54 protein-coding genes (1 of these 54 running past the window's edge) are annotated in these 54,929 nt (G+C 71.7%); 28 read left to right on the top strand and 26 right to left on the bottom strand.

The window, feature by feature from the left end:
- The 7 genes from ACLBX8_RS00270 to ACLBX8_RS00240 all read left to right on the top strand — a co-directional run.
- Positions 1 to 352: the final stretch of a cysteine desulfurase gene (locus ACLBX8_RS00270; RefSeq protein ID WP_447714468.1), read on the top strand. Its footprint begins 893 nt before the window's first position; 352 of the gene's 1,245 nt are visible here — the last part of the coding sequence; its start codon lies off the left edge, out of view; it ends in the stop codon at positions 350 to 352.
- 50 nt (positions 353 to 402) lie between these two features.
- Positions 403 to 786: an SUF system Fe-S cluster assembly protein gene (locus tag ACLBX8_RS00265; protein ID WP_447714467.1), complete on the top strand. Its 384-nt coding sequence runs from the start codon at positions 403 to 405 to the stop codon at positions 784 to 786.
- A gap of 246 nt (positions 787 to 1,032) precedes the next feature.
- A complete protein-coding gene (locus ACLBX8_RS00260) occupies positions 1,033 to 1,365 on the top strand; it encodes a hypothetical protein (RefSeq protein ID WP_447714466.1) in 333 nt (110 codons plus the stop codon).
- Positions 1,366 to 1,665: 300 nt separating this feature from the next.
- Entirely contained in the window at positions 1,666 to 1,992 is a 327-nt protein-coding gene (locus ACLBX8_RS00255) for a hypothetical protein (protein WP_447697535.1), read from the top strand.
- 273 nt (positions 1,993 to 2,265) lie between these two features.
- On the top strand, positions 2,266 to 2,517 hold the full coding sequence (locus ACLBX8_RS00250; protein WP_447714465.1) for a hypothetical protein: 252 nt from the start codon (positions 2,266 to 2,268) through the stop codon (positions 2,515 to 2,517).
- Between the two features lie 171 nt (positions 2,518 to 2,688).
- Positions 2,689 to 3,624, top strand: coding sequence for an ABC transporter ATP-binding protein (locus ACLBX8_RS00245; protein ID WP_042673784.1), 936 nt, complete (start codon positions 2,689 to 2,691; stop codon positions 3,622 to 3,624).
- A 14-nt stretch (positions 3,625 to 3,638) separates the two neighbouring features.
- Positions 3,639 to 4,400, top strand: coding sequence for an ABC transporter permease (locus ACLBX8_RS00240; RefSeq protein WP_042673785.1), 762 nt, complete (start codon positions 3,639 to 3,641; stop codon positions 4,398 to 4,400).
- A 4-nt stretch (positions 4,401 to 4,404) separates the two neighbouring features.
- Here the strand turns inward: ACLBX8_RS00240 and ACLBX8_RS00235 are convergent, their stop codons facing one another.
- Positions 4,405 to 5,169, bottom strand: a complete 765-nt coding sequence (locus tag ACLBX8_RS00235) for an alpha/beta fold hydrolase (RefSeq protein WP_091679936.1) — start codon at positions 5,167 to 5,169, stop codon at positions 4,405 to 4,407.
- A gap of 116 nt (positions 5,170 to 5,285) precedes the next feature.
- On the opposite strand from ACLBX8_RS00235, the gene ACLBX8_RS00230 reads away from it, so the two are divergent.
- On the top strand, positions 5,286 to 6,128 hold the full coding sequence (locus ACLBX8_RS00230; protein WP_020093401.1) for an FkbM family methyltransferase: 843 nt from the start codon (positions 5,286 to 5,288) through the stop codon (positions 6,126 to 6,128).
- Here the strand turns inward: ACLBX8_RS00230 and sfsA are convergent.
- Positions 6,115 to 6,828 carry a DNA/RNA nuclease SfsA gene (gene sfsA, locus ACLBX8_RS00225; protein WP_447714464.1) on the bottom strand — a complete coding sequence of 238 codons (714 nt, stop codon included), beginning with the start codon at positions 6,826 to 6,828 and terminating at the stop codon, positions 6,115 to 6,117. The two genes, ACLBX8_RS00230 and sfsA, sit on opposite strands and share 14 nt — an antisense overlap.
- 77 nt (positions 6,829 to 6,905) lie before the next feature.
- Between sfsA and ACLBX8_RS00220 the strand changes: the two genes are divergently transcribed.
- Together ACLBX8_RS00220 and ACLBX8_RS00215 are read left to right on the top strand one after the other, a co-directional pair.
- Positions 6,906 to 7,646: a competence/damage-inducible protein A gene (locus ACLBX8_RS00220; RefSeq protein ID WP_020093399.1), complete on the top strand. Its 741-nt coding sequence runs from the start codon at positions 6,906 to 6,908 to the stop codon at positions 7,644 to 7,646.
- Between the two features lie 43 nt (positions 7,647 to 7,689).
- Positions 7,690 to 8,559 carry a formate/nitrite transporter family protein gene (locus ACLBX8_RS00215; protein WP_020093398.1) on the top strand — a complete coding sequence of 290 codons (870 nt, stop codon included), beginning with the start codon at positions 7,690 to 7,692 and terminating at the stop codon, positions 8,557 to 8,559.
- Between the two features lie 92 nt (positions 8,560 to 8,651).
- Here ACLBX8_RS00215 and ACLBX8_RS00210 read toward each other — a convergent pair whose 3' ends face one another.
- The 8 genes from ACLBX8_RS00210 to ACLBX8_RS00175 all read right to left on the bottom strand — a co-directional run bounded on the left by ACLBX8_RS00210 (position 8,652) and on the right by ACLBX8_RS00175 (position 14,277).
- On the bottom strand, positions 8,652 to 9,932 hold the full coding sequence (locus ACLBX8_RS00210; RefSeq protein WP_447714463.1) for an NAD(P)/FAD-dependent oxidoreductase: 1,281 nt from the start codon (positions 9,930 to 9,932) through the stop codon (positions 8,652 to 8,654).
- 214 nt (positions 9,933 to 10,146) lie between these two features.
- On the bottom strand, positions 10,147 to 10,632 hold the full coding sequence (locus ACLBX8_RS00205) for a F0F1 ATP synthase subunit B family protein (protein ID WP_170855147.1): 486 nt from the start codon (positions 10,630 to 10,632) through the stop codon (positions 10,147 to 10,149).
- A 15-nt stretch (positions 10,633 to 10,647) separates the two neighbouring features.
- Complete coding sequence (locus ACLBX8_RS00200; protein WP_020093395.1) at positions 10,648 to 11,226, bottom strand: F0F1 ATP synthase subunit B family protein; 579 nt, start codon at positions 11,224 to 11,226, stop codon at positions 10,648 to 10,650.
- Positions 11,227 to 11,370: 144 nt separating this feature from the next.
- Positions 11,371 to 11,598, bottom strand: coding sequence for a F0F1 ATP synthase subunit C (locus ACLBX8_RS00195; protein ID WP_007566773.1), 228 nt, complete (start codon positions 11,596 to 11,598; stop codon positions 11,371 to 11,373).
- A 66-nt stretch (positions 11,599 to 11,664) separates the two neighbouring features.
- Positions 11,665 to 12,420: a F0F1 ATP synthase subunit A gene (locus tag ACLBX8_RS00190; protein ID WP_020093394.1), complete on the bottom strand. Its 756-nt coding sequence runs from the start codon at positions 12,418 to 12,420 to the stop codon at positions 11,665 to 11,667.
- 74 nt (positions 12,421 to 12,494) lie between these two features.
- A complete protein-coding gene (locus ACLBX8_RS00185; protein WP_056525259.1) occupies positions 12,495 to 12,869 on the bottom strand; it encodes an AtpZ/AtpI family protein in 375 nt (124 codons plus the stop codon).
- A gap of 191 nt (positions 12,870 to 13,060) precedes the next feature.
- Complete coding sequence (locus tag ACLBX8_RS00180; RefSeq protein ID WP_020093392.1) at positions 13,061 to 13,705, bottom strand: DsbA family protein; 645 nt, start codon at positions 13,703 to 13,705, stop codon at positions 13,061 to 13,063.
- 89 nt (positions 13,706 to 13,794) lie between these two features.
- Positions 13,795 to 14,277, bottom strand: a complete 483-nt coding sequence (locus ACLBX8_RS00175) for a DUF721 domain-containing protein (protein WP_020093391.1) — start codon at positions 14,275 to 14,277, stop codon at positions 13,795 to 13,797.
- A gap of 133 nt (positions 14,278 to 14,410) precedes the next feature.
- Here ACLBX8_RS00175 and mutY point away from each other — a divergent pair, with 133 nt between their 5' ends.
- Positions 14,411 to 15,754, top strand: a complete 1,344-nt coding sequence (gene mutY, locus ACLBX8_RS00170; RefSeq protein ID WP_447697531.1) for an A/G-specific adenine glycosylase — start codon at positions 14,411 to 14,413, stop codon at positions 15,752 to 15,754.
- Between the two features lie 105 nt (positions 15,755 to 15,859).
- On the opposite strand, the gene ACLBX8_RS00165 is transcribed toward mutY, so the two are convergent.
- Positions 15,860 to 17,050, bottom strand: coding sequence for a site-specific DNA-methyltransferase (locus ACLBX8_RS00165; RefSeq protein WP_280142531.1), 1,191 nt, complete (start codon positions 17,048 to 17,050; stop codon positions 15,860 to 15,862).
- Between the two features lie 586 nt (positions 17,051 to 17,636).
- On the opposite strand from ACLBX8_RS00165, the gene ACLBX8_RS00160 reads away from it, so the two are divergent.
- From ACLBX8_RS00160 to ACLBX8_RS00140, 5 genes are all read left to right on the top strand, one after another.
- Positions 17,637 to 17,987 carry a septal ring lytic transglycosylase RlpA family protein gene (locus ACLBX8_RS00160; protein ID WP_020093388.1) on the top strand — a complete coding sequence of 117 codons (351 nt, stop codon included), beginning with the start codon at positions 17,637 to 17,639 and terminating at the stop codon, positions 17,985 to 17,987.
- A 124-nt stretch (positions 17,988 to 18,111) separates the two neighbouring features.
- A complete protein-coding gene (locus ACLBX8_RS00155) occupies positions 18,112 to 18,426 on the top strand; it encodes a polyhydroxyalkanoic acid system family protein (RefSeq protein WP_020093387.1) in 315 nt (104 codons plus the stop codon).
- A 74-nt stretch (positions 18,427 to 18,500) separates the two neighbouring features.
- Positions 18,501 to 18,743, top strand: a complete 243-nt coding sequence (locus ACLBX8_RS00150) for a hypothetical protein (protein WP_020093386.1) — start codon at positions 18,501 to 18,503, stop codon at positions 18,741 to 18,743.
- A gap of 66 nt (positions 18,744 to 18,809) precedes the next feature.
- Positions 18,810 to 20,612 carry an ATP-binding cassette domain-containing protein gene (locus ACLBX8_RS00145; protein ID WP_447697530.1) on the top strand — a complete coding sequence of 601 codons (1,803 nt, stop codon included), beginning with the start codon at positions 18,810 to 18,812 and terminating at the stop codon, positions 20,610 to 20,612.
- Between the two features lie 44 nt (positions 20,613 to 20,656).
- A complete protein-coding gene (locus ACLBX8_RS00140; RefSeq protein ID WP_447714462.1) occupies positions 20,657 to 22,156 on the top strand; it encodes a carboxypeptidase M32 in 1,500 nt (499 codons plus the stop codon).
- A gap of 47 nt (positions 22,157 to 22,203) precedes the next feature.
- On the opposite strand, the gene ACLBX8_RS00135 is transcribed toward ACLBX8_RS00140, so the two are convergent.
- The gene (locus ACLBX8_RS00135; protein WP_447697528.1) at positions 22,204 to 25,680 is read right to left on the bottom strand and encodes an AAA family ATPase; all 3,477 of its coding nucleotides are present in this window, start codon (positions 25,678 to 25,680) and stop codon (positions 22,204 to 22,206) included.
- Between the two features lie 22 nt (positions 25,681 to 25,702).
- On the bottom strand, positions 25,703 to 26,941 hold the full coding sequence (locus tag ACLBX8_RS00130) for a metallophosphoesterase family protein (RefSeq protein WP_447697527.1): 1,239 nt from the start codon (positions 26,939 to 26,941) through the stop codon (positions 25,703 to 25,705).
- 263 nt (positions 26,942 to 27,204) lie between these two features.
- Between ACLBX8_RS00130 and ACLBX8_RS00125 the strand changes: the two genes are divergently transcribed.
- Positions 27,205 to 27,990 carry an endonuclease/exonuclease/phosphatase family protein gene (locus tag ACLBX8_RS00125; protein ID WP_175556264.1) on the top strand — a complete coding sequence of 262 codons (786 nt, stop codon included), beginning with the start codon at positions 27,205 to 27,207 and terminating at the stop codon, positions 27,988 to 27,990.
- On the opposite strand, the gene ACLBX8_RS00120 is transcribed toward ACLBX8_RS00125, so the two are convergent.
- From ACLBX8_RS00120 to ACLBX8_RS00105, 4 genes are all read right to left on the bottom strand, one after another.
- Positions 27,908 to 29,344 (bottom strand): phospholipase D-like domain-containing protein, encoded by a 1,437-nt coding sequence (locus tag ACLBX8_RS00120; RefSeq protein WP_447697526.1) that lies wholly within the window; start codon positions 29,342 to 29,344, stop codon positions 27,908 to 27,910. The genes ACLBX8_RS00125 and ACLBX8_RS00120 overlap by 83 nt on opposite strands.
- A 65-nt stretch (positions 29,345 to 29,409) precedes the next feature.
- A complete protein-coding gene (locus ACLBX8_RS00115; RefSeq protein WP_020093379.1) occupies positions 29,410 to 29,730 on the bottom strand; it encodes a hypothetical protein in 321 nt (106 codons plus the stop codon).
- Between the two features lie 140 nt (positions 29,731 to 29,870).
- Positions 29,871 to 30,683, bottom strand: a complete 813-nt coding sequence (locus ACLBX8_RS00110; RefSeq protein WP_447697525.1) for an enoyl-CoA hydratase — start codon at positions 30,681 to 30,683, stop codon at positions 29,871 to 29,873.
- A gap of 118 nt (positions 30,684 to 30,801) precedes the next feature.
- Positions 30,802 to 31,272 (bottom strand): AMP-dependent synthetase, encoded by a 471-nt coding sequence (locus ACLBX8_RS00105; protein WP_447697524.1) that lies wholly within the window; start codon positions 31,270 to 31,272, stop codon positions 30,802 to 30,804.
- 285 nt (positions 31,273 to 31,557) lie between these two features.
- On the opposite strand from ACLBX8_RS00105, the gene ACLBX8_RS00100 reads away from it, so the two are divergent.
- Positions 31,558 to 31,971: a hypothetical protein gene (locus tag ACLBX8_RS00100; protein WP_020093376.1), complete on the top strand. Its 414-nt coding sequence runs from the start codon at positions 31,558 to 31,560 to the stop codon at positions 31,969 to 31,971.
- Between the two features lie 25 nt (positions 31,972 to 31,996).
- Here ACLBX8_RS00100 and ACLBX8_RS00095 read toward each other — a convergent pair whose 3' ends face one another.
- A complete protein-coding gene (locus tag ACLBX8_RS00095) occupies positions 31,997 to 32,686 on the bottom strand; it encodes a uracil-DNA glycosylase (protein WP_447697523.1) in 690 nt (229 codons plus the stop codon).
- Between the two features lie 282 nt (positions 32,687 to 32,968).
- Here ACLBX8_RS00095 and hemH point away from each other — a divergent pair, with 282 nt between their 5' ends.
- Together hemH and ACLBX8_RS00085 are read left to right on the top strand one after the other, a co-directional pair.
- The gene (hemH, locus tag ACLBX8_RS00090; RefSeq protein WP_447714461.1) at positions 32,969 to 34,051 is read left to right on the top strand and encodes a ferrochelatase; all 1,083 of its coding nucleotides are present in this window, start codon (positions 32,969 to 32,971) and stop codon (positions 34,049 to 34,051) included.
- 93 nt (positions 34,052 to 34,144) lie between these two features.
- Positions 34,145 to 34,303 (top strand): hypothetical protein, encoded by a 159-nt coding sequence (locus ACLBX8_RS00085; RefSeq protein ID WP_020093373.1) that lies wholly within the window; start codon positions 34,145 to 34,147, stop codon positions 34,301 to 34,303.
- Between the two features lie 46 nt (positions 34,304 to 34,349).
- Here ACLBX8_RS00085 and ACLBX8_RS00080 read toward each other — a convergent pair whose 3' ends face one another.
- The gene (locus ACLBX8_RS00080) at positions 34,350 to 35,282 is read right to left on the bottom strand and encodes a peptidylprolyl isomerase (protein ID WP_447697522.1); all 933 of its coding nucleotides are present in this window, start codon (positions 35,280 to 35,282) and stop codon (positions 34,350 to 34,352) included.
- A gap of 261 nt (positions 35,283 to 35,543) precedes the next feature.
- On the opposite strand from ACLBX8_RS00080, the gene secA reads away from it, so the two are divergent.
- The 7 genes from secA to ACLBX8_RS00045 all read left to right on the top strand — a co-directional run bounded on the left by secA (position 35,544) and on the right by ACLBX8_RS00045 (position 47,691).
- A complete protein-coding gene (gene secA, locus ACLBX8_RS00075; RefSeq protein ID WP_026604963.1) occupies positions 35,544 to 38,435 on the top strand; it encodes a preprotein translocase subunit SecA in 2,892 nt (963 codons plus the stop codon).
- Between the two features lie 7 nt (positions 38,436 to 38,442).
- Positions 38,443 to 39,114 (top strand): dethiobiotin synthase, encoded by a 672-nt coding sequence (bioD, locus tag ACLBX8_RS00070; RefSeq protein WP_447697521.1) that lies wholly within the window; start codon positions 38,443 to 38,445, stop codon positions 39,112 to 39,114.
- A 114-nt stretch (positions 39,115 to 39,228) separates the two neighbouring features.
- Positions 39,229 to 41,172, top strand: a complete 1,944-nt coding sequence (locus tag ACLBX8_RS00065) for a potassium transporter Kup (RefSeq protein WP_447714460.1) — start codon at positions 39,229 to 39,231, stop codon at positions 41,170 to 41,172.
- Between the two features lie 307 nt (positions 41,173 to 41,479).
- Positions 41,480 to 41,884: a hypothetical protein gene (locus ACLBX8_RS00060; RefSeq protein WP_020093368.1), complete on the top strand. Its 405-nt coding sequence runs from the start codon at positions 41,480 to 41,482 to the stop codon at positions 41,882 to 41,884.
- A 158-nt stretch (positions 41,885 to 42,042) separates the two neighbouring features.
- The gene (gene ahcY / locus ACLBX8_RS00055; RefSeq protein WP_012317745.1) at positions 42,043 to 43,443 is read left to right on the top strand and encodes an adenosylhomocysteinase; all 1,401 of its coding nucleotides are present in this window, start codon (positions 42,043 to 42,045) and stop codon (positions 43,441 to 43,443) included.
- A 371-nt stretch (positions 43,444 to 43,814) separates the two neighbouring features.
- Positions 43,815 to 46,421: an ATP-binding protein gene (locus ACLBX8_RS00050; protein WP_447714459.1), complete on the top strand. Its 2,607-nt coding sequence runs from the start codon at positions 43,815 to 43,817 to the stop codon at positions 46,419 to 46,421.
- Between the two features lie 37 nt (positions 46,422 to 46,458).
- Entirely contained in the window at positions 46,459 to 47,691 is a 1,233-nt protein-coding gene (locus ACLBX8_RS00045; RefSeq protein ID WP_020093366.1) for an MFS transporter, read from the top strand.
- A 219-nt stretch (positions 47,692 to 47,910) separates the two neighbouring features.
- Here ACLBX8_RS00045 and tolB read toward each other — a convergent pair whose 3' ends face one another.
- The 4 genes from tolB to tolQ all read right to left on the bottom strand — a co-directional run bounded on the left by tolB (position 47,911) and on the right by tolQ (position 51,855).
- Entirely contained in the window at positions 47,911 to 49,248 is a 1,338-nt protein-coding gene (tolB, locus tag ACLBX8_RS00040) for a Tol-Pal system beta propeller repeat protein TolB (RefSeq protein WP_091976958.1), read from the bottom strand.
- A gap of 66 nt (positions 49,249 to 49,314) precedes the next feature.
- Positions 49,315 to 50,655 carry a cell envelope integrity protein TolA gene (gene tolA / locus ACLBX8_RS00035; protein WP_447714458.1) on the bottom strand — a complete coding sequence of 447 codons (1,341 nt, stop codon included), beginning with the start codon at positions 50,653 to 50,655 and terminating at the stop codon, positions 49,315 to 49,317.
- Positions 50,656 to 50,664: 9 nt separating this feature from the next.
- Positions 50,665 to 51,111 (bottom strand): ExbD/TolR family protein, encoded by a 447-nt coding sequence (locus ACLBX8_RS00030; RefSeq protein WP_020093363.1) that lies wholly within the window; start codon positions 51,109 to 51,111, stop codon positions 50,665 to 50,667.
- 27 nt (positions 51,112 to 51,138) lie between these two features.
- Positions 51,139 to 51,855: a protein TolQ gene (tolQ, locus tag ACLBX8_RS00025; protein ID WP_012317751.1), complete on the bottom strand. Its 717-nt coding sequence runs from the start codon at positions 51,853 to 51,855 to the stop codon at positions 51,139 to 51,141.
- Positions 51,856 to 52,163: 308 nt separating this feature from the next.
- On the opposite strand from tolQ, the gene ACLBX8_RS00020 reads away from it, so the two are divergent.
- Complete coding sequence (locus tag ACLBX8_RS00020; RefSeq protein ID WP_020093362.1) at positions 52,164 to 52,952, top strand: HpcH/HpaI aldolase family protein; 789 nt, start codon at positions 52,164 to 52,166, stop codon at positions 52,950 to 52,952.
- A gap of 3 nt (positions 52,953 to 52,955) precedes the next feature.
- Here ACLBX8_RS00020 and ybgC read toward each other — a convergent pair whose 3' ends face one another.
- From ybgC to ACLBX8_RS00005, 3 genes are all read right to left on the bottom strand, one after another.
- Positions 52,956 to 53,408 carry a tol-pal system-associated acyl-CoA thioesterase gene (gene ybgC / locus ACLBX8_RS00015; protein WP_042669272.1) on the bottom strand — a complete coding sequence of 151 codons (453 nt, stop codon included), beginning with the start codon at positions 53,406 to 53,408 and terminating at the stop codon, positions 52,956 to 52,958.
- Between the two features lie 90 nt (positions 53,409 to 53,498).
- Entirely contained in the window at positions 53,499 to 54,224 is a 726-nt protein-coding gene (locus tag ACLBX8_RS00010; protein WP_447714457.1) for a DUF4142 domain-containing protein, read from the bottom strand.
- Between the two features lie 367 nt (positions 54,225 to 54,591).
- Positions 54,592 to 54,929, bottom strand: a 338-nt coding sequence (locus ACLBX8_RS00005) for a Holliday junction DNA helicase RuvB C-terminal domain-containing protein (protein ID WP_447714456.1), incomplete at its 5' end; no start/stop codon positions are given.

Raw genomic sequence — 54,929 nt, 5'->3', positions numbered from 1 at the left:
CGAGTACATGATGAATCTCGGGCGCGACGCGATCGCCGCCCACGAGGCGAAGCTCACGGCCTACGCGCAGGAGCGCCTCGGCGCGATGAATTCCCTGCGCCTCATCGGCACCGCACCGGGCAAGGGCGGCGTGATCGCGTTCGAGATGAAGGGCGCGCACGCCCACGACATCGCCACGGTGATCGACCGGCAGGGCGTGGCGGTGCGGGCCGGGACCCACTGCGCGATGCCGCTGCTCAACCGCTTCGGCGTCACCTCGACCTGTCGCGCCTCGTTCGGGCTTTACAACACGACCGCCGAGATCGATGCCCTTGCCGAGGCGCTCGGCAGAGCAGAAATGCTGTTCACCTGATACTGGGATGAGGCTGGTCCCGCCCGCGCGGGCCCGGGGAGAGTGAAGCGATGAGCACCGACGCCACCATCACGGGCGGCAAGAACGCCCCCGACGTCGCCGGCCACTCGACGATCCCGCAGGCGGAACTGGACCGCCTGACCGACGACATCGTCGCGGCGCTGAAGACGGTCTACGATCCCGAGATTCCGGCCGACATCTACGAGCTCGGGCTGATCTACAAGGTCGATATCGGCGACGATCGCGTCGTCGCGATCGACATGACCCTCACGGCGCCCGGCTGCCCGGTCGCGGGCGAGATGCCCGGCTGGGTCGAGAACGCCGTGTCCGCCGTGCCCGGGGTCCAGTCCTGCGCGGTGACCATGGTCTTCGACCCGCCGTGGGACCAGAGCCGCATGTCGGACGAGGCCCGCGTCGCCCTCGACATGTGGTAGCGCTCCGGCGGAGCCTCACGGCTTCCCGAAGGGACTCCCGGGCGCGACGCGCGGACCCTGCGCGGCGCCCGATCGTCGTTGCGCGAGAAAGGCTCGCACCGCGCCCCGGACGCGGGTGGCGAGTGTCGACGCCGGCGCGATCTGCGGACTTCTACGCAGCCGTTAAGGCCCCGCTAACCATGACCCCGCAGATCGGTGGCGGCCGCCGCGAGGGCGGCCTCTCCTCGATACAGTTGGTGGAAGCGGATGGCTGCGGGCTACGTGGTCGCGGCGTTCTTGGAGGCGGCCGGGCTGGCCGGCCTCGTGATCGCCGTGCTCAAGATGCGGACGGAGCGGCGGGCGCGGGCCGCGGACTTGCGGAGCTTCCTTCGCTCCGGACAGATCCCGATTGTCGAGATCGGGGGGATGCGCCGTCCCGCGGATGCTGCCGCGCGGCTGATCGCCGTCCCGTACACGACCGGCCGGGGCGGCGCTCCGGAGGCTCGGCCGTCGGCCGCCCGCGCGGCGCTCGGACGCGCCTTCACGTCCGGCGGTGCGGTAAAGCGCGACGGGTTGGCCGGCGCGATCAGCGCAGGATGACGTCGAGGCCGCTGCCGAGCAGGACCACGGCGCTGAGCGTCAGCATGAACTTCAGGTCTTCGAGACGGGCGCTCATGATCGATCCTCGATGTTCGGCTGGTTGGCTGCAGTTCCGATGACCGATGATCACCAGATTAACGAATTTTTCGCGAGTCCTTTCAGGATCCGTTAGGGATTTACCGACGGTTTCCGTTCGCTAACGTTACCGATGTGTTAAGACCTCTTCCGGAGCCGTCGGCTCATTCTGGTCCGGCGGGGCGGCACGATCTGCGCCGGCCGGAACTCACGAAGGTTCGAGCCATGTCCCCACGTCCGCGCACAACCTTCGGGCGGGCCGTCGACTGGATGTTTCGCGACAGGACCACCGGCGCGATCACCGTGGCGCAGTGGCCGAACCTGCCGCTCTGGCTCTTCGCGGGCCTGAGCCTCGCGGCTTGGCTGGCCCGGGACAGGGGCGAGCTGGCCCCCTGGCTGCCGGCCTCCTCCCTGTCCTTCGGGGCCGACATCGCGCTGACATGGTGGGCGCTCGACGAGCTCCTGCGCGGCGTGAATCCCTGGCGCAGGATCCTCGGTGCGGCGACGCTTGTCGGTCTGGCCGCGCTGATCACGCTTCGGCGAGCGGCCTAGCGCCGGAACCATGCTACCGGCAATTGTATTTCTGGTTATCTATAAGGAACGGAGGCCGAACCGACTTCGCCGATATCAGATGAGCGGCACAAGATCTCGGTCCGGGGTGGCTGTCCGCGCGTTCTGGACAGTGCGGCCCTGCCAAGCTGATACCATAACGGTAGGTTGCACCCGCCGAGAAAGTGTGGATGGTCGTGCCGCGCGCCGCGTGAGCAGCGTCTGTGGGCATCCCGTGCATCCGAGCTCGGCCGAAGGACTGGTTTCGAAGAGATCATGACGGACGCGGGCGGATTCGATCTCGACGGCACGGCGAAATCCGCTCACGAGCGGGAAGTGCTGCTTCGCCAGATCGCCCACGCGCTGAACGTCCCGGTCTCGATCTTCCGCGGGCCGCCGGGGTCCCCGGCAGCCGGCGGCCCGAGCGCCGCGGAATGCGCCGCCCTGCTGACCGCCTTCTCGCGCATCGGGGATCCGGAACTCCGCAAGGAGTGCCTCGCGCTGGCGGAGCGCCTCGGCCGCCGGTGAGCGGCGGGCGCCCTCGCGGTGCGGTGGCGCACACGGGCTCGGTCAGCGCCGGTCATTCACCATGCTATAGGGGCGCCCGCCGCCGGAGGCGCCCCGCTCGGCCGGCCCCTCGCGTGTCCGGTGCCTGAGCATGGCTGCCGGACCCGTGCACGCTCCCGCTCGCACCAGGCTCTGATGCCGATCATCTCCATCTCGAAGCTGTCGAAGACCTACACGTCCGGCTTCACAGCCCTGCGCGACATCGACCTCGCCATCGAGCGTGGCGAGATCTTCGCGCTGCTCGGTCCGAACGGAGCGGGCAAATCCACGCTCATCAACATCGTCTGCGGGATCGTCACCGCGAGTGCGGGGACCGTCCTGGTCGACGGCCACGATATCGCGGCGGATTACCGCGCCGCGCGCCGGGCCATCGGGCTCGTCCCGCAGGAACTCACCACCGACGCCTTCGAGACGGTGCTGAACACCGTGAGCTTCTCCCGCGGCCTGTTCGGGCTGCGGCCGGATCCCGGGCATATCGAGCGGATCCTCCGGGCGCTGTCCCTCTGGGACAAGCGCGACAGCCGGCTGATGACCCTGTCGGGCGGCATGAAGCGGCGGGTGCTCATCGCCAAGGCGCTGTCGCACGAGCCCCGGGTGCTGTTCCTCGACGAGCCCACGGCGGGCGTCGACGTGGAGCTGCGCCAGGACATGTGGCGCCTCGTGCGCGACCTGCGCCAGCAGGGCGTCACCGTCATCCTCACCACCCACTATATCGAGGAGGCCGAGGAGATGGCCGACCGCATCGGCGTGATCCGCCGGGGCGAGATCATCCTCGTGGAGGAGAAGGCCGCGCTGATGCGCAAGCTCGGGCGCAAGCAGCTGACGCTCCACCTCCAGCAGCCGATCGCCGCGGTACCGCCGGAACTCGCCGATTACGGCCTGGCGCTCGGCGGGGAGGGGACCGAGCTGGTCTACACCTACGACACCCGCGCCGAGCGCACCGGCATCACCGGGCTCCTGACCGGCCTCGCGGCGGCGGGCATCCGCTTCAACGACCTCCACACCGAGCAGAGCTCGCTGGAGGACATCTTCGTCGGCCTCGTGCGCGAGGAGAGGGCACAGCCATGAGCGCGGCGTTCAGCATGAACTGGCCGGCGATCCGGGCCATCTACCTGTTCGAGATGGGCCGCTTCTGGCGCACCGCCGGGCAGAGCATCCTGGCCCCGGTCATCTCGACGACCCTGTACTTCGTGGTCTTCGGCGCGGCGATCGGCTCCCGGGTCTCGGCGGTCGACGACGTGCCCTACGGGCTGTTCATCGTGCCCGGCCTGATCATGCTCTCGCTGCTGACGCAGAGCATCTCGAACGCCTCGTTCGGCATCTACTTCCCGCGCTTCGCCGGCACGATCTACGAGATCCTGTCGGCGCCGATCTCGCCGCTGGAGGTGGTGCTGGGCTTCGTCGGCGCCGCGGCCTCGAAGTCGATCCTGATCGGGCTGATCATCCTGGCCACCTCGGCCCTGTTCGTGCCGCTGCGGATCGACCACCCGCTCTGGATGATCGGGTTCCTGCTGCTCACCGCTGTGACGTTCAGCCTGTTCGGCTTCGTCATCGGCCTGTGGGCGGACGGGTTCGAGAAGCTGCAGCTGGTCCCGCTCCTCGTCGTGACCCCGCTCACCTTCCTGGGCGGCAGCTTCTACGCGATCAGCATGCTGCCGCCGTTCTGGCACGCGGTGAGCCTGCTGAACCCGGTCGTGTACCTGATCAGCGGGTTCCGCTGGGCGTTCTTCGGCAAGGCCGACGTGAACATCGCGGTCAGCCTCGGCATGACCGCGCTGTTCCTGGTGATCTGCCTCGGCCTCGTGACCTACATCTTCCGCACGGGCTACCGGCTGAAGAGCTGAGGCCTCAGGGCTGCGCGGCCAGGAAGGCCAGCACCCCGTCCCGGTGCGGCTTGGCGCCGACCGCCGTGGAGTGGTCCTTGCCCTCGATCTCGAGGGCCCGGGCGTCCGGGATCAGGGCGGCGAGGGCCGGTCCCGAGCCCGCGACCGTGTCGAGGGTCCCGACCGAGACCAGGACCGGCACCTCGATCTGCGCGAGCTCGCCCCGGCTGAGCGTCTGGCGCGAGCCGCGCATGCAGGCGGCGAGCGCCCGCAGGTCGCTCCGGGTCTGCTCGGCGAACATCCGGAAGGCCGCCGCCGTGGGGTTGGGCGCGGGCGTCCCGGCGGGCGCCTCCAGGGCCTCGGCGATGCCGGAGGGCAGGCCCTTGCCCTCGATCAGGTGCATCCCGAGGCCGCCGATCAGGGCCGAGCGCACCCGGTCCGCGTGGTCGAGCGCGAGATGCGCGGTGATCCGCCCGCCCATCGAGTAGCCCATGACGTGGGCGCGCCCGATCCCGAGATGGTCGAGGAGCCGGACCGCGTCGCCGGCCATGGCCTCGGAGCTGTAGGCGGCCGGATCGTAGAGCTTCTCGCTCTCGCCGTGGCCGCGGTTGTCCAGCGCGATCGCGCGGTAGCCGGCCTGGGTCAGGGCCTTCACCCACTGGGTGTTGACCCAGTTAACCGCGTGGTTCGACGCGAATCCGTGGATCAGCAGGATCGGCTTGCCCGGACCGTCCGCCGGCGGGACGTCGATATAGGCGATCCGCACGCCGTCGGAATTGAAGGTCTCCATGCCACGCAACCTGTGTTCATCAAGCTCGGCCACGGCTTAGACCACCCGGACGCGCGGGAGCAACGCGGATCGATCCGCTTGCGGGTCGGAGCGCCGGCTGGCAAACCGCCCCGGTCATGACGGACACGCAGCCCTACGGCACCTACGAACCGTCCGGCCTCGTGGCGGCGATCACCCGCCGCACGAACCGGATCCCGGCCGAGTCCTGGTACGGGCGGCGCCTCGCGCTGTTCCTGCGCCGGATCGCGATCGCGCGCCTCGGGGGCAAGCCCCTCGACGTGACCCGCTACGGCGCGCGGATGCGGCTGCACCCGTACAACAACAACTGCGAGAAGAAGGTGCTCTTCACCCCGCAGTTCTTCGACCCGGAGGAGCGGGCGCTGCTGCAGGAGCGCCTGCCGCGGGACTGCGTGTTCCTCGACATCGGCGCCAATGTCGGCGCCTACGCCCTCTGCGTGGCCGCCTTCTCGGGGCCGGGCGCGCGGATCGTCGCGGTCGAGCCGCAGCCGGACGTGTTCGACCGCCTGACCTACAACATCGCCCAGAACCCGTTCCACACCGTCAAGGCGGTCGCCTGCGCGGTGGCCGACAAGGCCGGTGAGCTGACCCTGTTCATCGATCCGCGCAATCGCGGCGAGTCGAGCCTGCGCATCGTCGGCACCAACGAGGGCGCGCGGATCACCGTGCCGGCGGTGACGCTCCTCGACCTGCTGCGCAGCGAGGGCCTCGACCGCGTCGACGCCATCAAGCTCGACGTCGAGGGCGCCGAGGACCTGATCCTCGAGCCGTTCCTCCGCGAGGCGCCGGACGCGCTCCTGCCACGGATCCTGCTGGTCGAGAACGGCACCGGCCAGTGGCAGCTCGACCTGCTGCGGCATCTGGGGCGCTACGGCTACCGCGAGATCGCGCGCTCGCGTCTCAACCTGATGTTCGAGCGCGGCGCCGTCAGGCCGGCGTGATCACCGGGATCTCCTCGGCGATGGCGACGCCCTCCGGCGCGACGGCACAGCGATAGGCACGGACCGCCACGCCCGCCGCGCGCGCCTCGCGGAACGCCCGGTCGAAGGCGGGATCGATGTCCCGGGCGACGTCGAAGGCCTCGGCCCGCATCTGCACGACGATGACCACCAGCGCGCGACCGCCCTCGGCCACGACCTGCGCCAAGTCGCGCATGTGCCGGGCGCTGCGGGCCGCCTTGCAGTCCGGGAACTCGGCCAAGCCCGCCCGCCGCATCAGGTGGCAGTTCTTGACCTCGACGTGGCAGGGTCCGGCCTGAGCGCCGCTCGCGAGGAAGTCGACCCGGCTGGCCGCGGCGTAGCGCACCTCGGGCCTCAGCGCGTCGTGGCCGTCGAGCGCCGCGATCGCGCCGGCCCGGAAGGCCTCGGCCACGAGCGCGTTCGGCCGCATCGTGTTGATGCCGACCCACTGCGCCCCGCTGGGGAGGTCGGCCTCCACCAGCTCCCAGGTGAGCGGCAGCTTGCGCGCGGGGTTGCTCGAGCGCGACAGCAGCACGCGCGCACCCGGCGTGTTGAGCCCGAGCATGGCTCCGGGATTGGGGCAGTGAACGGTGACGCGGCCGTCATCGGTGTCGATATCGGCGAGGAAGCGCTTGTAGCGCTGTACGAGCCGTCCCGGCACCAGCGGCGCGGCGAACTGCATGGGGTCTCCGGGGTTCACGTAGTCGCGGGCCGCGGTCGCGCTATCTGCCTGCAGGACCCGCCCGACGCCAGAGTTCCATGAGCCAGCCTTCCGAATCCGTCACCGCCGCGATCCTCGTCATCGGCGACGAGATCCTCTCGGGTCGCACCAAGGACAAGAACATCGGCACCATCGCCGACTTCCTCACTGCCGCCGGGATCGACCTGCGCGAGGTGCGGATCGTGCCCGACGAGGCGGCCATGATCGTCGAGGCGGTCAACGCCCTGCGCGCCCGCTACACCTACCTGTTCACCACCGGCGGGATCGGCCCGACCCACGACGACATCACCGCCGACTGCGTGGCCGAGGCATTCGGGGTCGGCATCGACGTCGACGAGCGCGCCCGGGCGATGCTGCTGGAGCGGCACAAGCCCGAGGATCTCAACGAGGCCCGCCTGCGCATGGCGCGGATTCCGTTCGGGGCCGACCTGATCGCAAATCCCGTCTCGAAGGCGCCGGGCTTCCGCATCGGCAACGTCCACGTGATGGCCGGCGTGCCCAGCATCATGCAGGCCATGCTGGACTCGATCGCCCCGACGCTGACGGGCGGCGCCGCGATGCTGTCCGAGACGATCGAGGCGGCCGGCCTCCCGGAGGGCAGCTACGCGGGCGGCCTCGGCGAGATCGCGAGGGCGCGGCAAGCCGTCTCCATCGGCTCGTACCCGGCGATCACGCCGGAGGGCTTCCGCAACCGGATCGTCGTGCGCAGCCGGGACCCGGAGGCCCTCGCCGAGGCGCGCGGCGCCGTCGAGGCCCTGCTGGCGCGGCTCTCGGCCTGACCTGTCCCGTCCGATCGATCGTGTTGCGTAGCGGAGCTGTCGGATGGTGCGGGACAAGGACAAGCGGGCCGACCCCGAGACGCGCCGGGACGAATTGCTGAAGGAAGTCTCCGAGATCGGCCGGCCCGACGCCTACGTCCTGCACGAGGTCATCCGGCTCGAGGGCGACGAGGAGCTGCGCCGCCACGGCCTCGCGCTGTTCCTCTCCGCCTTCGCGGCCGGGCTCAGCATCGCCCTGTCGCTGATCGTGCCGGGCGTGCTGCGAAGCCATCTCCCGGAGACCGACTGGGCCAAGATCGTCAGCTCGATGGGCTACGCGGTCGGGTTCCTGGTCGTCGTCCTCGGGCGCCAGCAGCTCTTCACCGAGAACACCATCACGCCGATCCTGCCGCTCCTGCACGACCGCTCCGTGAAGACGGCGCTCCGCGTCGTCAGGCTCTGGATGATCGTGCTGTCGGGCAACATCCTGGGCACGCTCGCGATCGCGACGCTGCTGGCCTATTCCGGCGCCTTCGAGCCTCCGGTCCTCCGGGCCTTCGCGGAGATCAGCCACGACGCCATCGCGCACGGGTTCTGGGCGACCTTCATCAAGGCCGTCTTCGCCGGATGGATGATCGCCCTGATGGTCTGGTTCCTGCCGGCCACCGCCAGCGCGGCGCCGTTCGTGATCCTCCTGATGACGTGGCTGGTGGCGCTCTGCAGCCTCGCCCACATCGTGGCCGGCTCCGTCGAGGCCTTCTACCTCGTGGTCACGGGCGCCGCCTCGCTGCACGATTACGCGGTGAAGTTCTTCCTTCCGACGCTGCTCGGCAACACGTTCGGCGGCGTGGCGCTGGTGGCGGTGCTGAACTACGGGCAGGTCGCCCCCGAGGTCGAGGAGACCAAAGCGGTCGAGGGCGAACGTCCGGACTGAGGCCGAGGACTTGGACCGAGGATTTGGGCCGAGGACTCGGGCCGCCGGCGGCACCGCCCGCCGCCCGCGACGACGGATCCGCGCCGGCCGCCTCAGTCGAGCCGCACCGGCGGGCTGATCAGGTGGTCGAGATCGTCGAGGACCCACGTCATCGTCCCGCGCAGCGGCCCGTAGAGCCCGATCTGGTGCTGCCGGTAGAGGAGGTCGTGCGTCAGCCGCGCCGAGAGCCCGTTCAGGCGCCCGCCGCCGAACGTGTAGCGGCCGAGCGTGCCCCAGCCGTTGAAATCCGCGAGCGAGACGATCGCGCCCTTCTCGGCGTAGTGGAACGGAGGCAGGTCCGCGTCGGGCGAATCCCCGCGGGCCAGCGCGCGGCCGAGATGGCGCGCGAGATGCTGCGCCTGCTGGCGTGCGGCCTGCGCGGTTGCCGGAACGGGGTGGCCGGTCCGGGAGTCGGTGAGGCTGGCGCAGTCGCCGAGGGCGATGATGGCCGGATCCCGGGTCGTGCGCAGGTCCGGGCGGACGACGAGTTGCCCGGCCCGCGAGCGCTCCAGGCCGTCGAGGCCGGCGAGCACGTCCGGCGCCTTGACGCCGGCGGCCCAGACCTTCAGCCCGGCCGGGATGCGGCGGCCGTCCTTCAGGATGAACCCGTCCGCGTCCGCGGCCGTCACCATCGCGCCGGTCCGGACCTCGACGTCGAGATCCGACAGGGTGCGGGCGGCGGCGCGCGACACCTTCTCGGGGAAGGCCGGCAACAGGCGCGGCCCGCTCTCGATCAGCGTCAGGCGCAGGCGCCCCGGCAGGTCGGGCGAGCCGTAGGCCGCGAAGAGGTTGATGGCGTGCTTGAGCTCGGCGGCCAGCTCGACGCCGGTCGCACCGCCGCCCACGATGGCGATCTCCAGCAGGCCGCCGCCGTCGAGCCGGGCCAGGAGATGGCACCGCAGCTGTTCGTGGAAGTGCTCGGCCTCGGTCAGGTCGTCGATGGTCAGGCAATGCTCGGCCACGCCCGGCGTGCCGAAATCGTTGGCGCGGCTGCCGATGGCGAGCACCAGCAGGTCGTAGGCGCGCTCCACCTCCGGAACCCCCTCCGCGGCCTCGACCGCGAGCCGGGCGCGCCTGGCCGCGCGGTCAATGCCCACCAGGGCGCCGGGCTGGAACCGGAAGCCGTTGCAGCGCGCCTGGGCGAAGAGGTCCACCTTCTGCCGGTCGGCCCGGGCCGTACCCGCCGCGAAGGTGTGCAGCATCGGCTTCCAGACGTGCGAGAGGCTGCGATCGGCGAGGGTGACGTCGGCCCGGCCGCCGCGTCCGAGGCTGGTCGCCACCTCGATCCCGGCGACGCCGCCGCCGACGATCACGATCCGTGGTCTCTCCGCCATGACGTCTCCGCATCCTCACGGGTCGGGAACGCCGGTCACGGCCTCGATGTTCGCCGCGGCGCGCGCCGATTCCACCCGGCGTCGGAAGCGCGTCCTGCGCGGCCCGTCCCTCGATCCCGCGGCGGGCGAGATCGCGTCGGCCGACAGGGGCCCTCGACCATGAAAAAAGCCGCCCGGAGGCGGCTTTCGTGAACGTCGCGCTGCTGCGTCCGGATCAGGAGCGCATGCGGGTCCGCACCTCGCCGAGGCTCGCGCGGATCAGGTTCTGGGCGGCGTCACCCTGCATCCGCTCGCGCAGGATCGTCTCCGAGACCTTCACGGCAGCCTCCGCGGCGGCGGCGCGGACCTGAGCCTCGGCCTGGGCTTCCGCCTGGGCGATCTTCGTCTCGGCGGCCTTGGTGCGGCGGGCCAGGAAATCGTCAAGCTTGCGGTGGCCTTCCTCAGCGGCGCGCTGGGCCTCCTCGCGGGCACCGGCGACGATCGACTCGGCCTCCTTCTCGGCCTCGGCGCGGCGGCGCTTGTAATCGGCCAGCACGGCCGCGGCCTCCTCGCGCAGGCGCTTGGCCTCGTCGAGCTCGTGGCGGACGCGGTTGGCGCGCCCGTCCAGGCCCTTGAGCATCGTCGAGAAGGCGCCGGCCTTCCAGGCGATGCCCATGAAGATGACGAACGCGACGGCGACCCAGAATTCGGCTTCGAGCAGCATCGTGGGATCCCGTCAGTGTGCGGTGGCGTCGAGGGCGCGGTCGAGGCTCGTCCGGTCCGGAGCCTGCCCGGTCAGACGCTCGACGATGGCCGACGCGGCCTCACCCGCGATCGAGCGGACGTTGCCCATGGCGGCCTCGGTCCGCGTGCGGATCGTCGCCTCGGAGGCGGAGAGCTTGGCGTTCAGCTCGTCCTCCAGCGCCTTGCGCTTGGTCTCGGCCTCCGCGGCCAGTTCGTTCCGGGTGGTCTGCGCGATGTCGCGCGCCTTGCCCTGGGCGTCCCGGAGGGCGGTCTCGAAGGCCACGCCGGCGGCATCCGCCTCGGCCTTCATCGCCTGCGCCTGGTCCAAGTCGGCACGCAGGCGCTCGGCGCGGGCGTGCAGGATCGACTGGATCCGCGGCAGCGCGATCTTGTCCATCAGGTAGTAGAGGAGGCCGAAGGCCAGGGCGAGCCAGATCAGCTGCGCCAGGAAGCCCGAGGTCTCGAAGGGCGGGAAGGCGCCGGAATGCGCTTCCGTATGCTCGACATGGCCCGGCACGACCTGCGTGTCGGCGCCCGGGGGCGGCGTGGTGAGGGGATTGGGCTGCGCCATGAGACCGCTACACTGACACCGTTCGCTGAGGCCACCGCCGGCGCGGTGACGGACGAAGGCGGACGCCCCGTCGCGGGAGCGTCCACCCGTTCATCGGGCCGGGGCCCGGGAGGAGACCGCGGGGACCGCGGCCTCCGGCGCCGATCAGACGGCGAAGAGCAGCAGCAGCGCGATCAGCAGCGAGAAGATGCCGAGCGCCTCGGTGAGGGCGAAGCCCAGGAGCAGGGTGGCGCGCTGGCCGTCGGCCGCGGACGGGTTGCGAAGGGCGCCGGCGAGGAACTGACCGAACAGGTTGCCGAGGCCGATGCCCGCACCCGCCATGCCGAGGCAGGCGAGGCCGGCGCCGATGTACTTCGCAGCGACGGGATCCATGGTAACTCCTGAGGTCTCTTCAGATCGAAACGTGCGGTGACGTTTGCGGCGGGTGGAGCCGGCCGATCAGTGGCCGGGGTGAAGGGCGTCGTTGAGGTAGATCGCCGTCAGCGTCGCGAAGACGTAGGCCTGAAGCGCCGCAACGAGGAACTCGAGAGCGGTCAGCGCGATCGTCAGGAACAGCGGGAGCGGCGATAGCACGCTCCAGGCGCCCGCGAGAAGGAGCTGGACCACGAAGAACGCGAAGATCTTCATCGCGATGTGGCCGGCCAGCATGTTGGCGAACAGACGGACCGACAGGCTGATCGGGCGCGAGATGAACGAGATCACCTCGATCGGGACCAGGATCGCGAGGAGCGGCTTCGGCACGCCCGACGGCACGAACAGGCCGAAGAAGTGGGTGCCGTGCTTCATCACGCCGAAGATCACCACGGTGGAGATCACCAGCGCGGCGAGGCCGAAGGTGATGATCAGGTGGCTGGTCACCGCGAAGGCGTAGGGGATCATCCCGAACAGGTTCAGGACGAGCACGAACATGAACAGCGAGAACACGAGCGGCATGAACCGCTTGCCGCCGTCGCCCGTCGCCTGGTGCACGGTGTCGGCGATGAATTCGTAGAAGATCTCGGCCAGCGACTGCATGCGGCCCGGAACGACCGAGCGGGACGCGGTCGCCACGATGGTGATGAGCGCGATCACGCCGACGGCGGCGAACATGTAGAGGGCCGACTGCGTGAACGCGAGCTGCTGGTGGCCGATATGGCCCAGCGACACGAGCGGCTTCAGCTCGAACTGATGGATCGGGTCGATCGTGACCGCCATTCCCGCTTCCGCCCTTCTTGTCCGGCGCGCCGACGGGTGTCGGCCGCCCCACATTCCCCACTGACCGGCGCGCCTTATGGCTCCTGCCGATCGCGCCGTCCCGGACGCGCGCCGGCGAAACCCGACGCCCGCATCACGTTGTAGACCCCCGCGACGAACCCCAGCATCAGGAGGACGATCAGGCCCCAGGGCTTCGTCCCGAAGACATGATCGACGATCCAGCCGAGTATGCCCCCCGCGATCACGCCCGCGACGAACTCCGTGGAGAGCGTCATGGCCTGGCCCAGCGAGGATGGCCCGCCGTCCCGAGGGCGCGTGGAATGACCGGGAGCAGCCTGCGGCCGCTTCCGTTCGATCTGCGTCTCGAGACGTCTGAGCCTCGCGGAGAGTTCGCTGTCCGTCGGCGTCTGCTCGGTCCCTCTCCCGTCCCTCGGATCGTCGCCGTTCACGGCTCAAAACTCATCGGGCGGGAGGCTGTGGAACCGGCTGGACACCCCCAGCAAGCGGGGCGCACCATAGTTTCGCCTATCTTGAGTGTCAAGGCGAACCCCATACACCGTAAGTAATTGATTTTAGTTTGGTATTCCAACTTTGTGCGATGCGCCGGAGCCGCGTCGCGCGCGAGGCCCCGGCGGGTCGATCAGGCGCCGATGATCGGCTTGATCACCTTCTCCATACCCTCGACGGTCATCTCGCCGGTGTAGCGCTCGCCGTTGATGAAGAAGGTCGGGGTCGAATCCACCTTGAAGACGTCGAGGCCGCGCTGCTTCACGGCGTTGACCGCGCTGTAGATCTTCTGGTCCTTCAGGCAGGCCTCGAAGGTCTGCTTGTTGTAGCCCGCCTGCCGGAGCATCTGCTCCAGCGCGTCCACGGGCTTCGGCGTGAAGGCCCAGGCCGCCTGCTGATCGAACAGCAGGTCGGTGATCGGATAATACTTGGCATCGCCCTGGCAGCGCGCGAGCATGAAGGCCGCCGTGGCCAGCGGGTCGAGGGGGAATTCGCGGAGCGTGAACCGCACCTTGCCGGTGTCGATGTAGCGCTCCTTCAGGGTCGGCCACGTGGTCCTGTGGAAGGCCGCGCAGTGCGAGCAGGTCATCGAGGCGTACTCGATGATCGTGCACTTGGCGTCCGCCGGGCCGAGCCAGACGTCGCCGAGGGGGCCCGGCTGCAGCAGGGCCGCCATCTCGGAATTCTGCGCCCGGGCGGGCCGCCCGAGATACGGCAGGGCGAGGCCGGCGCCGAGGGCGAGGCCGGAGAACTTGAGAGCGTCGCGTCGCGTCGTCATCGGGCAGGCTCCGCCGGATTGATCAGTCGTGGCGTCCGGATGCCGGTACTCGGGCGCGACCGTCCTGGCAAGGTGACCGAATCGACCGTTCACCGCTCCGGGCGCGTCGCCACGGCGGCGGTGCCGAGGCGGTCGAGGGCCGCGCGCAGGCCGTCATCGGCGATTCCCGCCACGGCGCGCTGGACCTCGACGGCGGCGGCCGGATCGACCCGCGCGCGGGCGGGCGCCCGGCCGGCGCGCCCGACCCGGTCCTGCTGCAGCACGATCCGGGAGACGCAGGCCCAGCCGTAATGGGCGTTGATCCGCTGGATCACCACCGGCGCGAGATGCTGCAACTCGAGCGCGAAGACGCCCTCGACGCGCACGACCAGCGTGCCGGATTCGGGCGCGGCGGACTCGCTCCGGCGGCGCTTCGGCCATTCCAGCTTGGACGGGCGGCAGTAGCGGGCCAGCCGCTCGCCGACGATCTCCGGCCACGCGGCCAGGATGTCGGTCGAGGCGAAACCCTGCGCCGCGAAGGCCGGCCCGATGCAACTCTCGATCAGTTCGGCCAGCGGTTTGACGCGCGCCATGGTGGTTCCGGCCCCGTGGATCCGAGAAGGTTAGCGCAGGATGGTTGACGAAGGGAGCACGCGCCGGCGCTTTCGCCGCCCTATGATCGCCGCGGCGCTCCGGCTATGCAGCGCGACCCCTGTCGACCCGCCCATGCCGCCTCGCACAGCCACGGATCCTGAAGCCGGTCCCGGACCGCGCGCCGACGACCTGCTCGCCTGGTACGACCGGCATCGGCGGGTGCTGCCCTGGCGGGCGCTCGCCGGCGCGGTCCCCGATCCCTACCGGGTCTGGCTGTCCGAGGTGATGCTGCAGCAGACCACCATCGCGGCGGTGCGGCCGTATTTCGAGCGCTTCCTGACGCGCTTCCCCGACATCTTCGCCCTGGCCGAGGCCCCCGAGGAGGCGGTGATGTCGGCCTGGGCCGGCCTCGGCTATTACTCCCGCGCGCGCAATCTCCACGCCTGCGCGAAGGCGGTCGCGGCGGCCGGGGGGCGCTTCCCCGACACCGCCGAGGGCCTGCGCAAGCTCCCGGGAATCGGCGCCTACACGGCCGGCGCGATCGCCGCGATCGCGTTCGACCGGCCGGAGGCCGCCGTCGACGGCAATGTCGAGCGGGTCCTGAGCCGGGCCTACGCGGTGGAGGCGCCGCTCCCGGGCAGCCGGCCGGAGATCCGCCGCCTGACGCAGGCGCTCGTCCCGCAGGAGCGGCCGGGCGACTTCGCCCAGGCGCTCATGGACCTCGGCGCGACGATCTGCACGCCCAAGCGCCCCGCCTGCGCGCTCTGCCCGTGGATGCGGCCCTGCCGGGCGCGGTCGCTGGGCACGCAGGAGACCTTCCCGCGCAAGATCAGGGTGGCCAAGGGGGCGCTCCGCCGCGGCGCCGCCTTCGTGGCGATCCGCAGCGGCGACGAGGCGGTGCTGCTGCGGACCCGCGCCCCCGAGGGGCTGCTCGGCAACATGGCCGAGCCGCCGGGGAGCGCCTGGGAGCCGGATTACGACGTGGCCGCCGCCCTGCTGGACGCGCCCCTCGACGCGCGTTGGAAGCGGCTCCCGGGCCTCGTCCGCCACGGCTTCACGCATTTTCCCCTGGAGCTGACGGTGTTCGTGGCCCGCGTCGCGCTGGCGACGCCGGCTCCGGCCGGCATGCGCTTCACGCCGCGCGGCGCCCTCGCGGACGAACCGCTGCCCGGCCTCATGCGCAAGGTCCTGGCGCACGCCTTCGACCCGAAGCCGGAGCCCGAGAAGAAGCCGCGCGGGCGTCCGAGGAAGGAACCGCCGCCGATGCCGCTGCTGGCGGCGATGGAGCCACCGGTCTCGATGCCGGATCCGGACCCGCGCCCGCGCGTGCGCGCCGTCCCGAAGCCCCAGCCGAAGGCGGCGCCGGTGCCGCCGCAGGAGACGGACGAACTGTTCGACGGGGAGGTCGAGCCATCGCCCGCACCGGCGCGGGCCCGGTCATCGCCGCGGCGGCCGGGGCCGGCCCGGAAGCGGTAGCCGACCGTCATCGCGAGCGCAGCGAAGCGACCCAGGGCAGCGCGACATCTGTCTGCGAGGCGCTGCTGGATTGCTTCGCTCCGCTCGCAGAGACGGTGTGCTGGCTCAGCCGTTGGCCATCGCCTGCCGGAGACCGGCCCGGTAGCTGTCGATCACCACCGGCTTGCCGCCGCGCTCCACGTGCCAGAACGTCCAGCCGTTGCAGGCCGGCAGGCCCTGCACGAGCGCGCCGATCTTGTGGATCGAGCCGATGACGAGGCCGTTGTCGAGCTGGCCGTCCGGGCGCACCGTGGCGCGGAACCGGCGGCGCTCGTCGGTCACGGTCTCGCCCGGCCGGATGTGGCCCGCCTCGATCACCGACAGGAACGGCACCCGCGGCTCGGCGCGCTTGGTCGGTGCCACCATGAGGGCGGCCCTCGACAGGGTCTCCACGGCGGCGATCCGCTCCCGGGCCGCCTCGGCGTAGGTCGCCTCGCGCTCGATGCCGATGAAGCGGCGGCCGAGGCGCTTGGCGACGGCGCCGGTCGTGCCGGTGCCGAAGAACGGGTCGAGCACCACGTCGCCGGGATTGGTCGCCGCGAGCAGCGTCCGGGCGAGCAGGGCCTCGGGCTTCTGGGTCGGGTGGACCTTGCGGCCCTCCGCATCCTTCAGCCGCTCCTCGCCGGTGCAGAGGGGGATGAACCAGTCCGAGCGCATCTGGAGGTCCTCGTTGCCCCCTTTCAGCGCCTCGTAATGGAAGGTGTAGCCCTTCGAGTCGGCCGAGCGCGAGGCCCAGATCAGGGTCTCGTGGGCGTTGGTGAAGCGCTTGCCGCGGAAGTTCGGCATCGGGTTGGCCTTGCGCCAGACGATGTCGTTGAGGATCCAGTAACCGAGATCCTGCAACGCGCTCCCGACCCGGAAGATGTTGTGGTACGACCCGATCACCCAGAGGGTCGCGTTCGGCTTCATCACGCGGCGGCAGGCGGCGAGCCAGTCCCGGGTGAAGGTGTCGTAGGCCTCGAAGGTCGCGAACTTGTCCCAGTCGTCGTCGACCGCGTCGACGCGGCTCTGGTCCGGGCGCAGGAGGCCGGCGTCGCCGAGCTGAAGGTTGTAGGGCGGATCGGCGAACACGCAGTCGACGCTCGACGCCGGCAAGGCGTTCATGGCCGCGATGCAGTCCCCGACGAGTACCTGGTCGAGGGGCAGAGAACGCTGGGTGGGTACGAGACCCATCCGTGGCGCCGACGCGGGCCGCCCGGCACGCGAGACCTGTTTCCGGGCGACGGCGTCGGCAGCCACGGTACGCGGGGAAGCCATGGCAAACACCGGTTACGCGACTGACCGGCAGACCATGCGCCGGGTACGGTAAAGGTCACGTTGTCGATTTCGCGTCCGGCGCGTCCCGTTCTGGGGCTGCAGATTTTGCCGACCGGGCGCCCGGACAATCCTCCGACAGATTAAGCAACCGTTACCCGGCCGCGCGGCGCCGCCGGGATCGGGCGACAACACTCTATCCCTGCGGGTCGCGCGCGGCCGCGGCAGCCTGTGCTTCGGAAACAGCCGCGCACGACAATCATCGTCGTGCCAGGGGCGCCGGGCGGGTCGCGCTTCCACCTCAGCGGGACGCAGGGTCACGCTCCGCGCAAGACTTAAGAATGATGTCCTATTTTGCATCCTCCCTGACGGAGGCGAGCAGTTCTTGCTGAATACGCAGAACCACACGCCAATGCATCACCCGCAACAAGAGCGGAAATAAACTGAAATAAGCCGCCATGTAATGGGGATGACCAGCGCGAAATCGGCCAAAATGTGACCCCGACAGCCCGAAAAAGCCTGCCATATTCCGGCCCGTTTCGGGCACGACTGGCGCCGCCCCGACAAAAACAATGGGAATGCGTCGAGAATGTCGTTCGGTTTCGGTAAGCTCGTTGTCTCGCTTGGAATGCTGTCCACCGTCGTCGGAACCAGCCTCCCGGCCGCCGCCCAGAGCGGAGCGGCCTCCTGGTACGGGAGCGGCCATCGCACCGCCAACGGCGAGCGTTTCAACCCCAACGGACTGACCGCCGCCCATCGCAGCCTGCCGTTCGGCACCCGGGTCCGCGTCGAGAACAAGCGGACCGGCCGCTCGATCGTCGTGCGCATCAACGACCGCGGTCCGTTCGTGCGCGGCCGCATCATCGACCTGTCGCGCGGCTCCGCCCGCGCCCTCGGCATGGGCGGCGTCAGCTACGTGTCGCTGCAGGTCGTGCACTGACCCTTCACGGGCATCGAGCGCCCCGGCGCGCCTCCGCCCCGCGCGGGCGGGGCGGCCTCCGGGGCGTTGTCTGCCGGACCCGGACGCACCATCTGCTGCCGGGTTCAGCTCGGATCACCCGCCCATGCCCAAGCCCCTCATCGTCGACATCCCGCACGACCTCGGCCGCGACGAGGCCAAGCGGCGCCTGGAGCACGGCACGGATCAGGCGCGGGCCCTCCTCGCCAAGAGCGGAATCACGGTGGACCAGCTCGCCTGGACGGGCGACCGGCTCGATTTCGGCGTGTCCGCGGTGGCGCAGAAGATCGCCGGCACGATCGACGTGGGCGCGGAGAGCGTGCGCCTCGAGGTGAAGCTGCCGTTCCTCCTCGCCCTGTTCGCCGAGAAGATCCAGAAGGTGGCGAGCAAGGAGGGCAACCTCCTGCTGACGAAGAAGTAGCCCTCCGGAACCGGATCCGCCGCACTCTGTTTCCGCGGGACCGGTGCCGCTGTGGACCACCGGTCTCGCGGAGGATGACGGTGCCCGATTTCACGCTCGCCGACCCGGGGCAGGTCCCCGAGGTGCCGCCGCAGCCGACGCCGGTGCCGGACCGCCCCTACGATCCGCCGCAGGCGCCGACCCAGCCGCCCGGGCCGGAGATCCCCGGGAACACCCCGGCGGAGGCGCCGGGCATCCAGCCGCCCGAGATCCCCGTCAACGATCCGGGCGTGCCCGAGATCAGCCCGCCGACGGGACCGGCCAACCCGATCGCCTGACCGGGCGCCGACCGACGGGGGCGGCTCTGTTTGAACAGGCCGCCCCGCGCTGCCATAAGCCGGCCCATGGCCGCTCCCCCGCTCCTCACCCTCCAGGACGTCGCGCTCACCTTCGGCGGTACGCCGCTGATCACGGGCGCGAGCCTCGCCATCGCGCCGGGCGAGCGCACCTGCCTCGTCGGCCGGAACGGGTCGGGGAAGTCGACGCTCATGAAGATCGCCGCGGGCCTCACGGAGCCCGACCGGGGCCGGCGCTTCGTCCAGCCCGGCACGACGATCCGCTACCTCGCGCAGGAGCCGGATTTCACGGGCTTCGCCACCACCCTGGATTTCGTCGAGGCCGGCCTGCCGCCGGGCGAATCGACCCACCGCGCCCGCTACCTGCTGGAGAGCCTCGGCCTGACCGGCGCGGAGGATCCGAGCAAGCTCTCCGGCGGCGAGGGGCGCCGCACCGCGCTGGCGCAGGCGCTCGCCCCCGAGCCCGACGTGCTGCTCCTCGACGAGCCCACCAACCATCTCGACCTGCCGGCGATCGAGTGGCTCGAGACGGAGTTGAAGGGCACCCGCGCGGCCCTCGTGCTGATCAGCCACGATCGGCGCTTCCTCTCGGCCCTGTCGCGGGCCACGATCTGGCTCGACCGCGGCGAGACCCGCCGGATCGACCAGGGCTTCTCCAGCTTCGAGGCGTGGCGCGACGCCTTCTTCGAGGAAGAGGAGCGGGACCAGCACAAGCTCGACCGCAAGATCGCCGCCGAGGAGCACTGGCTGCGCTACGGCGTCACCGCGCGGCGCAAGCGCAACGTCCGTCGCCTCGGCAACCTGCACGAACTCCGGCAGAACCGACGCGAGGTGCGCCGCCCCGTGGGCAGCGTCAGCATGCAGGCCTCGGACGCCGAATCTTCCGGGAGCCTCGTCGTCGAGGCCCGGGACATCGCGAAGAGCTACGGCGAGCGCAGGATCGTCGACGGGCTGTCCCTGCGGGTGATGCGGGGCGACCGGCTCGGCATCGTCGGGGCGAACGGCGCGGGCAAGAGCACCCTGATCAACCTGCTGATGGGCCGGCTCGCGCCGGATGGCGGGCAGGTGGTGCTCGGCACCAACCTGCTGCCGGTGGTGCTCGATCAGGCCCGCGCCGTGCTGGAGCCCGGCATGACCGTCACCGACGTGCTGACCGGCGGCCGCGGCGACAGCGTCACGGTGAACGGCCAGAGCCGCCACGTGATCGGCTATCTCAAGGACTTCCTGTTCACGCCCGAGCAGGCGCGCACGCCGGTCTCGGTTCTCTCCGGCGGCGAGCGCAACCGGCTGCTGATCGCCCGGGCCCTGGCCCAGCCGGCCAACCTCCTCGTCCTCGACGAGCCCACCAACGACCTCGACCTCGAGACCCTCGACCTGCTCCAGGAGATGCTGGGCGACTACCAGGGCACGCTGATCCTGGTGAGCCACGACCGCGACTTCCTGGACCGCGTGGCCGGCAGCGTGCTGGTCTCGGAGGGCGCCGGTCGCTGGGTCGAGTATGCCGGCGGTTACAGCGACATGCTGGTCCAGCGCGGCCAGGGCGTCGAGGCGCGGACCGTCGCGCCGAAGGCGAAAGAGTCGCGCGAGCGCGCCGCCGCGCCGGCCGCCCAGCCGTCGGGCAAGCCCAAGCTCGGCTTCAAGGACCAGCACGAATTGAAGACCCTGCCGGCCCGCATCGAGAAGCTGGAGGCGGCGATCGCCCAGCTCCGCACGATCCTCGCCGACCCCGAGCTCTACGCCCGCGACCCGGCCCGGTTCGACAAGGCCTCGACCATGCTGGCCCAGGCCGAGACCGAGCTGTCGCAGGCGGAGGACCGCTGGCTGGAACTGGAGATGCTTCAGGCGGGGTGAGAGCCGCACCGTCGCGCCGCGAGACGTACCCGACCGGAGACCGCATGACCGCCTATCAGACCCTCGAACAGCGCTTCGCCCGGCTCGCCGCCCTGGAGGGCGCGGCCGGGATCCTCGGATGGGACGCGCAGACCCTGATGCCGGACGGCGCCGCCGAGGCCCGCGGCGACCAGCTCGCGATCCTCCGCGGGCTCGCCCACGGGATGCTCACGGCCCCCGAGGCCGCCGAGGAGCTGGCGGCGGCCGAGCAGGGCGGCGACCTCGAGCCCTGGCCCGCCGCCAACCTGCGGGAGATGCGCCGCGCGCAAGGACACGCCACGGCGGTCCCCCGCGACCTCGTCGAGGCCAGCTCCCGCGCCGTGTCCCGCTCGGAGATGGTCTGGCGCGAGGCGCGGCGCGACGCCGATTTCGCCCGCCTCGAACCCCACCTCGCCGAGGTGCTTCGGCTCCAGCGGGAGATCGGCCAGGCGAAGGGCGCGGCCCTCGGCCTCGATCCCTACGACGCGCTGCTCGACAGCTACGATCCCGGCATGCGCCGGGCGACGATAGACCCGCTCTTCGCGGACCTGACCGACTGGCTGCCGGCCCTGATCGCCCGCGCCCGGGAGATCCAGGCGTCCCGGCCGGCACCGCTCCCGCTCGCCGGCCCGTTCGACGTGGCGGTGCAGCGCGATCTCGGCCTGAAGCTGATGGCGGCGGTCGGCTTCGACTTCACCCGCGGCCGGCTCGACATCAGCCTGCACCCGTTCTGCGGCGGCGCCACCGACGACGTGCGGATCACGACGCGCTACGACGCGGCCGATTTCGGCCGGGCGCTGATGGGCGTTCTCCACGAGACCGGGCACGCCCTCTACGAGCAGGGCCGGCCGGCGGCGTGGCGCAACCAGCCGGTCGGCGCGGCGCGCGGCATGAGCCTGCACGAGAGCCAGTCGCTCATCGTCGAGATGCAGGCCTGCCGGAGCCGGGAGTTCTTCACCTTCCTGGCGCCGCTCCTGCAGGCGGCGTTCGGGCGATCCGGGCCCGAATGGTCGCCGGAGAACCTGCACGCGCTCAACACCCGGGTCGCGCCCGGCTTCATCCGGGTGGATGCCGACGAGGCGACCTACCCGGCCCATATCCTGCTGCGCTACCGGCTGGAGACCGCGATGATCGCGGGCGACCTCGCGGTGCGCGACCTGCCGGGGGCGTTCAACGACGGCCTGCGCGACCTCCTCGGGCTCACGGTGCCCGACGACCGGGTCGGCTGCCTGCAGGACATCCACTGGCCGAGCGGCGCCTTCGGCTATTTCCCGACCTACACGCTCGGCGCCCTGGCGGCCGCGCAGCTGTTCCGGGCGGCCCGCGCGGCCGAGCCGGCGCTGCCGGGCTGCCTCGCGCAGGGCGATTTCGGCCCCCTGCGGGACTGGCTCCGCACGCATGTCCACGCGGTGGGGAGCCTGCTCGACACCGACGACCTCCTCACCCGCGCCACCGGGACGAGGCTCGGCACGGCGGCGTTCCGGGCCCATCTGGAGGCGCGCTACCTCGGGGGCGCGGGCGCCTGAGACGCGGTGGCCGGGGAGGGAACGAACGACCCCTCCGCCGGCGACGCCTAAAGCGTCACCACGTCGACGGCGTCGCCGAGCCGGTCGCGAGCGATGTCCGCGACGTGGCGGTGGTGCGTGAACAGGATCGGCTGGACCCGGGCGCCGATCGCCGCGAGCGCATCGAGGCCGTAGCCGGTCCGGGTCTCGTCGAAGGTCGAGAACAGGTCGTCGCCGATGAAGGGGGCCGGCTCGGCGCGGCCGGCGTAATCCTCCAGATAGGCCAGCCGCAGGGCGAGGTAGAGCTGGTCGCGGGTGCCCTCGCTCATGCCCTCGATCGCGACCGTGCCGCCGCCGGCGCGCTGCCCGGCGAGCTTCGGCGTGTCGGCCTCGTCGTAGATCTGCGCCAGACCGGAGAACGCGCCGCCGGTGAGAGCCTGGAACAGCGCGCCCGCCCTTGTGACGAGCGGGTCCTGCTGTCCCGCGCGGTGGCGGGCGACCGCCTGTCCGAGCATCAGCCCGGCGAGCCGCAAGACGGCCCAGGAGCGGGAAGCCGCCTGGAGATCCGCCTCCGCGGCCTTGCGCTCCGCGAGGGCCAGCTCGGCGCCGGTGCCGCCCTCGAGCTCCGCCCGCCGCCGCTCCGCCCGGTCGCGGTCCGCGAAGATGACCTGCCCGCGCTCGGCCTGCTCGTCGGCCTCGAGCGACAGCCGCGCCAGCTCCGCCTCGATCGCCTCCGGCGACACGGTCTCCAGGCCGGCGCGCAACTCGGCCTCCGGAAGCCCGTCCGCCGCGCCCGCGAGCGTGCCGCGGAGCCGCAGGCGCTCGGCGCGCAGCGCCTCGCGCGCGCTGAGGCGGCCGAACAGCCGGTCGATCTCCGGCGTCGGTGCCGCGGCGAGGTCCGGCATCACCTCGGCCACCTGCCGGGCGAGCGTCGCCCGCGCCGCGTCGCGCGAGTCGCAGGCGCCGCGATGGGCGGCCTCGGCCTCGTCGCGGCGGCGGTCGAGCTCGGCGCGGCGCGCCTCGCGGGCCTGCGCGGCGACGAGGCGGCCGTGGAGCGATCGGACCGCGCCGGCGGGCGACACCTCCGCGAGGTCGGGCGCCAGGGCCTCGACCAGGGCGGCGGCGGTGGCTCGGAACGCCTCCATGTCCCGGCGGATCCCCGCCGAGCGGCGCTGCAGGGCGGCCCGCTCCGCCAGCCGGTCGGGCACGCTGCGCCACGCCTCCAGCGCGCCCTCGGCCTCCTCCGGACCGGCCGTGCCGTCGAGGCCGAGGGGCAGCAGCGCAGCCTCCCAGTCGGCCCGCCAGGCGGCGCGGCGGGCGGCGGTCTCCGCGAGGCTCGCCTCCAGCCGATCGACGGACAGTCCAGCCGCGCGCAGCAGGCCGGCGGTCTGCAGGTTGGCCTCCCAGCGGCTCGCCAGGGCGGCGATCCGCGCTTCGAGACCGTCCAGCGCGGCGGCGATCTCGAGGTCCGGCGCGGCGTCGAGGCCGGCGCGGCTGCGCAGGTCGGCCAGGGGCCCCCGCGCGGCCTCGATCCGTGCCAGGAGCCGGTCGGCCTCGATCCGCTGCGCGGCGAGGCGCTGCTCGGCCTCGATCAGGCTCTCCACCTCGGCGAGCCAGGCCGCCATCTCGGCCGGAGGACCGGGCACGAGCCCGGCGGGCCGCCACGCCTCGCGCCACGCCGCCTCGCCCGCCGCGATCTCCGCGGCGAGACCGGCGAGGACGTCGTCGGCCCGCGCGGCCTCCGCCTCCTCGGCGGCGAGCCGTTCCAGGTCGGCCGCGTGGGCGGCGACCCGGGCGGCGTCGGAGGCGCGCTCGTCCGCGACGCGGTCGGCCTCGAGGAGCGCGCGCTCGAAGGCCGCGACCTCGGCGACGGCGGCCGCCCGGCCGGCCGCGAGGGCGTCGCGCAGCGGCGCGAACGCCGCGTCGCGGGTTGACCGCAGGGCGTCGAGCCGCTCCAGGGTGGCGACGGGCCGGCCGGCCTCGCGCTCGCGCAGCCGCGCCCGGGTGACCGCGACCTGCCGGCGGGCGGCGTCGCACCGGTCGGCGGCCCGCTCGTGCTCGCGGGTCTTGGCCTCGAGGCCCTGACGGTAGCGCGCGACCGTGTCGGGGGCGGGCAGGGGCGTCCGCACGAGGGCGGCGAGGTCGGGCACCGGCGGCGACAGCCGCTCGGCCTGGTTGCGCAGCAGCGCCGCCTCCCGGCGGATCGCGCCGTCGAGGGTGTCGCGGGCGGCGATCCACTCGTGCAGCCGGGCGAGGGGCTTCAGCGCCTCCCGGAGCGGGGTCGGATCCCGGGCCGCGTCGGCCGCCTCCACCTCGCGGGCGAGGCGTTCCCGCTCGGCGCGGGCGGCGGCGAGGTCGCGGGCGATCTGCTCCTCGGCGGCCGCCAGGGTCCGGCCGTCGCGGATCAGCCGCTCGGTCCGCGCCCGCGCGGCGTCCGGGGGCTGGCGGGCCTCCAGCGCGGCGAGGTCGGGCACGCCGATCCGGGCGCGCAGCCGCTCCAGATCCAGCCCGACCTTGTGGGCGTCGCCCTCGATGCGGGGCAGGTCGGTGCCGCCCTTCTCGAACTCCCGGGTGCCGCTGAACGCCGCCAGGATCTCGTCCGCCCGATGGGTCAGCCCCGGCTCGACCGGCACCGATTCGGCCTCGCCGCGGGCCCGGTCGCGCGCGGTCTCGGCCCGCTCCGCCTCGGCGTCCGCGGCGCGGCACGCGTCCAGGGCGGCCCCGAGGCGGGCGATCCAGGCGGGATCCGCGTCGACGAGGTCGGTCTCGGCGGCGATGCGCCGCTCGAGCGCGTCGATCTCGGCGATGATCGGGCGGACGCGCTTGAATCGTTCCAGCCGGGCGCGCGCGACCGCGCCGGCCTTCTGCTCGGACCGGAGCGCCTCGAGCTGCGCGGCCGCCGCGGCGATCTCGTCATTCAGGGCGCGCCAGTCGCCGGCGCGCAGGCCCCGCTCGCGGATCGCCCGCCGGGCCGTCTCGTGGCGCTCCAGCGCCTGGTAGAAGGTCCGGTGCTTGGCCTGGCGCGGGGCGAAGATGGCGTCGGCCTCCGCGTCGAGCGTCGTCTGCAGCTCCGTGAGGCCGCGCAGGCCCGAGCCCGCCGCGAACAGGCTCGCACCGACCTCGCCCTCCACGTCGACCATCTCGCGGCCCCCGGCCCGGAGGCTCGCCGCGTCGAGTCCGAAGGCCCGGCAGAACACCGTCCGGGACAGGCCGCCGAGGAACGGGGCCAGCGCGTCGTCGGCGAGCGGCGCGTCGGCGGCGTCGATGAGGGTGCGGCTGTTGCCCTTCCGGCGGCGGAAGGACAGCCGGCGTCCGTCGGCGGCGGCGATCTCCGCGCCGAGGCGCAGCTTCGGCATGTCGTGCAGGAAGGCGTAGGGCGTCGTCTTCCCGAAGCCGAACAGCAGGTCGGTGACCGCCGCCAGCGCGGTGCTCTTACCGGCCTCGTTGGCGCCCAGCACGACGTGCAGGCGCGCGTCGGGCCGGAACGCGACGGTGCGGTCCGTGAAGGCGCCGTAGCGCTCCAGGGCGAGGCGGATCAGGCGCATCGGGGGTCCATGGGCGCGCGCCTCAGCAGTGCCGGCCGCCGAGGCGTCCGAGGACGAGGGCCTCGGCCTCGGCGCAGAGCGCGTCGAACTCCGCGTCGAGGTCGGCCTCGGCGGCGGCCGTCCCCGGCATCCGGCCGCCGATCTCGGCCAGCACCGCCTTCGCCCGGGCGCGGAACTCGGGGTCGCGGTCGAGGTCGGCAAGCAGGGCCGCGGGGTCGATGGCGGCGCCGGTCGGCTCCGCCGCGGCGCGCGGGCGGCGGGTCTCGATCTTCAGGCGCTCCAGCCAGATGTCCTCGTGCAGCCGGTGCGCGGCCGCCTGGATCTCGGCCGTCAGGGACTCGCGATCGGCCGCGAGGGCGTCGTGGGCCCGGGTCGTCCCCGCGAGGTGGACGCGGACCAGGAGCAGCCGGCGCGCCGCGATCCCGGCCAGGGGCCTCAGCGCCGCCTCGACGGCCTCGACGGCGCCGCGCGCGTCGGCCACCGCCGCGAGGTCGACCGTGATCTGCTCGAACCGCGCCCGGTCGAGGGGCAGGCGGCTGACGCCGGTCACCCGCCCGTCGGCGACGTCGACCACGACGGCGCCCTTCTCGCCGCACTCGCGCACGCTCCGGCCCTGGAGATTGCCGGGGAACACGATCCAGGGATCCCGGGACAGCTCCGCGTACTCGTGGATGTGGCCCAGCGCCCAGTACTCGTAGCCCCGGGCCGCAAGGTCGGCGACCGAGCAGGGGGCGTAGGTCTCGTGGGCGGCGTGGCCGGTGCAGGAGGTGTGCAGGACCCCGAGGTTGAACCAGCCCGGCACGGCGGCCGGGTAGGTGAGCGAGAGGTTCTCCTCCACCGCCCGGCCCTGGAAGCTGCGGCCGTGGACCGCGACGCGGAGCGCGTCGAGGCGCAGGGTGCCGGCGCGGGCGGTCGGGAAGACGTGGACGGAGGCCGGCAGCGTGATCGAGCGCGTGATGACGCTCTCGGCGTCGTGGTTGCCGCGCACGAGGATCGTCGGGATGCCGGCGCGGTCGAGGCGCGCGACCTGCCGGGCGAAGAACAGGCCGATCGTGGTGTCGGCCCAGTCGCCGTCGTAGACGTCGCCCGCGACAACCACGAAGGCGACCGACCGCTCGATCGCCTGGGTCACCAGATCCTCGAAGGCCTGCCGGCTCGCCGCGGCGAGGCGCCGGGCCAGATCCGCGTCGCGCGCGGCGAGGCCCGACAGCGGGCTGCCGAGATGCAGGTCGGCGGCATGGATGAAGCTGAACGCCGTCATGGCCTCCGGACGGGATCGGTGGGATGGCGGTGCGCGGCAATCCGCGGAGTGGCCGGCGTCGCCCTGCCGGCTCTTAGGCCGCCGACCGGGTCGGCCTCAAGCGTCGCCCGGCGATGGGCTGTGGGGCGCGCAGGTCGGACCGCGCCGGCGCCGACCGCGGCGCGCCCGGGCCCGGCGCGAAAGCGGTCGAACGTCCCGGCTCCGGGCGCGTTAGAGCGTGGCGGTGGCGGGAGCGCCGCGCGTTGAGGTACGAGACCGGCCCGATGAATCCTGCTGCACGCCCGGCCCGCTCCAACACCGCACCGTCACCCGTCACGCCGATCCGCCCCGCCGAGCGGCCGCACCAGCCATTCAAGATCGTGAGCTGGAACCTGCTGCGGCGCACCGGCGCGGCGGTGGACGACGTCGCCGCCCTCGTGGCGCAGGAGAAGCCCGACCTGCTGCTGATGCAGGAGGCGACCCGCGCCATCGGCTTCCTGCTGGACCGGATCGGCGGCCACTACGCCTGGGCGCCCCTGCCGGGCCGGATCCACGGGCTCGCCATGTGGAGCCCGAAGCCCTGGGCGGCGCCGCCCCGGGTCATCGCGCTCCCCTCCGGCGCCCTCGTGCACCGGGTCTGCCAGATCCTCGATCTCGGCGAGTTCGGCGTGGCCAACGTCCACCTGTCGCACGGACAGATGCTGAACCGGCGCCAGCTGCGGCGCATCGTCAGCGAGCTGCCGCCGCGGGCGGCCGTGCTGGGCGACTACAATATCGTCGGCCCGGCGCTGATCCCGGGCTTCCGCGACGTCGGACCGCGGCAATCGACCCACGCGATGGTCGAGGTGCTGCCGCTGCGGCTCGACCGCTGCCTCGCCCGCGGGCTCGTCTGCCACGCGCACGCGGTGCTGCCGCGGGGACGCTCCGATCACCGGCCGATCGTCGTCCATCTCGGCCCGGCGCCGGAGGCGCACGCCCCCGCCCGGTTCAAAGGTATGGCAGCAGCAGTCGCACGCCTGCGTCGCGCAGACGGATCGGCAGGCCGCGCGCGGCGAGATCCTCCCGGCTGAGCCGCGCCTCCATCTTGCCGCGCATGAACCGGTCGAGGTCGGCGGCGAGGTTGGCGTCGATGATCTCGACGTTCAGCTCGAAATTGAGCCGGAAGCTGCGCATGTCCCAGTTGGCGCTGCCGACGAAGCACCAGATGTCGTCGACCACCATCGCCTTGGAATGGTCGAAGGGCGGCTCGTCGAGCCAGACGTTCACGCCAGCCCGCAGCAGCGGGTCGAGATGCGCCCGGGTCGCCCAGTCGATGTAGGGATGGTCGCTGACCCGCGGGATGATCACGTCGACGGTGATGCCCCGGGTCGCGGCCTGGGCCAGCGCGCCGGTCACCAGCTCGTCGGGAAGGAAGTAGGGCGTCACGAAGCGCACCGACCGGCGCGCGCAGGCGAGCGCCTGGAGGATGACCTGCTCGATCTTCTCGACGTCCGCGTCCGGGCCGGAGGTCACCGCCCGGGCGACGCTCGGTCCGCAGGGCTCGAGGTCGACGAACCACGGGGGGCCGTCGAGGATCTCGCCGTCCACGAAGGCCCAGTCGGCCGCGAACGCGGCGGCGAGCTGCTCGACCACGGGGCCGGTCAGGCGGAAATGCGTGTCCCGGATCGGGTGCTCGGGCTTCAGGGCGACGCGATTCGGGTGCGAGATGTTGAGGCCGCCCGTGAAGGCGATCCGGCCGTCGACGATCAGCAGCTTCTTGTGCGAGCGCAGATTGAGGAACGGCATCCGCCAGGGGAGGGCGGAGTGCATGAACAGGGCGGCCGGCACCCCGGCGGCCGTCAGGCGGTGGTAAACCGGCGCCCGGAAATAGCCGCCGCCGATCCCGTCGATGATGACGCGGACCTGCACGCCCCGGGCCTTCGCCTCCACGAGGGCGTCGCAGAATTCGCGGCCGGTGGCGTCGTCCCGGAAGATGTAGCTCGACAGGCCGATGCTGGACCGCGCCGCGCGGATCGCCGCCAGCATCTGCGGATAGCCGGCGTCGCCGTTGCGGAACATCTGCACGGTGTTGCCCGCGAAGGCCGGCAGGCTCGTGATCCGCCGGATCGCCCTGTCGAGGGGCCAGAGCGCCTCCGGCACCACGGCGTCGTCGGTGTCGGGCAGCTGCGTCGCGTCGGACGGCTTGGTCCGCAGCCGCCGCGCGCGGCGCGAGACCCGGTTGATGCCGAAGGTCAGGTACAGGGCGGTGCCGAAGATCGGCGACAGCCACGCGAGCCCGATCCAGCCCACCGCCACGCTGACCCGGCGCTTGCGCAGCAGGGCGTGCAGGGTGACGCCGATCGCCAGCGCGAAGCCGATCAGGGCCTCGACATCCGACCGCATCAGGGCGGTCGACTGGACCCAGCGGGTGATCGCGTTTTCCAAGGTGAGGCTATCCGGGTTCGCGTCGGGAGGCGCCGGATCGACCTGAAGCGCATGCGGCGGGCGGATTAATCCGCCGGCTTGGCCGGATGCGCAATGGGCGCGGCGGCCGCGGCGGCCGCGGGCCGCTCGCAGCGATAGGGTCCGCTGCCGTCGAGGGCCCCGTACAGGACCCGGCCGCCGGAAGCGATACAGCGCGCCTTGGCCTCGGCATAGGGCCGGTGAAAGCTCCAGATGGTGATCATCGGCCCGATCGTCGCGAGGCAGACGCCGCCGAAGATCACGGCGGCGGCCCAGGTCGCGCCGTTGCGGTTCGGCCGCGGGGGCCGCGGCGGCGGCATCGTGCCGTAGAAGGACAGCGTCAGACCGAGCAGGTCGAGGGTGCTCATCAGCCGTTCCGCGTGGCGGCGCCGAGCCCGGCAGGGTCGGACAGGCCCCTCATCCTAGGGCAGGGCGGCGCCATCACCTATGCGCGTCGCGCCGAAGGGCCTGCGTCGTATCGCGCCAGTGCGCGGACCGGGACGCCGGCTCACGGCTCCCAGCGGGGCGGCCGCTTGCCCAGGAAGGCGTCGATCCCCTCCTGCGCGTCGGCCATCATCATGTTCCGGGTCATGACCTCGGCGGTGTAGCCGTAGGCGTCCTCCAGACCCATCTCGATCTGCCGGCCGAACGCCTCCTTGCCGATCGCCAGGACGCGCCGGGCCTTCCCGGCGATCCGGGCCGCCAGGGCGCCCACCGCCGCGTCGAGATCCGCCTCCGGCACGGCGCGGTTGACCAGCCCGATCCGCAGGGCCTCCGCGGCGTCGATCGGCTCACCGACCAGCAGCATCTCCAGGGCGGCCTTGCGCGATACGGCGCGCGACAGGGCGACCATCGGGGTCGAGCAGAACAGGCCGATCTGCACCCCCGGGGTCGCGAAGCGGGCGGTCTCGGCGCAGATGGCGAGATCGCAGGTGGCGACGAGCTGGCAGCCGGCGGCGGTGGCGATCCCGTGCACCCGGGCGATCACCGGCTGCGGCAGGCGCGTGAGGCTCAGCATCAGCCGGGCGCAGGTGCGGAACACCGCCTCAGTCGCCTCGCGGGACGGATCGGCGCGCATCTCCTTGAGATCGTGCCCGGCGCAGAAGGCGGGGCCGGCCCCCTGCAGGATCACCACCCGCACGGACGGATCCGCGCGGATCGCGTCGAGCTGCTCCTGGAGCGCGCCCATCAGGGCCATCGACAGGGCGTTGCGGGCCTGCGGCCGGTTCAGCGTCAGCGTCGCGACCCCGTCGGCATCGCTGCGCAACAGCACCGGCGCCTCCGGGCTGGCGGCGTGGGCCGTGGCGAGGGCTGCGGTCATGGCGGCGTCTCCCGGCGCCGGCCTCCCTGGCACGGGGCCGGTCGCGTCGCCGGACGGTAGCACGCAAGGTTCAGGTCCGCGACGGTGCCGCGGCCCGCGATCCGCGATGCGGCGGTTGTCAGGCGTGCTCGGCGAGGGCGAGGTCGAGGCTCGCGTAGTCGGCGCCCGGACCGTTCCACCACACCGCCGGATAGGCGGTGAGCCGGCCCATCACGCCGGCATAGGCGTCGGCGAGCGCGGTATCGACGACGACCAGCACGGCGCCCGACTGCGCGAGGCTTTCCGCCAGCGCCGCGTCGCGGCCGGCGCAGTCGAGGCAGACGACGCGCAGGCCGAGGCGGGTGAGGCCGAGGCGCATAGCCTCGACCTGCCCGAGATCCTGCACCAAGAGCGCCACGGCCTGCCCGGCCCGCAGGCCCTCGCCCCAGGCCCAGCGCGAGACGCGGTGCGGACAGACCGCCGCGACCGGCACCGCCGGCGCGCCGCGCCGCTCCGCGCTGGCGGCTCCTTGCGCACCCGGCCGGGCGCGCCGGTCGGCGTCGCGAGCCGGGAGTGGGGTGGAGGCCGCCGGGTGATGGACGCCGTACATGCGATGCGGACCGCCTGAATCTGGACACACTGCAGGTCCTGGCGTGACGCGAGCAGGTTAACACTCTCTCTCACCCGGGCGTTCCGTCGAAAAACGACCGTCTTTTCGTCGACGCGCGGGCCGGCGACTGGACCTATGGCGAACGGGCCGTGAACCGGGACGGTTGAATTGCCGACATCTCGGGTCGCATCTTCGGTCGCATTGGCGCGCGCGCGGGTCCGGCCTATGTCCCGCCCGCCAGAGGCGGCCCGCGAGAGGCCGCCCCCGATCGAGGAACCGCCGCGCATGCGCCCCACTACGACCCGGATCACACTCCTCGCCGCCGTCACGCTCGCGGCCCTGCCGGCGCAGGCGCAGATCCGGAACGCCCCGTCGCCGCGGGCCCTGGAATTCGCCGCCTACATCTTCGCGGCCTCGAACGTCTGCGGCTACCGGATCGGCAGCGACCAGTTCGAGGCCCTGCTGGCGAAGCAGAACGTGCAGATCGGCGACGTCCAGCCGCGCGGACCGTTCGGCAACCGAGTGCAGACCATGTTCACGCTGATGTCGAACCAGATGGCGCAGAACCGCGACCAGGCCTGCCTCGCGGTGGCCGGCGAGTACGGGCCCGAGGGCACGGTGGCCAAGAACGTGCTCCTGCCCGCCGGCCAGGACCCCGCCGCGCCGGCGAAACCCGCCGAGCCCGCCAAGCCGCAATAGCCCATTCGCGGGATTGCCGCCGGCCTCAGCCGAGGCGCCAGTCGATCGGCGGGCGCCCGTGCGCGGCGAGCCACCGGTTGGCCCGGCCGAACGGGTCGGAGCCGGGGAAATCCCGCGCCCGGTTGAGCGGCGAGGGGTGTCCGCTCTCGAACACGCCGTGGCGGGTCGCGTCGATGAGCGCGGCCCTCGCCCGCGCCTGGGCGCCCCAGAGCAGGAACACGGCGGGCTCCGCGCGGGCCGAGACGGCGCTCACGGCCTGATCGGTCAGCGCGGCCCAGCCGTAGCGCAGGTGCGCCCCGGCCTTGCCGGCCTCGACGGTGAGCGCGCTGTTGAGCAGGAGCACGCCCTGCCGCGCCCAGGGCGTCAGGTCGCCGCCGGCGGCGCGGTCGGATCCCGCCTCCGCCAGGATCACCTTCAGCGAGGCGGGCAGGCGACCGGAGCCGACGAACGAGAAGGCGAGGCCGTTGGCGTCGCCCGGCGTCGGGTACGGATCCTGCCCGAGGATCACGGCCCGCACGTCCTGCAGCGGGGTCTCGGCCAAGGCGCGGAAGATCCGGTCCGGTGCCGGCAGCACCCGGGCGCCCGCGGCGATTCGGGCATCGACCGGCGCCGCCACGGCGTCGGCCTCCCCGCCGGCGAAGAACGGCAGGCTCAGCCAGGGCGAACCGGAGGCGCGGAAGGCCGTGAGGGCGTCGGCGACGGGTGTGGCGGCCATGGTCTCTCGCGATCGGTTTCCACGCCGAGATAGGAGGTGGACGCGCACCGTCATCGGCGCGGCGGTTGCGGCCGGGAGCCGCCCGTGTTTAGGGACGGGGGTCGAGCGCGCGGCCTGTCGCGGTGCGGCATGTCGCGTCCGCCCTTCGCCGGGCGGCTTCGCACCCTACATGGAAGCGCACCCGACGGGGTTTAAGCGCCGGCCAAGCCGAGGCGTACGCGCCGGCCGCCGGATATCGGAAGCCAGAGGAAGGATCTCGGCGCGCGGCGCCGGAACGCTGCCATGAACGAACGCGTCGAACCCGCCGCGCTGGCGAATGGCCGGCCCCTCGCACCGCTGCAGCCCGCGGCGAGCACCCTTCCGGCCGACCACCCGAAAGTGGCCTGGGGCCGCGTCGGCGTGCTCCTGATGAATCTCGGGACGCCCGAGGGCACGTCCTACTGGCCGATGCGCCGGTATCTCAAGGAGTTCCTGTCGGACCGCCGGGTAATCGAGGTACCGCGGCTGATCTGGTGGCCGCTCCTCAACCTGATCATCCTGACGAAGCGCCCCGGGCCGAAGGGCCGCGACTACGCCAGCGTCTGGAACAACGCGCTCAACGAGGGGCCGCTGAAGACGATCACGCGCGGCCAGAGCGAGCGCCTCCAGGCGGCCATGGGCGAGTCCGTGGCGGTCGACTGGGCGATGCGCTACGGCAAGCCCGAGGTCGCCGGCCGGATCCAGGCGCTGCTCGACCAGGGCTGCGACCGGATCCTGCTGGTGCCGCTCTACCCGCAATACGCCGCCGCGACCTCGGCCACGGCCTGCGATCAGGCCTTCCGGGCGCTGATGGACATGCGCTGGCAGCCCACGGTGCGGGTCTCGCCGCCCTATCACGACGACCCGGTCTACATCGCCGCCATGGCCGATTCGATCCGCGAGGGCCTGGCCAAGCTCGACTTCGAGCCGGAGGTGATCCTCACCTCGTTCCACGGCGTGCCGCGGAGCTACCTGCTCAAGGGCGACCCGTACCATTGTCAGTGCCACAAGACCGGGCGCCTGATCCGCGAGGCGCTCGGCCTGTCTCCGGAGAAGATGCGGGTCACCTTCCAGTCGCGCTTCGGCAACGAGGAGTGGCTGAAGCCCTACACCGACGAGACGGTGATGGAGCTCGCGAAGTCGGGCGTGAAGCGGATGGCGATCGTCGCCCCGGGCTTCACGGCGGACTGCCTGGAAACCCTCGAGGAGCTCGACGGTGAGAACCGGCACTATTTCGAGGAGAACGGCGGCGAGCGCTTCGCCTACATCCCCTGCCTGAACGACAGCGACCTCGGCATGCGGGTGATCGAGCACGTCGTGCGCCGCGAGCTCCAGGGCTGGATCTGAGATCCCGGCGGGGATGCCGCTTGCGGCGCGGCCCGGCCCGCCTATTATTTTCCTAAGCCGAACGGGCCCATCGGTTCGGCGCGGGAGGATCACATGGCGTTCTTCATCGGCATCGCGTGTCCGTGGCTGCTGATCGCGGTGCTCGACAGGATCGCCGAGGGGCGCCGCGGCGCCGAACTCTCGGCTCTCGGCATCACGCCCCAGCCGGCCCCGGCGCGATCCAGCTACCTCGTCCCGGATCGGCCGTACTGACGACACGGCGCGGCCCCGCGGGGCCGCGCCGGTCAGCCCCGGACCGTCACTTCTTCGGCTCGGGCGCGGCCTGAGCCGCCGGCGGCGCGTCGGCGCGGTCGATCTTGGCCTCCGAGCGGAGCTTCAGGATCATGTCCTGCTGCGCCTTGCGGATCAGGTGCTGGTCGATCTGCTCCTTGAGCTCGTCGAAGGTCGGCTGCGGCTTCGTCCGCTTCTCCTCGACCTTGATCACGTGCCAGCCGAACTGGGTCTTGATCGGGTCGGAGACCTGGCCGGGCTTCATCGCGAAGGCGGCGTTGGCGAAGTCGGGCACCATCCGCTCCTTGGTGAACCAGCCGAGATCGCCGCCCTCGGCCTTCGAGCCCGGGTCCTTGGACGCCTCGGCGGCGACCTTGGCGAAGTCCTCGCCGCCCTTGATGCGCGCGGCGATCTTCTTCGCCTCGGCCTCGTTGTCGACCAGGATGTGGCGCGCGTGCACCTCCTCCTCGGGCTTCATCAGCTTGACGGTCTGATCGTAGATCGCGTGCTCCGCCTCGGGCGTGACCGCGCGCTTGGCCTCCTGCTCCAGGTAGTCGTCGAGCAGGAGCTTGTCGCGGAAGTAGGCGAGCTTGCGCTTGAATTCCGGCGTGTCGCCGACCTTGGCGGCCTCGGCGGCCTGCGCGCCGACGCGGAGGTCGACCATGTAGTCGACGAGCAGGCTCTTCTTCTGAGCCTCGTCGACGCCGGGCAGCGACAGGGCCGGGTCATCGGCCGCGATGGCGAGGTCGCCCTGCGTGATCGGCTTGCCGTTCACGCTCGCCACGACCGCGTCGGCGCTCGGCACGGCGGGGGCGGCGCTCTGGGCGGCGGGGGAAGCGGCAGCCGGCGTGTTGGCGGCCGGCGTGGGGGCCTTCTGGGGTGCCTGGGCCAGCGCCAGTCCCGGCATCGCGACCATGACGGCGAGCGCGCTGACGCGCCGGAGAAGGGCGGTGTTCGGCATACGGGCGAAGTCCTCGGCTCACGTCTCGGCGCCGCGCCGGATCGGCCGGGCGTCGCGCCGCGGCACAGGTGGCCCGCGTCGGGCGAGAAGGCAAGCGCGGCCATTTCACCGGTGCCGGAACCGTGACCGTACCGGCATGCGTTGAGGGCTGCCCCTTCCAGGTGCGCCGGGCGATGTTTACCTCTATAAGCCCGGCCAACTCCGTCCAGGCCGGCCCGCCACGCTCACTCGTGGGCGGGCTCGCGCGTCCGCAGGTCTATGATGCTCGGCTCCATCGCCAAGAAGATTTTCGGCTCCTCGAACGACCGCCGCGTCAAGGGCTACCGCCCGCGCGTCGCGCAGATCAATGCGCTGGAACCGGAGATCCAGGCCCTCTCGGACGAGGCCCTGCGCGCCCGCACCGACATGCTGAAGGCCGAACTCGCCAACGGCAAGAGTCTCGACGACATCCTCGTGCCGGCCTTCGCCACGGTGCGCGAGGCGGCCAAGCGCGTCTTCGGCCAGCGCCACTTCGACGTGCAGCTCATCGGCGGCATGGTGCTTCACGAGGGCGGCATCGCCGAGATGAAGACCGGCGAGGGCAAGACCCTGGTGGCGACGCTGCCGGTCTACCTCAATGCCCTGGAGGGCAAGGGCGTCCACGTCGTCACCGTGAACGACTACCTCGCCTCGCGCGACGCCGAGTGGATGGGTCAGGTCTACCGGTTCCTGGGCCTCTCCGTCGGCACGATCGTGCACGGGCTCGACGATGCGCAGCGCAAGGAGGCCTACGCCTGCGACATCACCTACGGCACCAACAACGAGTACGGCTTCGACTACCTGCGCGACAACATGAAGTACGAGCTGTCCCAGCTGGCACAGCGCGGGCACAACTTCGCGATCGTCGACGAGGTCGATTCGATCCTGATCGACGAGGCGCGCACGCCGCTGATCATCTCAGGGCCGGTGGATGACCGGTCGGAACTCTACGTGGCGGTCGACGCGCTGATGCCGCGCCTGCGCAAGGAGTTCTACGACCTCGACGAGAAGCAGCGCACGGTCTCGCTGACCGAGGAGGGCAACGAGTTCATCGAGGAGGCGATGCGCGAGGCGGGGCTCCTGAAAGAGGGCGACCTCTACGACGCCCACAACGTCACGCTGGTCCACCACGTGAACCAGGCCCTGCGCGCCCACACGCTGTTCACCCGCGACAAGGACTACATCGTCAAGAACGACGAAGTGGTGATCATCGACGAGTTCACCGGCCGCATGATGCAGGGCCGGCGCTACTCGGAAGGCCTGCACCAGGCGCTGGAGGCCAAGGAGCGGGTCACGATCCAGCCCGAGAACCAGACGCTGGCCTCGATCACCTTCCAGAACTACTTCCGCCTCTACAAGAAGCTCGCCGGCATGACCGGAACCGCCTCGACCGAGGCCGACGAGTTCGCCGAGATCTACAAGCTCGACGTGGTCGACATCCCGACCAACAAGGAGGTCGAGCGCGTCGACGAGGACGACGAGGTCTACCGGACCGTCGGCGAGAAGTACGAGGGCATCATCGCCGAGATCGACAAGGCGCATGCGCGCCACCAGCCGATCCTGGTCGGCACCGGCTCGATCGAGAAGTCGGAGCACCTCGCCGAGATGCTCAAGAAGGCCGGCTACAGCCTGCTCGACTACTCCGACCCGAACGCGCTGACCGACGTCTACGCCGCCGCCCGCGAGGGCCGGGTGACCAAGCGCTTCGCCGTGCTCAACGCCCGCTTCCACGAGCAGGAGGCCTACATCGTGGCCGAGGCCGGCGTCCCCGGCGCGATCACCATCGCCACCAACATGGCCGGCCGCGGCACCGACATCAAACTCGGCGGCAACCTCGAGATGCGGATCGAGAAGGAGCTGGGCCACCTCGCCGACGGTCCGGAGCGCGACGCCGCCATCGCGGCGATCAAGGCGGAGATCGCCGAGAACCGCACCAAGGTGCTGGCCTCGGGCGAGCCGGCCGATCCGGAGGCGGGCCGCAAGAAGGCGCTGCCCGGCGGCCTCTACATCATCGGCACCGAGCGTCACGAATCGCGGCGCATCGACAACCAGCTCCGCGGCCGCTCCGGACGCCAGGGCGATCCCGGCCGCTCGAAGTTCTACCTGTCGCTTCAGGACGACCTGATGCGCATCTTCGGCTCCGACCGCATGGACGGGATGCTGCAGAAGCTCGGTCTGGAGCAGGGCGAGGCGATCATCCACCCCTGGATCAACAAGGCCATCGAGAAGGCGCAGCAGAAGGTCGAGGCGCGCAACTTCGACATGCGCAAGAACGTGCTCAAGTACGACAACGTCATGAACGACCAGCGCAAGGTCGTGTTCGAGCAGCGCCGCGACTTCATGGGCCAGGACAGCGTCCGCGAGACCGTGGACGAGATGCGCGAGGGCGTGATCGACGACCTCGTCGCCCGCCACATCCCGGAGAACGCCTACGCCGAGCAGTGGGACGTCGCCGGCCTGCGCGAGCAGGTGAAGGAGATCCTCAACCTCGACGTGCCGGTCGAGGACTGGGCCAAGGAGGAGGGCATCGCCGACGAGGAGATGCGCGAGCGCCTGCTCAAGGCGGCCGAGACCGCCTATGCCGAGCGGACCGAGAAGAACGGCGCCGAGGTCACGGCCTATATCGAGAAGCAGGTCCTCCTGCAGACCCTCGACCATCTCTGGCGCGAGCACCTCGTGACGCTGGACCACCTCCGGCAGGTGATCGGCTGGCGCGGCTTCGCCCAGCGGGACCCGCTGAACGAGTACAAGTCCGAGGCCTTCGACCTGTTCAACGGTCTCGTGACCGCCCTGCGCGAGCAGGTGACCGCGCAGCTCTCGCGGGTCGAGATCATGATGCAGGAGCCGCAGGAGGAGTACCCGCCCGGCGGTCCGGCGCTGCCGCCGATGTTCGCCCAGCATCTCGACCCGGTCACCGGCGAGAACGAGATGGACTACGCCGGTCTCGGCTCGGGCAGCGACGGCGGCGGGGGGCCGGCCTACGGCTTCGCCGCCCAGGGCCTCGCGGCGGACGGCGCCGTGCTGGAGCGCGACCCGACCGACGCCGCCACCTGGGGCCGCGTCGGCCGCAACGAGCCGTGCCCGTGCGGCTCGGGCAAAAAGTACAAGCACTGCCACGGCAGCCTCCAGGCCTGAGGCGGGGATGCCCGCGCGGGCGCTGTTCATCGCCGGGGCCGGGACCGAGATCGGCAAGACCTACGTCACCGCCGCCCTGACGCGCCGTCTGCGGGCTCAGGGCCGGACGGTGCGGACGGTGAAGCCGCTCGCGAGCGGTGTCCCGCCGCTGAGCGATCCCGGCTTCGTCGAGAGCGACACCGCCCGGCTGCTGGACGCGCAGGGGCTCGCCCTGGACGAGGAGGCCGTGGAGGCCTGCTCGCCCTGGCGATTCGCGGCACCGCTCTCGCCGGATCAGGCCGCCGTGCTGGAGGGGCGCTCCCTGGACCTCGCCGACCTTGTCGGCTGGTGCCGGGCTGAGATCGCCTGCACCCAGGACACGCTGCTGATCGAGGGTGTCGGCGGGCTCATGAGCCCGGTCACGGAGGCCGCCACTGGCCTGGACTGGCTCCGCGCGCTCGGCGTGCCGGCGCTCCTCGTCTCGGGGAGCTATCTCGGGGCGATCAGCCACGCGCTCACGGCCTGCGAGACCCTGCGGCTCCACGATGTGCCGCTGCGCGCGGTGGTGGTCAGCGAGAGCCTGGGCACGCCGGCGCCCGCCGCGACCGTGGCCGCGGCCATCGCCCGTCATGCCGGCGCGCCCGTATTCTGTCTGCGCCGTGGTGACGCCTGCCCGGAGGAGCTGACCGGCTCGATCTGAGCGCCGCGACAGCGTCGCTGGACGGCGCGGCCGTGGCCCCTAGCTTTACCGCCACGGCGTCGCGCCCGGCGCCCGGATGGTCGAGGCCGGGTGGCGCCGTGGGGGAATCCTGCGGTGAGCCAGACCCTTGCCCCGGCGGCGAGTCCCCGATCCGAGACCGGCCCGGTCGACGCGGGAGCGGCGCGCGACCGGCTCCGGCCGGCCCTCGTCTTCGGCGCGCTGGGCGTCGTGTACGGCGATATCGGCACGAGCCCGCTCTACGCGTTCAAGGAGGCCGTGAAGGCCGCGACCGCCGGCGGCGCCTCGGTTGCTGCGGCGGCCACCGGCGCGGTGTCGCTGATCCTGTGGTCGCTGATCCTGATCGTGTCGCTGAAATACGCGGTGCTAATCCTGCGCGCCGACAACCGCGGCGAGGGCGGCATCGTCGCCATGCTGGCGCTGCTCGGCGCCCGTCAGGCCCGGCCGGGAACGTGGAAGGCGCTGCTCTTGGTGGTCGGGCTGGTGGGCGCGGCGCTGCTCTACGGCGACGGCGCGATCACGCCGGCGATCTCGGTGCTCTCGGCGATCGAGGGCCTGAAGGTCGACGCGCCGGCGCTCGGGCCGTACGTCGTGCCGATCACGCTGGTGATCCTGGTCGGGCTGTTCCTGGTCCAGCACAAGGGCGTCGCCGCCATCGGCCGGGTGTTCGGACCGGTCATGCTCGTCTGGTTCGTCGTCCTCGGGCTCCTCGGGATCGCCGGGATCGTCGCCAAGCCCGAGATCCTGGCGGCGGCCAACCCGTTCCGGGCCGTCGATTTCATGCTCCATGCCGGCTGGCACGTCAGCTTCGCGATGCTCGGCGCGGCCTTCCTGGCGGTGACCGGCGGCGAGGCGATGTACGCCGATCTCGGCCATTTCGGCGCCCTGCCGATCCGCATCGCGTGGTTCGCGCTGGTCCTGCCGGCGCTGGTGCTCAACTATTTCGGCCAGGGCGCCCTGCTGATCGCCGCGCCCGACGCCCTGGAGAACCCGTTCTTCCGCCTCAGCCCCGACTGGGGCCATCTGCCCCTGGTCGCGCTCGCCACGATGGCGACCATCATCGCCTCGCAGGCGATCATCTCGGGCGTGTTCTCCCTGACCCAGCAATCGGTCCAGCTCGGCTTCCTGCCGGCCATGCGCATCGTCCAGACGGCGCACGAGGAGCGCGGCCAGATCTACGTGCCGGCGGTCAACTGGCTGCTCGCCGTGGCGACCCTGACGGCCGTGGTGGTGTTCGGCTCCTCCGACGCCCTGGCCGGCGCCTACGGCATCGCGGTCTCGATGCTGATGGGCATCACCACGCTGCTCGCCGCGCTGATCGCGCTCCGCTGGGGCTACAACCCGATCCTGGTCTTCGCGGTCAACGGCTTCTTCCTCGCCATCGACCTCGTGTTCTTCGCCGCCAACAGCGTGAAGATCCTCGAGGGCGGCTGGTTTCCCCTGGTGCTCGCCGGGCTCGTCGCCGCGATGATGCTGACCTGGAAGAAGGGAAACGAGCTGGTCGAGGAAGCGAGGGCCGCCCTGCGCCTGCCGGAGGACGTCTTCCTCGGCGGTCTCCAGCACCGTGACCTGCTGCGGCTGCCGGGCACGGCCGCGTTCCTCTCGGCGGCCGAGCACGGCATCCCGCTGCATCTCTCGCGCTTCGTCGAGCGCAACCACGCCCTGATGGAGCGCATTCTGATCATCACGGCGCTCTACGAGGAGACGCCGACCGTCCCGCGGGACCGGCGCGCCCACGTGACGATCCTGGCGCCGGATTTCTACCGGGTGATCCTGCGCTACGGCTTCATGGAGGAGGCCTCGATCCCCGAGGGGCTGGCCTGCGCGGTGGAATCGCGCCACCTGCCGCCGCACGTCCTCGACGACATGACCGTCTTCGTCGGGCACGAGACGATCATCCCGCGACGGGACAAGCGGGGCATGGCGCCCTGGCGGGAGAACCTGTTCGCCTTCATGCAGCGCAACGCTGAGCGCACCGGCGCCTTCTTCGGGGTGCCGACCCGGCAGGTCGTCGAGGTCGGCACCGAGATCGAGATCTAGGCCCCGGCCCGAGACATTCCCGCCGCCCGGCAAGTCACCGCGGCGGCGCGGTCCAGAACAGGCCGAGTCGTGCGCAGAGATCGGACCACCCGCCCGGCCGCGATGTGCCTCGATCTGATCCCGGCGATTGACGCCGCGGCGTCCCTGGACGCTGCGCCGGTCCGGACCTGTTTCCAGCGCCGGCTCGCCGATGCACGGAAACTTGAGGCCGTTCCGCCGCCCCTCAGGGAACCGTAGCCTTCCGCCGTCGTTCCGCCCCGACGCAGGCGTCGCGCCCCCGGGGCGCGCGCCGGAATGGAGAGACAGCATGAACAGGGATCATCTCGAGGGCGGCGTTCGCCATCTGCGCGGCCGGATCAAGACGGCGGCGGGCGCGGTGCGCGGCCGGGCCGTCGACCAGCTCGACGGCGCCTACGATCAGGCCGCCGGCGCCGCCCAGTACGCCTACGGCGAAGCCCGGGATACGGTCCGCGACCTGCGCCACGGCGGCGAGCACCTCGTCGAGGAGGGGCGCGCCCGGTTCCGCGACGCCAGCGAGCGCGGGCACGCCCTGGCGGACGAGGCGCTCGAGCGCGGCCAGCACTACCGCGACCGCGCCGTGCGCCACGGGCGCACCCTCGCGGCGCGCGCGGACGAGAACCGCGGCACGACCCTCGCCCTGGTGGCCGCCGTCGCGTTCGGCCTCGGGTGGCTGGCGCGGCCGACCCGCTGAGCGGCGGACGGGACCTGATCCGGAGCGGGGCGGGCGTTCGCGCGGCCGCCCCGCCGATCAGAACGCATAAAGACATCTTTATGTCTTGATTGCTTCGTAGGCCGCGCGGTGGTAGGGGGTTGCCCCGACCCGCAACGCGAACACGGAGCCATCGACTCATGGCCAAGGATTACATCGTCAAGGATATCGGGCTGGCCGATTACGGCCGGAAGGAGATCTCGATCGCCGAGACGGAGATGCCGGGCCTGATGGCGGTCCGCGAGGAGTACGGCGCCGCGCAGCCCCTGAAGGGCGCGAAGATCGCCGGCTCGCTGCACATGACGATCCAGACCGCCGTGCTGATCGAGACCCTAAAGGCGCTCGGCGCCGACATCCGCTGGGTCTCGTGCAACATCTACTCGACCCAGGACCACGCCGCCGCCGCCATCGCGGCTGCCGGCATCCCGGTCTTCGCCGTGAAGGGCGAGACCCTGGAGGAGTACTGGGACTACACCTCGCGCCTGTTCGACTGGCACGACGGCGGCATGCCGAACATGATCCTCGACGACGGCGGCGACGCGACCATGTTCGTCCATCTCGGCCTGCGCGCCGAGAACGGCGACACCGCGTTCCTCGACAAGCCGGCCAGCGAGGAGGAGGAAGTCTTCTTCGCGCTCCTCAAGCGCAAGCTCGCCGAGAAGCCGAAGGGATGGTTCGCCGGCCTCGCCGACAGCATCAAGGGCGTCTCCGAGGAGACCACCACGGGCGTCCACCGCCTCTACGTGCTGGCCAAGGAGGGCAAGTTGCTCTTCCCGGCGATCAACGTGAACGACTCGGTCACCAAGTCGAAGTTCGACAACCTGTACGGCTGCAAGGAGTCGCTGGTCGACGGCATCCGCCGCGGCACCGACGTGATGATGGCCGGCAAGGTCGCGATGGTCGCGGGCTTCGGCGACGTGGGCAAGGGTTCGGCCGCGTCCCTGCGCAACGCCGGCTGCCGCGTGCTCGTGTCGGAGATCGACCCGATCTGCGCGCTCCAGGCCGCGATGGAGGGCTACGAGGTCGTGACCATGGAGGATGCGGCCCCGCGCGCCGACATCTTCGTCACCGCCACGGGCAACAAGGACATCATCACCATCGACCACATGCGGGCGATGAAGGACCGGGCGATCGTCTGCAACATCGGCCACTTCGACAACGAGATTCAGGTCGCCGGCCTGAAGAACCTCAAGTGGTCGAACATCAAGCCGCAGGTGGACGAGATCACCTTCGCGGACGGCCACCGCATCATCCTCCTGTCGGAGGGCCGCCTGGTGAACCTCGGCAACGCCACCGGTCACCCGTCCTTCGTGATGTCGGCCTCGTTCACCAACCAGACGCTGGCCCAGATCGAGCTCTGGTCCAACCCGGGCAAGTACCAGAAGCAGGTCTACACCCTGCCGAAGACCCTCGACGAGAAGGTCGCCGCCCTGCATCTGGAGAAGATCGGCGTGAAGCTCTCGAAGCTCCGCCCCGATCAGGCCGCCTATATCGGCGTCTCCGAGAGCGGCCCGTTCAAGCCCGAGCACTACCGCTACTGAGCCGGCATCATCGCTGGCGCGGACGGCCTCGTTCCCGGGGCCGGCACCGCGCCGCCGCGATCCGGCGACGCGGCCCGGTGGAGAGATTTGGAGGCCCGGCGCACTGCGCCGGGCCTTCTCGTTTGTCAAGCGCAGACGGCCGAATCGAACTGTGTCTTCTGTGTGTCGTTAACGGCTGATTATGCCGACTTTGCCCAAAGCCACGCTTCGTTCCCCTTCCGGGGCGATTCCGCCGCACCTAGAGTGCGGGCGAATCTTAGATCGATGGGGCTGCGGCGGTTCGGGAGAATCGCCGCGGGAACGGTGCCTTCTGCGCCGCGCGGCGACGCGCGCCGGTCGGACAGCCATCGGGTACGGGGGCGGGGCAAACCATGGGTGTCGGTCGTGCGACACACGTTCGGATCGGCGTGGGCGCGCTCGCGCTGACGACGGCGAGCGCGGCCTTCGCCGAGCTGCCGGAGGCTGCCGCCGCGCATCCCGCGCGGGAGATCCACAGCGTGGCCGCCCTGGCGATCTTCGGCGGCCTCGTCGCCTTCGCGGTGATCCTGTCGCTCCTGCACCTCTACGAGCGCGGCCGGTGGACCCGCCGCGAGCGCGAGCTCGCCGCGACCCTCGATGTCCTGCGCGGCGCCCATGACCGGGCCGAGATGCTCCTCAACGCCGAGCGGCAGATCATCGTCACCTGGGATCATCGCAGCGAGCCGGTGGTCGAGGGCGACATCAGCCTCGCGATCCACGGCGAGCGGCCGACCTCCGGCTATGCCCGCCGCGTCTTGGCCTTCGGCACGTGGCTCGTCGCCGCGGACGCGGCCGCCGTCGAGACCGCCGTGGAGACCCTGCGGGCGCGCGGCACCAGCTTCGCGCTGAGCCTGCGGACCCAGACCGGCCGCAACATCGAGGCCCACGGGCAGGCCGTGGCGGGGCGGGCGCTCCTGCGCCTGCGCGAGACCAGCCAGGAGCGCTGCGAGATCGCCGACCTGCGCGCGACCCTGGACGAGACCCGCCGAGGACTCTCGGCCCTGTCGGGGCTCCTCGACGCGATCCCCCAGCCGGTCTGGCGGCGCAACCGCGACGGTGGCCTGAGCTGGATCAACGCCGCCTACGTGGCGGCGGTCGAGGCGGAGAGCCGCGAGGCCGCCCTCGATGCCGGCCTGGAGCTGTTCGACCGGCCGGCCCGCGAGACGATCGCCCGCGAGGAGGCGGCCCGGTTCGCCGGCCTGACCCGGAGCGTCCCGCGCCTCTCGGCCATCGTGGCCGGGAACCGGCGGATGCTCGACGTATTCGAGACCGGGCTGGAGACCGGCCGCGTCGGCATCGCCATCGACGTGTCGGAACTCGAGAGCGTGCGCGCCGACCTGCAGCGGCAGATGAACGCCAACGTGCGGACCCTGGACCAGCTGCCGACCGCGGTCGCGATGTTCGACGTCTCGCAGCGGCTGATCTTCCACAACGCCGCCTACCGGCAGCTCTGGGACCTCGATCAGGCCTTCCTCGACGGCCGGCCCTCCGACGGCGAGATCCTCGACCACCTGCGGGCGGAGCGGAAGCTCGAGGAGCACGCGGATTTCCGCGGCTGGAAGCAGGGCGTGCTGTCCGCCTACCGGGCCGCGGAGGCGAACCAGACCTGGTGGTACCTGCCCGACGGCCGGACCCTGCGCGTGGTCGCGGACCCGAACCCGCAGGGCGGCCTGACCTACCTGTTCGACGACGTCTCCGACCGCCTGAACGCCGAGTCCCGCTACAACGCCCTGCGCCGCCTGCAGGCCGAGACCCTGGACACGCTGGCCGAGCCGGTGGCCGTGTTCGGCGCGGACGGGCGCCTGTCCCTCGCCAACCGCGCCTTCTTCACCGTGTGGCGGCTCGACCCGGAGATGATCGAGGAGCGCCCGCACGTGGACGCGGTGATCGCCGCCTGCCGGGCGCTCGCCCCCGTCGAGGAGCCGTGGCTCGACATCCGCGACGCGGTGGTCGGCCTCGAATCGCGCACGGCCCGGACGTGCCGTCTCGAGGTGGTCGACGGCACCGTGCTCGACTGCGCCGCGCAGCCGCTCCCGGAGGGCGCGACGCTCCTGACCCTGATCGACGTCACGGCGAGTGTGAACGTCGAGCGGGCGCTCACCGAGAAGAATGATGCCCTGGAGAAGGCCGCGCAGCTGCGCGACACCTTCGTGCACCACGTCTCCTACGAGCTGCGCTCCCCGCTCACCAACATCATCGGCTTCACCCAGCTTCTCGGCGACGAGACCGTCGGCGCGCTCAACGAGCGCCAGCGCGAGTATTCCGACCACATCATGCGCTCCTCGGCGGCGCTGCTCGTCATCATCAATGACATCCTCGACCTTGCCTCGATCGACGCCGGCTCGCTGGAGCTGCAGCGGGAGGAGGTTGACGTCCAGGCCACCGTCGAGGCCGCCGTCCGCGGCATCGAGGACCGGCTCGCCGAATCGCACATCACCCTCGCCCTCGACGTGCCGGAGGATATCGGCAGCGTCCACGCCGACGGGAAGCGGGTGCGCCAGATCCTGTTCAACCTGCTCTCGAACGCCGTCGGCTTCTCGGATGCCGGCCAGCGCGTGGAGGTCCATGCCCGCCGGACCTCGAAGGAGCTGCTCCTGAGCGTACGGGACCACGGCCGCGGCATGCCCCCCGAGATCGCCGATTCGGTGTTCAACCGCTTCGAGAGCCACACCCTCGGCACCCGCCACCGGGGCGTCGGCCTCGGCCTGTCGATCGTGCGCTCCTTCGTCGAGCTGCACGGGGGACGGGTGCAGCTGGAGACCGCGCCGGGCAGCGGCACCCGCGTCACCTGCACGTTCCCCACCGACCTCGCGGGCGAGGGCCGGCGCGCGCCGCCGCTCGAACCCGAGCCGCCCGTCCTGTCGCCTCCTCCGCCGCCGCCGCCGCCGCGCAAGCCGACCCTGACGCTGCAGTCGAGCAGGCCGGAGCCGCCGACATCCGACCGGCGAACGTCACCGTAGCGCTTGATTCCGCGGCCGGTCCCGCGCAGCAGGAGGCATGTCCGCGCATGATCGTTCCGGCTGGGCCGTCTTCGGCATCGGCGACTTCCGCCTGTTCGGCTCGGCCCGGTTCCTCACGGGCCTCGCCTACCAGATGCAGGCGGTGGCGATCGGCTGGTACGTCTACGACCTGACCCATTCCGCCCTGGCGCTGGGCCTCGTGGGCCTCGCGGGCTTCCTGCCGGCGGTGCTGTGCGCGCTGATCACCGGCCACGTCGCCGACGCCTACGACCGGCGCCTCGTCGGCGCCGCCGCCTTCGCGCTCCAGAGCGCGGCGAGCCTCGGCCTCCTCGCCTGCGCCCTCGCGGGCGTGCACTCCGTCTGGCCGATCTACGCCCTGGTCATCGTCGTCGGCACGGCCCGGGCCTTCGCCAACCCGGCCCTGCAGGCGCTGCTCCCGACCCTGGTGCCCGGGCCGCTCTTCGGCTCGGCGATCGCGTGGAACGCGTCCCTCTGGCAGAGCGCCTCGGTGATGGGGCCGGCGCTCGGCGGCTTCCTCTACGCCCTCGGACCCGCCGTCGTGTTCGGTGGGGCAGGGGGCAGCTTCGCCCTGGCCAGCGCCCTGACCCTGCTGATCCGCTACCGGCCGGCGGCGGTGAGCGAGCGGCCGCCGATCACCTGGGCGGCGCTCTCGGCCGGGATCGACTACATCCGCTCCCAGCCGGTGGTGCTCGGGGCGATCAGCCTCGACCTGTTCACGGTGCTGCTCGGCGGCGCCACGGCGCTGCTGCCGATCTACGCCGCGGAGGTCTTGCACGTCGGCCCGCTCGGCCTCGGCGCGCTCCGGAGCATGCCGGCCTTCGGAGCTGTCGCCATGGCGGTGCTGCTGGCGAACTACCCCCTGCGGCGCCACGCGGGCGTGCGCATGCTCCGCGCCGCCGCGGTGTTCGGGGCCGCCACGGTCGCGTTCGGGCTGTCGACGTCGCTGCCGCTGTCGATGGCCTGCCTGTTCGTCACGGGCGCCGCCGACATGATCTCGGTCTACGTGCGCCAGACCTTCGTGCAGGGCGAGACGCCGGACGCGATGCGCGGCCGCGTCTCGGCGGTGAACACGGTGTTCATCGGCGCCTCGAACGAGCTCGGCGAGTTCGAATCGGGGCTGCTCGCCGCCGCGATCGGCGCGGTCCCGGCGGTGGTGGTCGGCGGCGCCGCGACGGTCGGGGTCGCGCTGCTCTGGGGCAGGCTCTTCCCGGCGCTGAGGGCCCGCGACCGGCTGATGGTGCAGGGCTAGCGCGCCGTCGCGCGGCTCGGGACGCGACGCGTCCCGGATGACGGCCGTGGCGATCGTGGCGCCGCGAGCCGGCGCCGCACGAAACGCGGGTCCCCTCTCCCGTGTGGGGGAGGGGTAAGGCGCAGCTCTCTCGATTGGACCCGCCGTCCTGCCGTACCGTTGCACCAGGATCGGGAACGGCCCCGGAGCCCGCCTCGTGAGCCGGGCTCCGCGACGGGCTCAGCGGCCCGACAGCAGCGGCGACCAAGTCGGGTCGGACGCGTAGGCGGGCGTCGGGACCGGCTGCTCCACCTTGCCGGTGATGTCGACCATGAACAGCTTGCCGCCGCCCTGGCCGCCCGGATCGCGGAAGAACAGCACGTACTGGCCGTTCGGCGCGAAGGTCGGGCCCTCGTTGTGGAAGCCCTCGGTGAGCACGCGCTCGCCCGAGCCGTCGGGCTTCGAGACGCAGATGGCGAAGCCGCCGTTGCGCTGGCGGGTATAGGCGATCAGGTCGCCGCGGGGCGAGAAGGCCGGCTGCGAGGCCGAGCCGGGGCCGAAGGTGATCCGGTGCGGGTTCGAGCCGTCCGCCCCCATCACGTAGACCTGCTGGGAGCCGCCGCGGTCGGACTCGAAGGCGATCTGCGACCCGTCCGGCGAGTAGGTCGGCGAGGTGTCGATCGCCATGCCGTTGGTGATCGAGCGCTGGGCCTTCGAGGCGAGGTCCATCGTGACGATGTCGGCGTTGCCGCCCTGCTGGACGCTCATCACGATCTTGCGGCCGTCCGGCGAGAAGCGCGGGCTCGCGCTCATCGAATCGACGTTGCCGAGCGCCTGGCGGGAGCCGGTCTCCAGGTTGATCATCTGCACCCGCGGCTGGTGGCCGGTGGCCTGGGCCATGAAGGCGATGTCCTGCGTGGCCGGCGAGTAGCGCGGGGCCACGATCGACATCTCGCCGGTGGTGATCGCCCGGACATTGGCGCCGTCCTGGTCCATGACCATCAGGCGCTTGCGGCGGTTCTCCTTGGGGCCGGTCTCGTCCACGAAGGCGATGCGGCTGTCGAACCAGGGCCCGAGGCCGGTGATCTTGGTGTAGACCCCGTCGGCGATCAGGTGGCCGGTGCGCCGGACGTTGGCGGCGTCGGTGCCGTATTGCTGGCCGGTCATCTGCTGGCCGTTGGTCACGTCCCAGAGCCGGAACTCGACCTTGACCCGGCCGCCCTCGCGGACGACCCGGCCGGTGACGAGGCCCTGCACGCCGGTGGCGCGCCACTTCTCGAAGTTCGGCGCGGCGTCGAAGTTCGGCTGCTCGGGGAAGCGGGCGTGGTCGAGCGGCGTGAAGTAGCCGGAGCGGCGCAGGTCGTTGGTGACCACGCCGGAGACGAGGCCCGCGAGGCTCGGGTCGCCGCCGAAATCCGCGATGGCGATGGGCATCGGCTGGAAGTTGCCGCCGCCGATGCGCAGCTGCAGCTGCGCCTGGGCCGGCCCCGCCAGGAGGCCCGTCAGCATCACGAGGAGCGCGAGCAGGCGCGCGGCATAGGACGTCGGGAGGCGCCCGACGGAGGGGAGGTGCAGCATGGTGGGTCGGATCCGAGTGACGATCAGACGGGAACGCGGGAGCGGCGGGACACTGGCTGGAAGACCTCAGGTCGCCGTGAACTCGAACTCCGCGTTGATGGCCTTCCAGTCGTTGTAGTACGGCGCGTAGGTGGCCGGAATGTTGTACGGCGCGCAGCGGCGGACCGCCCGGAGCGCGGCCTGCGCGATCGACTGGTCGACCGCGCTCGCCCCGCCGCGCATGATCCGCGGCTCCGTGCTGAGCGAGCCGTTCGGGTTCAGCCGGATGTCGAGAACCGGCAGGACCACGCCCTGGGCCGCGCCGGGGGGCGCCGAGTAGCAGCGCTCGATCTGCTGCTGGAGCAGGCCGACCAGGGCGTCGCGCAGCGACGGCGACAGGCGCTGCGCGTTGCCGGTCGCGGCGCCGAGCGCCGCCACCTTCTGCACCGCGTGGCCTGTGGCGCCGGTCGACTGCGACGGCGCCTTCGAGGCGAGCATCGAGCGGATGTCGCCGGCGTTGAACTTGTCGGCGAGTTCGGCCTGCTTGCGCGCCTTGGCCTCGGCATCGGCCTTGGCCTTCGCGTCCGCCATGGCCTTGGCCTTGGCCTTCGCGGCGGCCTCGGCTTTGGCGGCGGCCTCCGCCTTCGCGGCCTCGGCTCTCGCCTTGGCGGCGGCCTCGGCCTTCTCGCGCTCGGCTTCGGCCTTGGCCTCCGCGATCTCCTTCTGGCGCTCGGCTTCCGCCTCGGCCTTGGCCTTCGCGTCAGCGGCCTTCTTGGCCGCTTCCTTGGCCGCTTCGGCCTTCTTCGCGGCGGCGGCCTTCTGGGCGGCCGCCGCGGCCTCGGCTTCCTGCTTCTCGATCAGCTTCTCGAGCTGCTCGCGCTTCTCGGCCTCGGCCTTCGCGACCGCCTCGGCCTTGGCCTTCGCCTCGGCCTTGGCGGCGGCAGCCTTCTCCGCGGCGGCCTTATCGGCCGCCTTCTCTGCTGCCTTCTCAGCCGCCTTGGCGGCGGCCTTCTCGGCGTCGCGCTTCTCCTGCGCGGCCTTCTCCGCCGCCTTGGCGGCCTGGGCCGCCTCCTGCGGATCGGGCTCGGCGCGCAGCGGCATCTCGTCCGCGTTGGCGAGCTTCATCTCGGCCGTGCGGGTCGGGGCGGTCGGCGCGTCCTGCTTGGAATTCTCGGGCTCGCGGTCCTCGAACTTCTCGGCCTTGCGGTCGGCCCGCGAGGTGGCGTTCGGCATCGGCTTGTCGGCCTGACGCTCGCCCTTTGTGATCTCGGAGAACTGGTTCTCGGTGATCACCTCGACGGGCACGCCCTCCTGGGCCTCCGGCAGGGCCGGGGCCGCGACGCTGACCAGCGCCAGCGCGAGGAGCGCGACGTGGGTGCCGGCGGAGATCCAGACACCCGGTTCCTTGCGGTCGAAGCGGAACTCCACGGGACGGCCCTACTGATGCTCAGGCTCGGTGACGAGGGCGACCTTCTTGAAGCCGCCGCCGGTCACGATCGCCATCACCTGCGCCACGCGGCCGTAATCGACCCGCTTGTCGCCGCGCACGAAGACGCGCTCCTCGGTCCCGGTCTTGGCGGTCTCCATGAGCTTCGGCACGATCGAGTCGTCGGTGAGTTCGTCCTCGCCGAGGAAGACCTGGCCGGTCTGGCGGATCGACAGGGTGATCGGCTTCACGTCGGAATTGAGCGGCGAGGCCTTGGATTGCGGCAGGTCGAGGGGCACGCCCACGGTCATCATCGGCGCCGCGACCATGAAGATGATCAGGAGCACGAGCACGACGTCGATGAACGGCGTCATGTTGATCTCGTTGATGGGTCCGCCGCGGCGGCCCCGGCGCCGGCGGCGCTTGCCGCCCTGCGATGCGCCCGCTGCCATGCCCATGGATCGGTCTCCTCTGGATCAGCCGGTTCAGGCGGCGAGCGGCAGGCGCTCGTCGATCTGGCGGGAGAGGATGGCGGAGAACTCGTCGGCGAAGCTCTCCAGCCGCGACTGCGCCTTGGAGACTTCGGCCTGGAGCTTGTTGTAGGCGAGCACCGCCGGGATCGCGGCGAACAGGCCGATGGCGGTGGCGAACAGCGCCTCGGCGATGCCGGGGGCGACGACCGCGAGCGAGGTGTTCTTCGAGGCCGCGATCGACGTGAACGCGGTCATGATGCCCCAGACGGTGCCGAACAGGCCGATATACGGGCCGGCCGAGCCGATCGAGGCGAGGAACAGCAGGCGCGACTCGAGCCGCTCGACCTCGCGGTGGATGGTGACGTCGAGCTGCTTCTCGATGCGCTGCGACAGCGACTGGATCTGCCGCCCGGAGCCCTCGAAGCTGCGCTTCCACTCTCGCATGGCGGCGACGAAGACGGCGGCGAGGCCCGTGGCCGGCCGGTCGTTGAACGAACGGAACAGCTCCTCCAGGGAGCGGCCGGACCAGAACGCGTCCTCGAACGCGTCCATCTCGGCCTTGGTCCGGCGGAACAGCAGCGTCTTGTCGACGATGATCGACCAGCACCAGATCGAGGCGCTGAGCAGCCCGATCATCACGATCTTCACGACGAAGTGGGCCTGCAGGAACAGGCCGAGCAGCGTCATGTCGGCGACAGGCGCGGCCTGCATCGCGTCGGCTGGGTTCATCCGTCGAGGTCTCCTGCTCCGGATCGCGATGCGCCGGGCGAGGCCCGCGTCCGCCGGATCCGTGAGCGATATCAACGCTGTCGCCCGCGAATCTGTCGAAAGTAAGGGCCGTCGACGGCCCCCGCGCCCCGCCGTGGCATCGCCTCCGTTAAGGGCGCGGCAGGGTTAAGGATCGGTTTCGATCCGGGCGATCCTGAGGCATGTGCCGCCGTCCGACGGGCCGTCCGGGCTGGACCTGTCGAAAGCGCCTCCCGTATGGTCGCGGCCCACGGCGCCGAGTCGACAGCCCTGAGATACGCAGGACGCGCATGACCCTCCCCGTTCCCAGCCTGCCCGATCTGCTGCCCACCGGCCCGGCCCGGTTCCTGGGCTGGTCCATGATCGCCGACCCGATGCTGGCCGGCTTCCTGGCGCGCGCCGGCTTCGACGCCGTCTTGCTGGATCAGCAGCACGGCACCTACGACTACAAGACGTCGTGTGCGGCGATCACCGAGGTCGCCCTGGCCGGCAAATCGACCCTGGTGCGCGTGCCGGTGGGCGACTTCGCCATGGTCTCGCGGATGCTCGACGCCGGCGCCGCCGGCGTCGTGGCGCCGATGATCAACACCGTCGCGGATGCCGAGGCCCTGGCCGCGGCCGCGAAATTCCCGCCGGTCGGGCAGCGGAGCTGGGGACCGGACCGGGCCATGTGGCTCTCGGGGCTCCGGAACGGCGCGGACTACCTCGCGGGCGCCAACGACCGGGCGCTCACGATCGCCATGTGCGAGACCGAGGCCGGGATCGCCGACCTGGAGGCGATCCTCGCCGTGCCGGGCATCGACGGCGTCCTGGTCGGCCCCGCCGACCTGTCGATCGCCCTGTCCAAGGGGGCGGCTATCGACCCGCTGGGATCGGCGGTCACGGCGGCCCTCGGGGAGATCGCGCGCAAGACCCGGGCGGCGGGCAAGATCCCCTGCGCCTTCGCGCCGTCGCCGGCCCGGGCCCGGGAGATGGTCGGGATGGGCTACCAGCTGGTCTCGGTCGAGTACGACGCGCTGACCATCGTCAACGCCTTCGCGCGGGTGCTCTGCGAGGCCGACCCGGCGCGGGCCGGCTGAGGTCTAGGCGGCCTCGCCGGGCGCGAGCCGCCGCCGCAGCGCGTCCGGGAGGCGGACGGCGCGGCCGTCCCGCACGCAGGCGACCGTGACCTCCGCGGAGACCAGCACTTCGTCGCCCCGTCGGACATCCTGGGCGAGCTGCATCGACGCGCCGCGCAGGGCGCGCGTGCGGGTCACGACGGTGAGCAGGTCGTCCATCCGGGCCGGCCGGAGGAAATCGAGGCTCATGCGCCGCACCACGAAGACGAGGCCGCGTGCGTCGCGGTGCAGGTCCGACTGGTCGCCGGCGAGTTCCCGCAGCAATTCGGTGCGGCCGCGCTCGAGGAAGCGCAGGTAGCTGGCGTGGTAAACGAAGCCGGAGAAGTCTGTGTCCTCGTAGTAGACGCGCACGCCCATCCGGTGGGGCGGGGCACCGTCCTCCGCGGGTCCGTCACTGGCGGGCTCGATCGCGCTCATGCGCCCCTTTAGCGACGGGCGGTGCGACGGCGCAACACGACGAGGGACGCCCTGGGGCGGCCCTCGCGCAGATCACGCCATGCGCGGCGCTCAGCCGCCGATGCGGGCCGCGAGGCTCGCTGAGTGGGCGTGCTCGTCGGCGATGTAGGGGAGGGCCTCGGTGGCGAACTTGCGGCCCTGGGCGTTGTCGCCCTGCTTGGCGTAGGCGTCGTAGAGCGCCAGGGTGCGGGCGTCCGAGCGGGCCTGCTGGTCGATGTAGGCCCGGTCGAAGGCCCGGCCGTTCGGGGCCGCCTGGAGCTGCGCCAGACGCGCCTGGCCGCGCTCGCCGAGGGCCACGCGGCGGCCCGGCTCGGCCGGGCTGTTGTCGACGATGCCGACCGCGCCGAGGGCGCCGCCGACGATGCCGGTGCCGATGTTGGCGGCCACCGTCACCGGCGCGAGCACCAGGCCGACCGGGTTGCTCAGGTCGGTGCGGATGCCCTGGTTGTCGGAGACCACCGAGCCGTTGCGGGTGAGGGAGGTGTTCGGCGGCAGCAGCGCGTCGGTGGTCGCCTTGCGCTCGACGAGGACGCGGTTGGCGTAGTTGCGGACCCGAGGGTTGCGCGACCGCTGGAGGGCGATCCGGCTCGCCTCGATGCTGGCGGCGTCCGAACGCAGCGCCTCGGCCCGGAAGGCGGGCGTCTCGGTCGCGGCGGCGCCGACGCCGTCCTGATTGGCGAAGGGCAGCACGCGGATCGGCAGGGCGTCCTGCGCGAAGGCGGGCGCCGAGATGGCGGCGACGGACAGGCCGAGCACGGCGAGCGTGAGTTTCTTCATGGCGGAAGTTTATCCCTGACGTTGTTCTTGAGATCGCGAAGATCTGCCGCGATCGGAGGGCAGGACCCTGATCGGAACAGCCTTGCCGGCGCCGAGCGGACTCGGCGCGGTCGCCTCCCCAACTGTCGCGTTTCGGCGCTGTTCCACGCGCTCCGGCAGTTTTTACACGTACGTGATCGGCGAGACCCCCGCCTAAGCTTGGCAATATTGTTCCGAGACGATCGACAAAATGGCTGTTACGGCAGCGACTTGCCGAGATCGCGACGCGGAACTCACCCGTCTGCCGCGCGCAGCATCGCGCGATCCGCGCATGTGCCCGGTGAAATGCTGGTCCGAATTCAATGCATGGAGACGCGTTGACCGGTCCTCAGGGCTCTCCGTCACCGAAGAAGCCGAACTGCCCGGGCGTCTCGCGCTTCGGTTCCGGCATCTGCATGTGCCGGTAGGCGTGTCGGGTGAGGACGCGTCCGCGGGGTGTGCGCTGCACGAAGCCGCGCTGGATCAGGTAGGGCTCGATGATGTCCTCGATCGCGTCCCGCGGCTCCGACAGCGCCGCCCCGATCGTCTCGATCCCCACGGGCCCGCCCCCGAACGAGCGCGCGATCAGGCTCAGGTACTTGCGGTCCATCACGTCGAGACCCGCCCCGTCCACGTCCAAGAGCTGCAGCGCCCGGTCGGCGATCGCCCGCGTCACCGTCTCGGCCT

The organism is Methylobacterium sp. D48H, assembly GCF_053345715.1.
The sequence above is the reverse complement of the archived record's forward strand: the minus strand, read 5'-3'. Positions and strand labels throughout refer to the sequence as shown.

Bases quoted from the DNA above. Each gene is read 5' to 3' on its own strand.
- ACLBX8_RS00265 (WP_447714467.1), top strand. From the start codon at position 403: ATGAGCACCGACGCCACCATCACGGGCGGCAAGAACGCCCCCGACGTC.
- ACLBX8_RS00260 (WP_447714466.1), top strand. From the start codon at position 1,033: ATGGCTGCGGGCTACGTGGTCGCGGCGTTCTTGGAGGCGGCCGGGCTG.
- ACLBX8_RS00255 (WP_447697535.1), top strand. From the start codon at position 1,666: ATGTCCCCACGTCCGCGCACAACCTTCGGGCGGGCCGTCGACTGGATG.
- ACLBX8_RS00250 (WP_447714465.1), top strand. From the start codon at position 2,266: ATGACGGACGCGGGCGGATTCGATCTCGACGGCACGGCGAAATCCGCT.
- ACLBX8_RS00240 (WP_042673785.1), top strand. From the start codon at position 3,639: ATGAACTGGCCGGCGATCCGGGCCATCTACCTGTTCGAGATGGGCCGC.
- ACLBX8_RS00235 (WP_091679936.1), bottom strand. From the start codon at position 5,169: ATGGAGACCTTCAATTCCGACGGCGTGCGGATCGCCTATATCGACGTC.
- ACLBX8_RS00230 (WP_020093401.1), top strand. From the start codon at position 5,286: ATGACGGACACGCAGCCCTACGGCACCTACGAACCGTCCGGCCTCGTG.
- sfsA (WP_447714464.1), bottom strand. From the start codon at position 6,828: ATGCAGTTCGCCGCGCCGCTGGTGCCGGGACGGCTCGTACAGCGCTAC.
- ACLBX8_RS00220 (WP_020093399.1), top strand. From the start codon at position 6,906: ATGAGCCAGCCTTCCGAATCCGTCACCGCCGCGATCCTCGTCATCGGC.
- ACLBX8_RS00215 (WP_020093398.1), top strand. From the start codon at position 7,690: ATGGTGCGGGACAAGGACAAGCGGGCCGACCCCGAGACGCGCCGGGAC.
- ACLBX8_RS00210 (WP_447714463.1), bottom strand. From the start codon at position 9,932: ATGGCGGAGAGACCACGGATCGTGATCGTCGGCGGCGGCGTCGCCGGG.
- ACLBX8_RS00200 (WP_020093395.1), bottom strand. From the start codon at position 11,226: ATGGCGCAGCCCAATCCCCTCACCACGCCGCCCCCGGGCGCCGACACG.
- ACLBX8_RS00195 (WP_007566773.1), bottom strand. From the start codon at position 11,598: ATGGATCCCGTCGCTGCGAAGTACATCGGCGCCGGCCTCGCCTGCCTC.
- ACLBX8_RS00190 (WP_020093394.1), bottom strand. From the start codon at position 12,420: ATGGCGGTCACGATCGACCCGATCCATCAGTTCGAGCTGAAGCCGCTC.
- ACLBX8_RS00180 (WP_020093392.1), bottom strand. From the start codon at position 13,705: ATGACGACGCGACGCGACGCTCTCAAGTTCTCCGGCCTCGCCCTCGGC.
- ACLBX8_RS00175 (WP_020093391.1), bottom strand. From the start codon at position 14,277: ATGGCGCGCGTCAAACCGCTGGCCGAACTGATCGAGAGTTGCATCGGG.
- mutY (WP_447697531.1), top strand. From the start codon at position 14,411: ATGCCGCCTCGCACAGCCACGGATCCTGAAGCCGGTCCCGGACCGCGC.
- ACLBX8_RS00165 (WP_280142531.1), bottom strand. From the start codon at position 17,050: ATGGCTTCCCCGCGTACCGTGGCTGCCGACGCCGTCGCCCGGAAACAG.
- ACLBX8_RS00160 (WP_020093388.1), top strand. From the start codon at position 17,637: ATGTCGTTCGGTTTCGGTAAGCTCGTTGTCTCGCTTGGAATGCTGTCC.
- ACLBX8_RS00155 (WP_020093387.1), top strand. From the start codon at position 18,112: ATGCCCAAGCCCCTCATCGTCGACATCCCGCACGACCTCGGCCGCGAC.
- ACLBX8_RS00150 (WP_020093386.1), top strand. From the start codon at position 18,501: ATGACGGTGCCCGATTTCACGCTCGCCGACCCGGGGCAGGTCCCCGAG.
- ACLBX8_RS00145 (WP_447697530.1), top strand. From the start codon at position 18,810: ATGGCCGCTCCCCCGCTCCTCACCCTCCAGGACGTCGCGCTCACCTTC.
- ACLBX8_RS00140 (WP_447714462.1), top strand. From the start codon at position 20,657: ATGACCGCCTATCAGACCCTCGAACAGCGCTTCGCCCGGCTCGCCGCC.
- ACLBX8_RS00135 (WP_447697528.1), bottom strand. From the start codon at position 25,680: ATGCGCCTGATCCGCCTCGCCCTGGAGCGCTACGGCGCCTTCACGGAC.
- ACLBX8_RS00130 (WP_447697527.1), bottom strand. From the start codon at position 26,941: ATGACGGCGTTCAGCTTCATCCATGCCGCCGACCTGCATCTCGGCAGC.
- ACLBX8_RS00125 (WP_175556264.1), top strand. From the start codon at position 27,205: ATGAATCCTGCTGCACGCCCGGCCCGCTCCAACACCGCACCGTCACCC.
- ACLBX8_RS00115 (WP_020093379.1), bottom strand. From the start codon at position 29,730: ATGAGCACCCTCGACCTGCTCGGTCTGACGCTGTCCTTCTACGGCACG.
- ACLBX8_RS00110 (WP_447697525.1), bottom strand. From the start codon at position 30,683: ATGACCGCAGCCCTCGCCACGGCCCACGCCGCCAGCCCGGAGGCGCCG.
- ACLBX8_RS00105 (WP_447697524.1), bottom strand. From the start codon at position 31,272: ATGTACGGCGTCCATCACCCGGCGGCCTCCACCCCACTCCCGGCTCGC.
- ACLBX8_RS00100 (WP_020093376.1), top strand. From the start codon at position 31,558: ATGCGCCCCACTACGACCCGGATCACACTCCTCGCCGCCGTCACGCTC.
- ACLBX8_RS00095 (WP_447697523.1), bottom strand. From the start codon at position 32,686: ATGGCCGCCACACCCGTCGCCGACGCCCTCACGGCCTTCCGCGCCTCC.
- hemH (WP_447714461.1), top strand. From the start codon at position 32,969: ATGAACGAACGCGTCGAACCCGCCGCGCTGGCGAATGGCCGGCCCCTC.
- ACLBX8_RS00085 (WP_020093373.1), top strand. From the start codon at position 34,145: ATGGCGTTCTTCATCGGCATCGCGTGTCCGTGGCTGCTGATCGCGGTG.
- ACLBX8_RS00080 (WP_447697522.1), bottom strand. From the start codon at position 35,282: ATGCCGAACACCGCCCTTCTCCGGCGCGTCAGCGCGCTCGCCGTCATG.
- secA (WP_026604963.1), top strand. From the start codon at position 35,544: ATGCTCGGCTCCATCGCCAAGAAGATTTTCGGCTCCTCGAACGACCGC.
- bioD (WP_447697521.1), top strand. From the start codon at position 38,443: ATGCCCGCGCGGGCGCTGTTCATCGCCGGGGCCGGGACCGAGATCGGC.
- ACLBX8_RS00060 (WP_020093368.1), top strand. From the start codon at position 41,480: ATGAACAGGGATCATCTCGAGGGCGGCGTTCGCCATCTGCGCGGCCGG.
- ahcY (WP_012317745.1), top strand. From the start codon at position 42,043: ATGGCCAAGGATTACATCGTCAAGGATATCGGGCTGGCCGATTACGGC.
- ACLBX8_RS00050 (WP_447714459.1), top strand. From the start codon at position 43,815: ATGGGTGTCGGTCGTGCGACACACGTTCGGATCGGCGTGGGCGCGCTC.
- ACLBX8_RS00045 (WP_020093366.1), top strand. From the start codon at position 46,459: ATGTCCGCGCATGATCGTTCCGGCTGGGCCGTCTTCGGCATCGGCGAC.
- tolB (WP_091976958.1), bottom strand. From the start codon at position 49,248: ATGCTGCACCTCCCCTCCGTCGGGCGCCTCCCGACGTCCTATGCCGCG.
- ACLBX8_RS00030 (WP_020093363.1), bottom strand. From the start codon at position 51,111: ATGGGCATGGCAGCGGGCGCATCGCAGGGCGGCAAGCGCCGCCGGCGC.
- tolQ (WP_012317751.1), bottom strand. From the start codon at position 51,855: ATGAACCCAGCCGACGCGATGCAGGCCGCGCCTGTCGCCGACATGACG.
- ACLBX8_RS00020 (WP_020093362.1), top strand. From the start codon at position 52,164: ATGACCCTCCCCGTTCCCAGCCTGCCCGATCTGCTGCCCACCGGCCCG.
- ybgC (WP_042669272.1), bottom strand. From the start codon at position 53,408: ATGAGCGCGATCGAGCCCGCCAGTGACGGACCCGCGGAGGACGGTGCC.
- ACLBX8_RS00010 (WP_447714457.1), bottom strand. From the start codon at position 54,224: ATGAAGAAACTCACGCTCGCCGTGCTCGGCCTGTCCGTCGCCGCCATC.